This is a genomic window from Carboxydocella sporoproducens DSM 16521 (assembly GCF_900167165.1).
Lineage (GTDB): Bacteria > Bacillota.
Window position 1 is genome coordinate 57,503 of record NZ_FUXM01000002.1, and the last position, 57,671, is coordinate 115,173.

The window sequence follows — 57,671 nt, forward strand, 5'->3', positions numbered from 1 at the left end:
TTGTTTTTAATAAAAATTAGTTGAGGTGAATGGAATGCGCATCTTAATGCTGGGGGATATTACCTCCAGGCCTGGAAGAAGAGCGATCAGTGAAAGGTTACAGGATATAATAAAAACTAACGAGATAGATTTCGTTATTGCCAATGGAGAAAATGCAGCTGGTGGTAATGGTATAACCAGGGAAATAGCTGATGAACTATTCCTCGCTGGTATTGATGTATTAACAATGGGTAATCATGTCTGGGATAAAAAAGAAATTTATAATTTTATTGATAAAGAGGCCAGAATATTAAGACCTGCTAATTATCCCCCTGGTACTCCAGGTACAGGCTGGGGCATCTTTCGTTTAAAAAATAATCTCAAAATAGGGGTAGTTTCACTAGCAGGAAGAGTTTTCATGGGGGAGCAACTTGACTGTCCCTTCCGAACCCTTGAGAATGTTATATCAAGTTTAACAAAAGAGACCAAAATAATCATCATAGACTTTCATGCTGAAGCAACTTCGGAAAAACAGGCCCTGGCCTGGTATTTTGATGGGCGGGTCTCGGCAATATGCGGTACGCACACCCATGTACTTACCTGTGACGCCAGAATTTTCCCCAGAGGAACAGCCTACATTACTGATTTGGGAATGACCGGACCATACTATTCTGTCCTCGGAGTAAAACCCGAAATTGTTATCCGCAAATTTATTACCCAGCTGCCACAAAAATTTGAGGTCGCCAGTGGTCCCTGGCAAATTAATGGTGCAATCTTGGAGATAGATGAGGGGACTGGTAATGCTCTTGCAATAACTACTTTAAATGAAATAGAAAAAATGTTGTAAAAAATTTCTGAAATCTTCGAGCTACAAAAAGGAATTTTTTCATTGTTGGCGAATATTTATAATTGGGAACAAAAGAAAAAAATTACATCCCTATTTTGTAAGGAGGTTGTGTAAATGGAAGTCCTCAAGGTTTCAGCAAAGTCTAATCCAAATTCTGTAGCAGGTGCATTAGCGGGGGTCTTGCGTGAGAGGGGCGGTGCCGAAATTCAAGCCATAGGAGCTGGAGCGATCAACCAGGCTGTAAAAGCGGTTGCTATTGCCCGGGGTTTTGTTGCTCCAAGCGGTATGGATCTTATTTGCATTCCAGCTTTCACCGATATTATTATCGACGGTGAAGAAAGAACAGCCATAAAGTTAATAGTAGAGCCCAGATAAAATATTTTTTTCAAGATATTTGACCTGTTTGTCTCCACAAACAGGTTTTTCTATTTTATGGGAAGGAGGCGTGAAGCGTTGGACTATTCAAAGGTTTTACTGTTTGATGGCCATTGTGATGCCCCCTGGGCCGAATTTCAAGGGCAAAAACCAGCAATAGATTCTAGACCTGTGGAAGGCCGGTATATTCAGGTGTTAAATACTTTTTTCTCAGATTCAATGCTGGTAAAGGAATCAAAATGGTCAACCTTGTTCTCATTGTGGGATATCTCTAGAAGAATTGCCAGGAGGCTAAATCTACCAATTTTAACGGAACGGCCATTTTCTACCCAGTATGGAATAATTCTAGGGATTGAGGGGTTAGATCTGTTTTCCGGAAATATGGCTGAGTTGGAAGCTCTCTTTGTTTTAGGATATCGGCTAATTGGCTTAACCTGGAACAGATCTAACTTGGTTGCAGATGGGGTTGGTGCTGGCAGTTCAGCAAAGGGACTTACCCAAATAGGCAAACTTGTGGTAAAATGGTGTTTGGATAAAGGGGTTATTTTAGATTTAGCTCATCTTGCCGAAAAAGGTTTTTGGGATGTAATGGCAGTAGCTACAAAACCGATAGTAGTTAGCCACGCTAACTGTTATCAACTTTGCCCACATCAGCGTAATCTTACTGATTGTCAAATCAAGGCCCTCATTGCTAACCAAGGTCTAATTGGCATAACTTTCGTCCCAGAGTTTTTGAGCGGCAAGACACAGGCTACAATGGATGATATTATTCGACATCTCGACCATGTTCTAGCTTTAGGAGGAGAAAACAATGTCGGTTTCGGCAGTGATTTTGCCGGCACTGACAGCCTACCACTTGGAATTACTGGCCCTGAAAGCTGGATGAAAATAATTGAAAGCCTTTATCAAAGATATTCAGACGAATTAGTGCATAAAATCATCGGTCTTAATTGGTTACGCATTATTAATTCAAATTTGCCTGAAAGAAGGAATTGATATGCCCGCTGACCTCCATCTCCATTCAACGGCATCTGATGGCACCCTATCCCCGGAAGAAATTGTGGCTGAGGCAGCTGCCCTGGGGTTGACAACTATTGCTATAACTGACCATGATACTATGGATGGCATTAATTCGGCACTAATTGCAGGTAAAAAACATAATGTTAAAGTCATCCCGGGAATCGAGATAAACACTGAATGGAAGGGACTGGAGGTACACATTCTTGGTTATTATCCCGACATGTTTCATCCCCAATTTGCGGATATGTTGCTAACCTTGCAAGCAGCAAGAAGGGAAAGGGTAATTAAAACAATTGAAAAGTTGCAGCGTAACGGTATCGACATTGATATTTCTGATATACTGGCAGAAGCTGGAGGCCGCTGTTTAGGACGTCCTCATATAGCAAGAGCATTAATCAAGAAGGGTTATGCCAGCACCCAACGCGAAGCTTTTGAATTGTATATTGGGCCAGAAGCACCCGCCTACGTACCTCGTTTTAAACTTAGTCCAGAGCAAGCTATTTCAATCATTATTCAAGCTGGCGGGGTACCTGTTCTTGCTCATCCAGGGGTTCTTGCTAGAGACGATATTATTTATTATTTATTAAAACACGGGTTAATGGGAGTGGAAGTATTTCATCCCGACCATAACGCACGCCAGATTCAAATTTATTTAAAAATTGCCAGAAAGCTCGATTTATTAATTACTGGTGGTTCTGACTGTCATGGACCGCGGGGCAAAAAAAGAGGATTGATGGGGAAAGTACGCCTGTCTACGCGCTATGTGGAAGAACTCAATTCGGCAATTAAAAATAATCCCACAATAATGCTACCTGAATGTAAGCTATAAAAAAAAATTATCCACAACTGTGGATAATTCTGTTGATAAATTATCAGACAATTCACGACAATTTCCGTCAGCTTTCGGAATTGTTTCGGCTGTTTTTTCTTGTTATAATAGTTTTGTCATAATATTTTAAGAAAGGAGCCGTTCTTTTGCGTAAATTAGCTATTTATGTGCTATGTATTATTTTGTTCCATTCGATGTTCATACCAAGTGCCCTGGGGGCAACAAAATATTTGCAAAACGGTGATAAGGGTCCTTTGGTTAAAGAATTGCAAGTTTTGCTAAAACAGAAAAAAGTCTATAATGGGCCTATTAACGGCATTTTTGATAATCGTACCCATGCTGCAGTTGTTAAATGGCAAAAACGCATGGGTCTACCGGCGTATGGTAAAGTAGGCCCAGCTACATGGGCAACATTAAAAAAGCAGAACGAAAGTAGAACAAAAACTGTTAGCCGCAGTGGAGACCTCCGTAAACCAGGGTATGGACAGCTGATAGACTGGTCGCTAGTCAATCAGCTTTGGGAAGTAGGTACAATTGCCCAAATTATCGATCTGGAAACCGGGAAACAGTTTAATGTCAAGCGGATTTACGGGCATAACCATGCCGATGTTATTCCTTTAACAGCTGCTGATACTGAAGTCCTTAGATCTCTTTATGGAAGGTGGAGCTGGGACAGAAGAGCGGTTATTGTTTGTTATAACGGACAATACTGGGCGGCCTCAATCAATGGTATGCCCCATGGAGAAGGAGCTCCTGCAATTAACAACTTTCCCGGACATTTTTGCGTTCATTTTCTTAACAGCCGTACCCACGGTTCCAGTTATACTAAATCGGGTGTTTCTATAACTGATCCTGATCATCAAAGAATGGTGAGAAAGGCTGCTGGATTATGATTAAACGTTGGCTAGTCCGCATTTATGGTGTAGTACAGGGAGTAGGGTTCAGGCCGTTTATCTACAATCTTGCCAGCAAATATCAACTCAGCGGATTGGTTGGCAATGATACCCAAGGGGTTTTTTTAGAGATAGAAGGGTCAGAGGAAGTGTTAAACGCATTTGTTCAACAGATACCAATTGTAGCTCCTCCTATGGCTGTAATTGACAAGATTGAGATAATTAATACTGAGTTACCTATATCAATGCAATCAGGTTTTATCATTGTCAAAAGCCAGGGAGCAGGTGACAAACAAATATCTGTACCTGTAGATACAGCTTTATGTTCTGACTGTGAAAAAGAATTGTTAACTCCGGAAGATAGACGTTATTTATACCCTTTTATAAATTGTACAAATTGTGGCCCTCGTTATACAATTATCGAAGCTTTACCCTACGATCGTTTTAATACTACAATGAAAACTTTTCAAATGTGCCCGGAGTGTGCGGCGGAATATAACGACCCCACAAATCGGCGTTTTCATGCCCAGCCTAATGCATGCTGGCACTGTGGCCCACAGGTCAGTCTGCTCGATAGACAAAAAAACATTATCGCCAGAGGTATTGAAGCTATAAAACAAGCGGGAGAATTTTTATCTGCTGGCAAGATTATTGCTATCAAAGGCTTGGGGGGTTTTCATCTCGCCTGCGATGCCCGGAACTCTGACGTGGTAAAAACTTTACGACGGAGAAAAAACCGGGAAGAAAAAGCTCTTGCTGTTATGTGCAAAGACATCAATACACTAAAGGCGATAGTGCAAACTAGCATTTATAGTGAAAAAATCCTTCAAGGTCCTGAAAAACCAATTCTCCTGCTGCCCAAAAAGGATACTCAGCTTCTGGCTGATGAGATTGCCCCTGTAAATCCTAATTATGGGGTGATGTTACCATACACTCCTCTGCATCGGGTATTATTTGAGTTTTCACCACCGTATCTGGTTATGACTTCCGCCAACAAAACGGATGAACCTATAGAATACAAAAATGATGAGGCGGTATCAAATCTTAATCAGATTGCAGATTACTTTCTGTTACACGATCGAGAAATTAAACGCCGCTGTGATGATTCAGTTGCAACCGTTTTTAGGGACAAACTCTTTATGATAAGACGCTCTCGTGGTTTTGCTCCTCTAGCCATCAAACTGCCTGAGGAATTTAGCCATATTATTGCAACGGGAGCAGAACAAAAAAATGTTATCGCAATAGCTAAAGGTAAAGATATTATTCTCAGTCATCACCTGGGCGACCTGGAAAATGAGGAAGCCTATCGAGCCTTTGAAGAATGTATAAATGACCTGACAAGTTTTTTGGATTTAAAACCGCGCCTAATCGTACACGACTTACACCCTGAATATTTAGCCACTAAATGGGCTCTGGAACAACCGGTTGCTAAACTGGCTATACAGCACCATGAGGCACATATTGGAGCTTGCATGCTAGAGCATCAACTGGCAGAGCCCGTTATCGGTATTGCCTTTGATGGCACTGGTTATGGTTACGACGGAACTCTCTGGGGCAGTGAAGTTTTTATCGGTGATGGTAAAGATTTTCGGCGAGTAGCTCACTTACTTCCCATCCCGTTAATTGGTGGCGAAAAAGCTATTAGGGAAGTCTGGCGTTTAGGATATGTTTTACAGGAGCTAGCCGGCATAAAAGAAAAGAATGCCAACTTTAACAATAGGCCCGAAATTAGTATTTTCAAGAAAATGCTATCCAATCATCTTAACGTTTTTCTATCCACCGGCATGGGACGGCTATTTGATGGTGTAGCAGCAATACTAAATTTACGTGAAAAAATTACGTATGATGGACAGGCTGCCATTGAGCTGGAAAATATAGCTTATCATAGCACTAAATCAATTCCTTTAAAATTAGATATAATCCAGCAGGAGAAAAAATGGTTTTTTGACTGGCGACCGTTAATACAACAAATTTCCGCCTATCTCCGCAAAGGTGAGGCTATTTCAACCCTTGCTTTTGGCTTCCATTTAGCCATAGCAAATGCAATCAATGAAATCTGCCTCTTAATAAGAAACCAGTACGGAATAAATAAGGTCTGTCTGAGTGGTGGGGTGTTCATGAATCAAATTCTTTTAAGAGAAAGTGTTTCAAGGTTGGAACAGGACAATTTCGAAGTTTACTGGCATCAGACAATTCCCTGTAATGATGGTGGCATAGCTGCCGGTCAAATTTATCTAGCATATTTAAGGAGTGAAAAATAATGTGTTTAGCTGTACCTGGTAAATTGATTGAAAAGAAAGAAAACACTGGAGTTGTGGAACTGATGGGAGTTAAACGGGAAGTTAGTTTAATACTATGTCCGTCCGCTTCAGTTAATGATTATGTGCTTGTTCATGCTGGTTTTGTTATTGATGTTGTAGATGAGGAAGCTGCTTTAGCAACTATTAAGTTATTACAGGAGCTGGAGGAAAAAAATGCTGAACACCATTTCGCAAATTAAAAACCCGCAACTAGCAAAAAATCTAGTTCAGGAAATCACCAAGCTAGCCTTACAATTGCCCCAAGTAAAAATAATGGAAGTGTGTGGTACCCATACAGTTTCAATCTTTAAATCGGGCATTCGTTCTCTGTTGCCTGAAAATGTGAAATTGCTATCCGGGCCCGGTTGCCCGGTTTGTGTTACACCTAATAACTACATTGACCAGAGCATTTGGCTGGCCCTAGAAAAAGGTGTAATCTTAACCAGTTTCGGCGATATGTTAAAAGTTCCTGGTAGTAAGTATTCCCTGGCCCAGGCCAAATCATTGGGTGCTGATATTCGCATTGTATACAGTACGTTAGATGCACTGAAAATAGCACAGGAAAATCCTGAAAGAGAAGTTGTATTTCTGGGTATAGGTTTTGAGACAACAACTCCAACCGTAGCCAGTGCGGTTTTGCTGGCAGCAGAGCAGGGACTGAATAACTTTTCAATTATAGGAAGCCATAAAACGATCCCTGCCGCATTAAGGGCTTTAGCTGAAAACAAAGAAATAGGAATAGACGCATTTTTATTACCAGGACACGTTTCTGCTATTATCGGCCTTGAGCCTTATGTTTTCCTTGCTAACGAATATAACTTGCCTGGCGTAATAGCTGGTTTTGAAGGCGTGGATATTCTAATGGGAATTTATGAAATCCTGCAAATGCTTATAAACGGCCAGGCTCAAATATTAAATGCTTATCCTAGAATTGTTAAAACAGAAGGCAATCCAGTGGCCAGAGAAATAGTCAATCGAATTTTTCAACCTGCCGATGCCTACTGGCGTGGTATCGGTCTTATTCCCGAAACAGGCCTTGAATTAAAAGATCAATACAAAACTTTTGATGCAAAGGAAAAGTTTAACATTCCCGATTTTTCTGCTCATGAACCTAAGGGTTGTCGTTGTGGGGAAGTTTTAAGGGGCCTAGTTACACCACCTGAATGTCCATTGTTTAGTAGAAAATGTACTCCTGAAACACCAGTAGGTGCATGTATGGTTTCTATTGAAGGAACATGCGCAGCATATTACAGATATGGGGTGTGAACCATGGAATTTATTACACTCGGCCATGGCAGTGGTGGCAAATTATCTCATCGCCTAATTTCTGAACTGTTTTTGAAGTATTTTCAAAACGAAATTCTCATAAAACAGGATGATATGGCTATCGTACCAGGCAGCAGTATGAACTGGGCTATTTCGACTGATTCTTTCGTTATTAATCCGATCTTTTTCCCCGGTGGAAACATAGGGAAATTATCTGTCTGTGGAACTGTAAATGATGTCGCCATGTCCGGTGGAATACCATTATACTTGACAGCAGCTTTCATAATTGAGGAAGGGTTCCCCCTGGCAGAACTGGAAAGAATCGTCCAGAGTATGGCTGAGACGGCCGCATCGGCTGGTGTGAAAATAATAGCAGGCGATACCAAAATAGTTGGAAAGGGACAAGCCGATGGCATTTTCATTAACACAACAGGTTTTGGATTAATTCCAGAAGGCAGAAATATTAGCGGACGCAACGCTCAGCCAGGTGATGTAATAATCGTAAATGGAACTTTAGGAGACCATGGGGTAGCAGTAATGGCTGAACGACATGGACTGGAATTTTCCGTACCTATCTTCAGTGACTGTGCTCCTTTAAATGAAATAATTGCCCTGTTGCTGGAAAATGTACCCCGGGTAAATGTTTTGCGCGATCCCACACGTGGCGGTTTGGCAACTACCCTCAACGAAATAGCCTACCAGAGTAATGTAATGATAGAATTATGGGAGGAAAAGCTTCCAGTAAAGGATGAGGTTTTTAGTGCCTGTGAAATTCTTGGGCTAGATCCTTTATATATTGCTAATGAAGGTAAATTTATCGCCATTTTACCGGAAGAATTTGCTGATATAGCATTAGCTACAATCAAGAACCATCCTCTTGGCCGTGACGCGGCGATTATCGGTAAAGTAGTAGACAAACCTAAAGAAAACTCAAATAATAAAGTTTACCTTAAAACAGCCTTGGGCGGAAAAAGGATTCTCGACATGCTGGCCGGCGATCAGTTGCCCAGGATTTGTTAGGGAGAGGTTTTATGCGTATTGCTGTGATTGATGGTCAAGGCGGAGGTATTGGAAAACATATTACTGAAAAACTGCGTAAAGTTTTTGGGGAAAAAATCGAGATAATAGCCCTGGCTACCAATGCCTGGGCGGCCGCTAATATGTTGAAAGCAGGAGCCAATGAGGCTGCCTCAGGAGAAAATGCTATTTGTTACAGCATTAAAAACGTAGACATAATTGTGGGACCGCTAGGTATAGTTATTCCGAATTCAATGTTAGGGGAAATAACTCCTGCTATAGCTACGGCTATAGCTAGTATAGATAAAGAAAAATATCTTTTACCTATTTGTCGTGATCAAATCAAGCTAATAAGCAATAGCAATGAGCCATTACCTCATTTAATCAATGAACTGGTGGATGTGATAAGAAACAAACTGGCCGATGATCTCAATTGAGATTATCGGCCAATCTTAAAATCTCGATCTCTGCGGGAATTTTGTGTTCCTGAGAATGGTGATGCCTAATTAGTTGTAAGGTAATAGAATCAATGGTATTAATGGTCCTGGCTACATTCCAGCCAATTTCCCCGTGATAAAGATAGGAATGACACATGCGATGCCACCAGGATAACGGACTGCGATAATCAAGATATGCATATTTTTTAACTAATCCTGGGAAAAGGGCATTTACCATTACCATGATAACTCTTTCCAGCAAGGATATTTGGAAACTTACCTTACCGATATCATGTAATAGAGCTCCTTTAATCAATGCTTCTCGATTAAGACGGCTTTGTTGCTCAGAATCTAGTCGATCAAATAATTTTTCGCAGGTTCTGGCAACCCGGACACAATGCTTTTGGGTTATGGGATCCAAATGATAAAAAAGGGTTTGTTCCATCAAGTTTAAATATGAGTTAACATATTCTCGATCTTTATCAGTCATCTTCGAAAATATAGCCCAAAAAAACTGCTTGAACCGTCTTAACATATATTGCCTCCAATCCAAGAAATCTATGACATAGTATAGCAAAAAATATTCAGGGGAGAAAGGGGTAACAAACTTGCCGGGGGAAAAAATTTTGGTAGTTGGTGGCATCCGCAGTGGGAAAAGTAAGTGGGCAGAAAAATTAGCTTCATCGGATAGGCAAGTAGTGTATATTGCTACTGCACAGGTCTGGGATGAAGAAATGGCCAGAAGAGTAAATGAACATAAAATACGCCGCCCGTCACACTGGCAAACAGTTGAGGAACCACAGAAAATAGCTTGTATTCTAAATGAACTAAATCAGTGGGATGTCCAACCAACGGTGTTAATTGATTGTCTAACATTGTGGGTAACTAATTTATTGCTGAGTGAAATGAATTTGGAAAAAGAGTTTGCTGATTTGGTGCAAACAATAAAAACATATCAAGGAAAAGTTATTTTGGTTAGTAATGAAGTTGGGTTAGGAGGAATAGCCAGCAACCAGTTAACCCGGACCTTTGGTGATGCACTGGGAACTTTACACCAGCTATTAGGTGAAATTTGCAATAAAGTTTATTTTGTCTGGTGTGGTATAGCAATAGATATAAAAAAGCACGGGGAGAGGATATAATGGCGGCAAAGACTATTATGGTCCAGGGAACTGGCTCTAATGTCGGTAAATCATTAATTGTTGCTGGCTTGTGCCGGATTTTGAAAGAACAGGGGCTAAAAGTAGCTCCCTTCAAAGCGCAAAATATGGCCCTGAATAGCTACATTACATATGAGGGTGGGGAAATAGGCAGGGCCCAGGCATTACAGGCAGAAGCTGCTGGTATATTACCCAGTGTTGATATGAATCCCATCTTATTAAAACCTGCCGGTAATATGCAAAGCCAGGTTGTAGTATTGGGGAAGCCTCTCGGTAACATGTCTGCTCGAGAGTATCATAACACTTGGTCGCTGCAGGCATGGAAAATTGTAACTGATGCTTTTCACAGATTAGCAAATCAATACGATGTTATTGTTATCGAAGGTGCCGGCAGTCCAGCGGAAATAAACCTAAAAGATACTGAAATTGTAAATATGCGAGTTGCTAAATATGCCAGGTCGCCCGTCTTACTTGTTGGAGATATCGACCGCGGGGGCGTTTTGGCATCACTAGTTGGAACTATGGAATTATTAGAACCAGAAGAACGGCAACTGATTAAAGGGTTTATTATCAATAAATTTAGAGGCGATGTCAATCTGTTTTTACCAGCGATTGAGATATTGGAAAGAAAAACGCTGGTTCCTGTTTTAGGAGTTCTGCCCTATCAAAAGCTGGCACTGGAAGAAGAGGACTCTATGTCTATTCAATCTAAGCCTCTGCCACCAAACGGATTGGATATTGTAGTGATACGCTTGCCTCAGATATCTAATTTCACAGATTTTGATGCATTAAAATTTGAGCCAGATGTAGGTGTGCGTTTTGAATCTGACCCTTCTGCTGCAGGCAACCCTGATGCTATCATTATTCCTGGCAGTAAAAATACCATCAGCGATTTGAACTTTTTACGAACTTCCGGTTGGGAAAGTTATTTAAAAAGCGCTCAAACCCAAGGGATTCCAATAGTGGGAATATGCGGTGGCTATCAAATGCTAGGGGAAAAAATCTACGATCCCCATGGTGTGGAAGGTACAAAAAGGTTCGAAACTGGCTTAGGCTTTATCAAAATGAAAACAGAGTTTTGGCCTGAAAAAACAACTACAATTAGTAATGGTATTTTAACTAATAAATTTTTTAATTTGGAAGAGTCAGGACTTGATGTAAAAGGGTATGAAATTCACATGGGTCAAACCATTCTTGATCCTTCCGAAACCCCGTTTATTAAGCTGGATGACAATCGAACTGATGGAGCAATTACTGCACATGGACAAATTTGGGGGACGTATTTTCATGGCATTTTTGATAATGACCAATTCCGTCGAAACTGGTTAAATTATTTGCGTCAACGAAAAAAACTTTTACCTATTACTACTTTGCGTAACTATAAAGAATGGAGAGAGTACAATTTAACCCAGCTAGGCAATTTAATTAAAGAAAATTTAAATATGGAGTATTTAATGAAATTGATAGAAAATGGTATTGAGGGATAAAAATGGAGCATTGGATTATTAATAATATTATAATGATTTTTATTGCATTTTTTTTAGATTTGCTTCTAGCTGACCCTAGATGGTTACCCCATCCCGTAGTAGGAATGGGAAAACTGGCTGCTTACATTGATGCAAGACTGAACCATAATCATAACGATTTTAAAAAAGCATTAGTATCGGGCATAATTGCGCTAATTGTTTATTTACTGGCAGTTTCTCTAATTTGCTTAATAATTTTGAGCGTAACTTATGCCTATAATGAAATTTTATATGTCTTCACTGGCTCAATTCTCATCTATTTTTCCTTAGCTCTAAAAAGTTTATTAAAGGCAGCAACAAAAATATTAAAACCTTTATCTAGAGGGAATATAGCTTTAGCCCAGAAAAAAGTAGCTGAAATTGTCGGCAGAGACACTGAACATATGAATGAAGAAGAAATAATTAGAGCAACTGTTGAATCTGTAGCGGAAAATTTCATCGATGGTTTTTTTGCGCCCATTTTTTGGGCTCTTCTTGGAGGCCCTGGCGCAGCGATAATTTATCGTGCCATAAATACTTTAGATTCTATGTGGGGATATAAAAATTCTCGTTATCTTTATTTTGGGAGGTGGGCAGCCCGCCTTGACGATGTGGTTAACTGGCTACCCGCTAGATTAGGAGGATTGGGCTTATTAATCACAGGTGGAATATTAGGATTCAATCTAAAACAAAGTTTCATTATATGGTTGCGGGACGCCCATAAACATCCCAGCCCAAATTCAGGTCATCCAGAAGCAGTAATAGCTGGTTTATTAGGAGTTCAGCTGGGAGGATTAAACTATTACCATGGTCAGCCACAGTGGCGGGCTACCTTAGGAGATAAAAAAAAGAAGTTTGAGTTGCGAGATATAATTAATACCCAAAAAATTGTTTTCACTGCAGGCTTATTAACTATAACCTTCATTGGATTTTTAGGTATAGCTCTAGTACTAAAGTTAGGGGTAAATTAAAATGAAGTCAGCTATCTTTGCCTTACATGCTTTAACAAGAATTTCGCTGTTTGAAGTTAAATGGGATGAAAAAGCATTCGGTAAAGCAACCGCATATTTTCCAGTAATCGGATTGTTACTGGGGGGAATTTATCTACTAATTGCCGTTTTTCTGGCACCATTTGCAAGTAGTGTTATTTTAGCTGCATTACTAATTTGGGCTCACACTATTTTAACAGGTGCCATGCATATTGATGGCTTGCTAGATACAATTGATGCAGTTTTCAGTAACAGATCTCCTGAACGGATGTTAGAAATTATGAAGGATAGCCATGTTGGCAGCAATGCAGTAATCGGTGCTTTTTGTCTGTATTTGTTAAAATACAGCTTTTTAATTGAAATTATTAAAAATAAGCAACTGGTATTGATCGTACTAGCGCCTGTTCTGGCGAGATTCAATCAAGTCGTAGTAATTTATTTTTTTCCTTATATTAGACCACAAGGGTTGGGAAGTTTGTTTAAAAACTATACTGGAAAAAAGGAATTCATGTTAGCCTCATTTTTTACAATATTGAGCCTTATCATTATGTCTTATTGGTTAGAGTTTGCTGATATTTTTCTTTTTTTAATTTCAATAATTACTGCTCTTTTATGGGGAAAGAAGTTTACAAAACTTTTTGGTGGGTTAACAGGTGATCTCTATGGAGCACTTAATGAAATCACAGAAATATTGATACTAGTAGCTGGCTATTTTCTTTTAAAATAATATTGGGTGGGGGTAGTAGGTTGAAAGAAAAATTTATACGTCACCATGGCGGTAACATTTGGCGATTCAGAAAAGTTATCGATTTTTCTGCCAATATAAACCCCGAAGGGTTATCTCCAAACGTAGTAGCAGCAATTAAAGACAATCTTAATTTATTAGTTCATTACCCTGATCCTGAATGCACAGAATTAACTCAAATTTTTTGTAAAAAAAACAACCTGGATCCGGGTTACTGTTTGTGGGGAAATGGCGCCGCTGAACTTTTTTATTTATTGTTCAAATATCTAAAACCAGGCACCATTCATCTTCCTATTCCTTCTTTTTGTGAGTATGAAGGTGCTGCTTTAGCAGCTGATGCGGAAATACGGTTCTGGTCATTTGCAAAAGAAAATAACTGGGATATAGACTGGCTTGAGATAATAGCTGAAGCAAACCCTGGAGACCTGTTAGTAATTACCAATCCTAACAACCCTACAGGATTTCTCTGGGAGAAGCAGAGACTTTTACCAGTGATTGATCGTGCTTATTCTAAAAATGTAAATGTCTTGATTGATGAGGCCTTTATTGACTTTGTCGATGAACCTGAAAAATCATCTTTTATACAAGATTTCTATCAATGGCCTAATCTATTTATAAGCTATTCACTTACAAAATTTTATGCCATACCAGGTCTAAGACTGGGAATTTTACTGGCTAATAAAGAGATGATATCCTCTTTGAAATTTCATAAGGACCCCTGGAATGTTAACTTATTGGCCCAGGTAGCAGGAGCAGCAGCTTTACAGGATTCTGCTTACGAGGCTATTAGTAGAAAACTAGCCAAAAAAAGGCGTGAAGCAATGATTGAATTAATAGAGGACTATCTGGTACCAGCGGGTGTAAATTTTTGGTTACCACAGGCCAACTATGTTCTCCTGGAGTTGCCAGTACCTGTCTCAGATGTAGAACAAAAAATTAGAGATGCCGGTTTTCTAATTCGCAACTGCCAGAACTTTCGTGGACTAAATGAATATTATTGTCGTGTTGCTATAAGAACAGAAGCGGAAAATCGGGCATTAATTTTAACTATGCAAGAAATAATTACTGAGGTGAAAAAAAGTGCCGAAAGTCTTACTGGTAAGACATGGTGAAACAATCTGGAACAATCAATTACGCTACCAGGGACATACTGACATCCCGTTGAGTGAAATTGGACGCCAGCAAGCAGAAAGATTAGCATTACGACTAAAAAACTGGCCGATAACTGCCTTTTATGCCAGTGATTTGTCCCGAGCGCAAGAAACAGCCCAGATTATTGCCAGGTATCATCAAAAACCTGTAGTGTTATGTAATGGATTTAGAGAAACGAAGTTTGGCGCTTGGGAAGGATTAACCTATAAGGAGATAGCAGCACAATTTCCTGACGTTTGGAATGCATGGCAACGGGACCCTGTTAATGTCGTTATACCGCAAGGTGAAAGTGTTTCACAAGTAGCAGACAGGGCATGGAAGGCTTTACAACAAATCCTGTGTCAGCACAGGGACGATGATATGATTCTAATTGCCTCCCATGGTGGTACCATTCGTTTAATCTTAGCCCGTGCTTTACAAATGAATCTTAATCTGTTCTGGAATATCCGACAGGACAACACCGCTCTTAATATTATCGATGCATATAATGACCGTTATATAATTAGCCTGGTAAATGACACCAGTCACCTGGAACAAATTTAATGCCCGAATTGGGCATTTTTTTCTTGGCGTACTATTATGATTGTGCTATAATAATGGGAAATATTTAGGTCGAATCGAATTATAAACTAAAGAAAGGAGAATTAGATATGGAAGACAAATTCCTTAAGGAAGGACTTACCTTTGATGATGTATTATTAATACCAGCTAAGTCCGAAGTATTACCCAGGGATGTAGATACCTCTACATACCTGACAAAAAATATCAAACTAAATATTCCTCTGATGAGTGCTGGCATGGACACAGTTACTGAAGCCCGCCTGGCCATCGCCATTGCCCGTGAAGGAGGCATTGGTGTAATTCATAAAAACATGTCAATTGAGCGTCAGGCCCTGGAGGTAGATCGGGTTAAACGTTCGGAACACGGAGTAATTACTGATCCAATCTATTTGTCACCTCAACATCCCATCAGAGATGCCCTGGAATTGATGGAGAGATATAGAATTTCAGGAGTTCCTATTACTGTGCAGGGCAAACTTGTCGGTATTTTGACTAACCGAGATTTACGGTTTGTAAAAGATTATAGTTTACCTATTGAGGACGTTATGACAAAAGAAAATCTTGTTACCGCTCCGATAGGTACAACCTTAGAAGAAGCGAAAGAAATATTACAAAAACACAAGGTAGAAAAACTCCCTATTGTTGATGAAAACTTTATGTTAAAGGGTTTAATAACTATAAAGGATATTGAAAAAGCCAGACAGTATCCCAATGCTGCAAAGGATCAAAGGGGACGGCTCTTAGTTGCAGCTGCGGTAGGTGTAGCCAAGGATACTGATGAGCGGGTAGAAGCTTTAGTAGCTGCAAAGGTAGATGCCATTGTAGTTGATACTGCTCATGGTCATTCTCGAGGTGTTATAGAAACAGTAAAACGGATAAGACAAAAATACCCCGAACTAAATATTATCGCAGGTAATGTGGCAACTGCCGAGGCTACAAGAGACCTAATTGAAGCTGGTGCTGATGCCATTAAGGTGGGTATTGGTCCCGGTTCCATTTGTACTACCAGGGTTGTAGCAGGCATTGGCGTTCCGCAAATTACCGCCATTTATGATTGTGCTAGAGAGGCAGCTAAATATAATATTCCCATTATCGCAGATGGTGGGATAAAGTACTCTGGAGATATCACAAAAGCCATTGCTGCTGGTGCTGATGTAGTCATGATAGGCAGTCTGTTTGCTGGTACGGAAGAAAGTCCTGGGGAAATGGAAATTTATCAGGGACGCAGTTTTAAGGTTTATCGTGGCATGGGCTCAATCGGAGCTATGAAAGATGGCTCCAAAGATAGATATTTTCAAGAGAATGAGCAAAAACTGGTTCCAGAAGGAATTGAAGGCCGTGTACCCTATAAAGGTCCCCTTGCTGAAACCGTTTATCAATTAATAGGCGGTTTGCGAGCTGGTATGGGCTACTGTGGAGTACGTAATATACAAGAACTGAAGACTAAAACAAAATTTATACGAATTACTAGTGCTGGTTTGAGAGAAAGTCATCCCCATGATGTGATTATTACAAAAGAGGCACCTAATTATAGTTTGTAAACAATAGAGGTCTGGAGTTTGTTCCAGACCTCTTAACATTACCAGCAGGATTTTGCTGGTTTTATCGAGAATTATATTATGTTGAGATTATAATTGTGGAGGCGAATGTTCTTGCAAGAATTGCTATTTTATTCCCAGTTAGCTGTAACAGCTCTGGCCATTATGTGGTATATATTTGCAGCCTTTCAGGGATTTAAGTTTTTAACTGGTCAAATGACTACTACAGAAATGGTACCTTCTCTTAAAAACCTTACCATGTTAGGACTTCTATTTTCAATTTTAAGCATATTATTTACTGGTTTCTATAACCTGACTACTGAAAAAGTTTTTTGGGAAAATATTATGCTGGTCTCGATTGTGGATATTTTATTTAATGCTGCAGTATTGCATATGCTTTACTGGAAATGGCGCCCTTACTGGCCTGCTGCCACAACCATCTTAACTATTTTTATTGATGCTTTTTTAAGAGTAATGTTTACCAAATTTTATTTATAGAGATAAAGGGAAGAGGGGAGAAAATGGTAAACAGTTTAGACCAACTCAAACAGTTATTTATTGAAAATAACTACTGTCCTGATGACCGTACAGTAATGGCAGTTTTTCTGGCTTTAAAGTTAAAAAAACCATTATTGGTTGAGGGCCCTGCAGGGGTAGGCAAAACTGAATTGGCCAAAGTTATCTCTAAAAGTTTAAACAGGCCTCTCATTCGCCTCCAGTGCTATGAAGGGCTAGATGAAAGCAAAGCATTATTTGAATGGAATTATCAAAAACAACTTTTATACATTCAGACATTGGTGAATCAGGGTTCTAACTGGCAGGATATTAAGAAGAATATTTTTAGTGAAGAATTTTATCTAGCCCGCCCAATTTTGCAGGCATTAACTGCTGAAAAGCCAGTAGTTCTGTTAATTGATGAGATTGATAAAAGCGACCAGGAATTCGAAAGTTTCCTGCTAGAAGCACTGGCTGAATATCAAGTTACCATTCCCGAAATCGGTACTATCAAAGCCAAACATATTCCTTTTGTTTTGTTAACCAGCAATAACACAAGAGCATTCAGTGAAGCATTAAAACGACGTTGCCTCCATCTTTATATTGATTATCCTGACAAGGAAAGAGAGTTAGAAATAATTCTGAAAAAATTGCCTGATCTGGATAAAATATTGGCTGAAAAAATTATCACTTTTACCAGTAATATCAGAAAACAAAAGATCAAGAAATCACCTAGTATAGCTGAAGTAATAGAGTGGGCCCAATCTGCCCTTGTAAGCGGCCAAAAAGACCTTAACATAGACTGGGTTCAGCAATCATTATGCGTATTACTAAAATATGAAGAAGATATCAAGACAATCATGCCAAAGGTGGCCTCACTCCTATGATAGTGAGGAAAATACTCCAAATAATTAATGAGTTGCGCGAATACGGTTATCCAGTTTGTACTGATGAAGTTTGTGATTTCTTACAGGCACTAACAATTATCCCATCTACAGAATGGAATTTGAAAGATTTACTTTACATTACGCTGGTTAAAGATGATATACAGGCCAAGATACTTGAAACTATACTATTTTATAAATCTTCAGAACTTCCAGTTGGAAATATTGTCGGTGATAGAGAATTTACAAGTAGTGAATATGGTCAACCCGAAGCTTTTAAAGAAAAGCTATTTCAGTATATTGTTCTCGGAGATATGAATAGTTTAAAGCGGATTATAAGTAAGTCATTGGACTATATTTCAGAAAAAAATCTTAATCTTAGCTACGAAGAATTTAATAAAAAGATAAAAGTTTTTTTGGAATGGAAAATTACTGAGAACAAGCTCTTAAAAACTGAAGATCCCCAATTAATAATTAATTTAGAAAGTGCACGAGAGATTTTTGAGAACGAGGTAAAAAAATTTTGGTATAACAAACTAAGTATAGAAAATAAAAAAGATTTTATAAAAGAAAACATGTTAGTGAACAAGGACCTGGGATCACTTGATACAAAAGAACAAATGGTAATTGAGCAACACATTCAAAAACTTACAAGATACCTGGCAATGAAAAAAAGCAGGCGCTGGATACGTGCCAAGTCAGGACTTTTTGACTTTAAAAAAACTTTTTCGACTTCAATAAGACACAATTTTCTCCCCTATCATTTATATTATAAAAAGCCCAAAATTACTAAGACAAATCTATACGTTCTTTGCGATATTTCTGGCTCAGTTAGTCCATACGCCTTGTTTTTACTACAGCTTGTTCAAGGGATTTATAATGTTTTTAAAAATGTTAAAGCCTTTGTGTTTGTGGATCAGGTAGCAGAAATTTCCCATTTGCTTGCACAGGAAAGAATGTCTAAAGAATTAATTACCGAACTTTTCAATAGTCAGGCGTCTATTAGCGGGTTTAGTAATTACGCTTTAGTCGGACAGCAAATTTGTAATCTTCTATCTGATCACCATTATTTCCATAGTATATTAATAGTAATTGGTGATTGTCGCACCAATTACCAGCCTGCTGGTATCCAATACTGGCGAGGTCTATGCAGTAAATTTAATAAAACAATATTTTTAAATCCTGAACCCATTGAGCGCTGGAATCAAGATGACTCACAGGTAAAAGATTTTATGCCATTATTTCATTATTTTTTCGAGTGTCGAAATATCAATCAGCTGGAAAAAATCATAAGTTTTTTGCTATAATATAAGTAACTAAACAACAAGGTGGGATTATTGTGAATCTAAAAGTATGTCTTAATGTAGATAGCTTAAAAAAAGATGAAGTTAGAAAACTAATAAAGGATGTAGAGATTTTTTGCACTTGCGGTTTGCGTTTGCATGCCCTGGACTTTGAACATTCTGAAGTTTGCCCTGAATGTGGCCGCGAGTATCATTTACAGGATGGGATTGGACATTTTCATATTATTATAAATAAACCAACAGAAGAAAAAGGATATTATTAAATATTTTTGTTCATGAAAGCAGGAAAACCTGAAAAGGTGTAGAATAAATGTAATTAATATAGCTGAATATTATGACAACAGGTGCCTCTTTTGAGAGGAGAATAGGGAATCAGGTGCAAATCCTGAGCGGTCCCGCCACTGTAATCGGGGAGCAACTACCAATATGCCACTGGCTACTATTGCTGGGAAGGCGGTAGCATTGTTATGATCCGAGAGCCAGGAGACCTGCCTGTTGTTATAGCAGATAACTGTGGATGATGGTAAAGTCCGCGGCATGTTTCATGCTGCGGATTTTTAATTTTATCTTATAAAATTTGAGGGAGGTAGTTAAAATGGATTTGTTAAAGCGCACCATCAGTTCAATAGTCCCCCTTAATACTGAAGCGATGCAGCAAGCCCAGGTAAGACTGGATATTCTGACCAAGCCACTGGGGAGTTTAGGAAGATTAGAAAGTATAGCTAAACAGCTAGCTGGCATTACAGGAAATCCGCGTCCCCAAATATCTAAAAAATGTGTGGTTGTTATGGCGGGTGACCATGGTGTAGCTAGCGAGGGAGTAAGTGCTTTCCCTTCTGAAGTTACATACCAGATGGTAGCCAATTTTATCCGGGGTGGAGCAGGAATCAATGTTTTAGCGCGCCATTCTAATGCAGATGTGTTTGTAGTGGATATGGGAGTGGCAGTAGATATAGACCTGCCAGGTGTAATAAACAGAAAAATAGATTACGGTACCCGTAATATGGTCATCGAACCGGCGATGACTTATGAACAAGCAGTAAAGGCGTTAGAAGCCGGGGTTGAAATAGCAAAAGATCTAATAAAAAATCAGGGTTATACTCTGCTGGCAACTGGAGAAATGGGCATTGCTAATACTACTCCAAGTTCAGCGCTGTTAGCTGTATTTGGGGGTCTAAAGGTTGAAGATGTTTGTGGCCGTGGTACAGGAATCGATGAGGCCGGCCTAAAAAATAAACAAAATGCTATAAGGAAAGCAATCGAAGTAAACCAGCCCAATGTAAATGATCCTATTGATGTTTTAGCTAAAGTAGGTGGTTACGAAATTGCTGGATTGGCCGGTTTGATCCTGGGTGCTGCTGCCAATAAAACACCCATTATTATAGATGGGTTTATCTCCTCCGCAGCAGCACTAATAGCACAACGGATTGCTCCGCTGAGTGTTGAATATATGATTCCTTCCCATGCCTCAGAGGAACCTGGTCATAAAATGATCCTTGAATTATTGGGATTGAAACCCATGCTCTTGCTAAATATGCGCCTGGGTGAAGGTACAGGTGCTGCTTTAGCAATGCATATTGTTGAAGGCGCTTGTAAAATCATTAATGAAATGGCTACCTTCGCAGATGCTGGAGTGACTGGCCCATGACGTCCGTTCTGGAAAATGCTTCACAGGGCCAAATCACGTCAACCATGGAGTTTGTTGCCAGCCAAGAAAACATTACAAAAGAAGAACTAGCCCGGGGAATAGCCCGGGGAGAAATTGTTATCCTGAATAATCGTAATCATAAAAATATCAAACCAGTTGGTGTAGGCTATCCTTTATCAGCCAAAGTAAACGCTAGTATAGGCACCTTAAAACATTTTATCAATCATACAGAAGAAATTGAGAAACTTAAAAGCGCAGAAGCAGCTGGTGCCGATACCATTATGGATTTGTCCAGTGGAGGAACCTCTCAGCAAAGCGATGAGTTTCGCCGAAATCTAATCCGGGAAACATCTTTACCTGTCGGAACTCTCCCTCTTTACCAGGCATTAATCGAAGCGAGAGAAAAATATGGATCCTGTCTGAAAATGTCGGCGAGTCAGTTATTTGAAACTATAGAAAAGCAGGCTGAAGACGGTATCTCTTTCATGGGTTTTCATTGTTCTTTAAATCAATTCACCCTGGATCTTTACTTGAAACAAAACCGTCAAGAGCCGATTGTAAGTTATGGCGGTACTTTTCTAACTGCCTGGATGTTAGAGCATAAAAAGGAAAATCCATTATACGAACACTATGATAAGCTATTGAAGATCCTGAAAAAACACGACATAGTTTTAAGCCTGGCTGATGCTTTTCGTCCCGGCAGTGTCCATGATTCGTTAGATACAGTTCAAACAGCAGAACTAGCTGTAATAGGTTATCTAGTAAAAAGAGCAAGAGATTTTGGAGTGCAAGTCCAGGTTAAAGGCCCTGGTCACACTCCTATTCAGGATATCCATCCTACAATTAACTTAATGAAGAAATTGACCTCCAATAGTCCATACTTCGTTTTTGGCCCCATTGTAACTGATATTGCACCTGGTTATGATCATCTAACCAGTGCCATTGGGGGAGCATTGGCTGTCGCTGCCGGTGCCGACTTTATCTGTTATGTTACACCAGCAGAACATGTTGCTTTTCCCACTGTAGAACACGTTTACGCAGGGGTGGAAGCGGCAAAAAAAGCAGCTAGATTTGGCGATCATTATAGACTTCAGAAAGGGAGGAAGGGGAAGTGACTCAACTGGAAATGGCCCGTCAGGGGATCATTAGCAAAGAAATGGAGTATGTTGCGGCAAAGGAAAAAGTATCACCTGAATTTATTCGCCAGGGAGTAGCAGAAGGGACGATTGTTATATTGAAAAACAAAAACCGCAAAGATAGTAATCCGGTTGCCATCGGCAAAGGGTTAAGAACAAAGGTGAATGCCAGTGTCGGAACCAGCCCTGATAGCACCAGTCTGGAACTGGAACTGGAAAAACTTCAGGTTGCAGAAAAGGCCGGTGCAGACACGATTATGGATTTGAGCACTGGCGGGGATATCAATGGAATTCGGAAAGAAATCCTGGCTAAAACCAAATTACCTGTTGGCTCTGTGCCCATTTATCAAACAGCAATAGAAGCAATCGCCAAATACGGTAGTATTGTCGAAATGAAAGCTGAAGATATCTTTGCTACTATTGAGGCTCATGCTGCTGATGGGATAGATTTTATGGCTATCCATTGTGCCCTGAATTTTGATGTGGTCAACCGGCTGAAAAAACAGGGAAGGACAATGGATATAGTTAGTCGCGGTGGTGCCTTTTTAACTGGTTGGATGCTGCACAACCAGGCGGAAAATCCTCTCTATACCCAGTTTGATCGGCTTTTAGAAATAGCTAAAAAATACGATGTTGTCCTCAGTATTGGTGACGCCATTAGGCCTGGATGTATAGATGATTCTTTGGATCGTGCCCAGGTTCAGGGCCTAATCATTGCTGGAGAACTGGTTGACCGGGCCCGGGAGTATGGGGTTCAAGTTATGATTGAAGGACCCGGGCATGTGCCAGTACATCATATCCACTCTACGATTCAGTTACAGAAAGAATTGAGCAATCAGGCCCCATACTTTGTCCTGGGAACCCTGGTTACAGATATTGCGCCTGGTTATGATCATATTACTTCAGCTATAGGAGGCGCACTGGCTTCGGCGGCAGGAGCTGACTTTATATGCTATGTTACACCTGCTGAACATTTGCGCTTGCCCACTGCCGCTGATGTCCGGGAAGGAGTAATCGCTGCCAGAATTGCCGCCCATGCAGGGGATCTGGCTAAAGGCGTCAAAGGGGCGGCTGAATGGGATTTAGCCATGGCCAGGGCTCGTAAATCATTAAACTGGGAAGAACAGATGGTTGTAGCAATCGACCGGGAGAGAGCGGAAAAAATACGTTCGGAACGAGCACCTTTAAATTCAAGCGATGATGTTTGTACTATGTGCGGAGATTATTGTGCCATGAAAGTGGTAAGCCAATATCTTGGCGTTCCGGCCGGAGAGTGTTAATTTTTCAGAAAATTATTGTTGCCTTATAGACAATTGAAAAGGACTAATGTTATAATAAAGCCAACAAAAAAGTGTAGCAAGTTTAGGGAAGTCAGTGAAAATCTGACGCGGTCCCGCCACTGTGAAAGGGAGTCTGGTACAAATTAGCCACTGGCAATTACCGGGAAGGCGTACCAGATGATGATCTTGAGCCAGGAGACCTGCTTGCTACTTGCCTTCACCTACGGAGGATAGGGAAAGGCAGGTTGTTGGTAAGAAGGCTAACCCTGCCTATAGCGGGCAGGGTTTTTGTTTTTATCTTTCATAAACGGAGCCGTGAGAGATATGATCGTAATCTTTGCCGGGCCCAAAGCAGGGGAAAAACTTATTCGTCCACTTAAGGAACACGGTTACTGCCTTTGTACAATAACGGCTACTGACCTGGGAGTAAAACAGGCATTAGCTAATGGAAGCGATTATGCTTTTACTGCAATGGAAATGTTTGAGCATTTACCCTGGTTAAAGACAAACTATCAAATTAAGTTAGTTATCGATCACTCCGGACCTATGCTCTCTCAATCACCTTTTTTTCTGCTGGAATGGTTTCAGCGAAATGGTTATGAGATCATTAAATATCGTGATGCTCTGCCATTGTTGCCAGATAATAAACTGCTTCATCGAGTTAATTCCTGGGAACAACTGGCGGCAAGCTTGAATAATTTTGGTCGTAACATCTTTTTGACAACCGGTAGCAATAACCTGGAATTTTTATTAAAACACCCATCGCTAAAAGAAAAACAATTTATTGTTCGCGTAATCCCCGACAGTAAAGTGGTTGACAAGTGCCTCAAAAACGGTATTAGTCCCAAAAACCTGATCGCCATGATGGGACCTTTTTCTGCCAAACTTAACAAGGCTTTATTTCAAGCCTATAAAGCCGATGTAATTGTCGCTAAGGAAAATAATGCTGAGATAAAGAATAAGGCCAAAGCTGCTTTTGAGTTAGGCTTACCATTAATAGTTTTATCTAAGCAAGAGGAAAACGCTTTTAATAAAATAGATGATGTAATTGCTTATCTAAATAATAAGGGGATTTAGGGACTATGAAGAAAAATATGTCCTTTTTTTCGGGGAAAAAAGGCTATACTACCGGTAGTTGCGCAACGGCAGCTGCAGTATCTGCCTTGCTGGCACTAGCGGGTAAACATCCCCAGCAAATAAAAATAATTCTACCAGACCAAAAGACGATTGACATTCCTGTTGCCAGCTGTGGTATTGGCACTGACTTTGGCTGGGCTGAAGTAATTAAGGATGCAGGTGATGACCCTGATGTTACCCATGGTCATATAATTGGTGCTTGTGTACGATTGATTGAGTCGGGTCATATTGTTATCAAAGGTGGTAAAGGGGTTGGCGTCGTAACAAAACCGGGATTGAAAGTTGCCGTAGGGGAGCCAGCCATAAACCCTGTACCAAAACAAATGATCCTGGATAATATTAAAAAGACCCTGGTCTCCCTTGGCATTAAGCAGGGGGTAGAAATCACTATTTATGTACCGGAAGGGGAAAAACTGGCAGAGAAAACATTGAATTCTAAACTGGGGATTATTGGTGGAATTAGCATACTGGGAACAACCGGGATTGTTGAGCCCATGTCTGAAGAGCGATTTAAGCTATCCTTGTTGCCTCAGCTGGAAATTGCCCGGGCAGCTGGGTACAAAGAAATAATCCTGACGCCGGGCAGAGCAGGCCAAAAGGCCGCTGAGAAATTTTTAGCTTTTCCTGAGGATGCCATAATATTGAGCAGTAACTTTATTGGTTTTATGCTGGAACATGCCATTGGAATGGGTTTTAAAAAAGTTATTATTTTTGGTAGCCTGGGTAAATTGGTTAAGTTAGCAGGAGGAATTTTTTACACTCATTCAAAAATTGCTGATGCAAGACAAGAGATTTTGGCCTGTCACACTGCCCTTCTGGGGTTTTCGTCTGAATTAGTTAGAAAAGTCTTTCTTGCTAATACCACTGAAGAAATAATAGATCTGCTTAAAACCCATAACGGGGAAAAGGTCTTATGGCAGATAGCAGCAGAAGCTAAAAAAAGAGCTGAAGATTATATTTTTAATGAGGCCCAGGTAGAAGTTATTATTACAAATATGGCTGGCATACCTGTAGCCTGGAGTTCACAAGCCGGTTTACTATTGGGGGAAGCAACATGACAAAGCAAAAATCATCAATAAAGTTAGTGGGCTTGGGCCCTGGTAATCCCGCTTTTATTTTCCCAGCATATAAAGACTTAATTAAAACTGCCGACATCATTCTGGGAGGAAAGCGCCAGCTGGATTTGATATTGCCTTTCCTCGAGAAAAAAACAGATTTATGGTTAATTGACAGGAATTTTAGAGAGGTATTGAACAAATTAAAAAATCTGCAACACCAAAACATCGTTATTGTTGCTTCCGGCGACCCTGGTTTTTTTGGTATTCTTAACACGATTAAAAAGTATTGTTCAGAATTTGAGCTTGAAGTTTACCCCAATATCAGTAGTGCCCAATGGGCCCTGGCTAAATTAGGCTGGAGCTGGGAAGAAGTAAAGTGGTTTAGTATTCATGGACGGGAATTGCACACTGCTATGCAATCCTTACCCTCATCAGGTAAAATTGGGATTTTAACAGACCCACGCATTAAACCTCAGCAACTGGCAACCGAGCTTAAATTCCGCGGCTGGTCAGAAGCTGATTTTATCCTGGCTCGTAACTTGACTTTGCCAGATGAAGAGCTGGTTATTTTTCATCTGGAAGAATTGGCTAATCTGGATGATTTTAAGAATGATATCTTGTTAGCATACCTTCCACAAAAGAATTCAAAATTTTGGCCATACCAGTCTCCAGGTATTCCTGAACATCTTTTTATTACTGGTAAACCACCAATTACCAAAGCCGAAACCAGGGCGCTCATAATATCCAAGTCCTACCTGGAACCCGGTTTAACAATTTGGGAAATTGGCACAGGAACAGGCAGTATTACCATCGAAGCAGCTCTATTCTCTCCAGGTAGTCAAGTATATACCGCAGATCCCCGCCCGGAGAGTGAACAGCTGCTAAAAGCCAATCAACAGCGCTTTAATTGTAATAATATTCATTTTTATCAAGGGTTTGCGCCAGAGATATGCCATTCCTGGCCATCTCCTCATCGGGTTATTATAGGTGGACACGGTGGCAAGCTGGACAAAATCCTGGAGTATGTTCATGAGAGACTACTGCCTGCAGGTAGGCTGGTTATCTCCGCTACTCAGTTAAAAACTGCAGCAACGGCCTGGGATTTTTTCCATGGTAATCAATATCAGGAAATTGAGGCGATTCAACTACAGGTGAATAGAATGCGTTCCGGACCTGGCTGCTCCCAGTTATGGGATGTTCAAAATCCATGCTTTATCATATCAGGCAGAAAAAAATCGGAGAGTGATTGAAATGACTCCAGTTTTATATGGAATAGGTGTTGGCCCTGGTGACCCGGAATTGATAACCGTTAAGGCAATGAATACTCTTAAAAAAGTCAAAGTGATTTTTGCTCCCAAAGCTACTGAGGAATATAAGAGTGTCGCCCGCGAAATAATTACTCCTTACCTGACAAAAGAACATAATGTAATTGAACTTACTATGCCAATGTTAAATCAACAGGATGTTTTAATTAAATCCTGGCAAGAAAATGCCCGGATGATAGCTAGTTATCTACAACAAGGAGAGGACGTAGCGTTTATTACCCTGGGTGACGTTAATTTATACAGTACGTTTTACTATTTATACTATGAATTAAAAACTTTAATTCCTCATTTAAAAGTAGAGATAATACCAGGGATAACATCCTTTGCTGCTGCTGCCTCACGCACTCAGTGGTGCCTGGCGGATAAAAACCATCCACTTATAATCATACCCATGAATAAAGAAATAGACTTAACAGAAATGCTGGTGAATCAATCCCGGGCTGTATTAATGAAGGTAGGAAAATATTTGCCCAGGATAAAACAGGCATTAAAAGCAACAGGGCCATGGCAGGGTTGGATAATCAGTTATTGTGGACAGGCAAATGAAAAAATTCATCCCCTTTCGGAACTGGAGGAAATTTCGGCATTACCATACATGACTGTTATATTACTGGCAAAGGAGTAATCTTATGAAAGTATATATCGTAGGAGCCGGACCCGGTGCGGTTGATTTGATTACAATCCGAGGACTGGAATTATTGAAAAGGGCAGATGTAGTGATTTACGCCGGTTCTCTGGTGAACCCGGAACTGTTAAATTATTGCAAAGAAAATGTAAAAATCTACGATAGTGCCGGTATGACATTAGAAGAAATTAACAAAGTTGTGTTCCAATCAGCTTCTGCAGGTCAGCTGGTAGTCCGCTTGCATACCGGAGACCCCTCGATGTATGGAGCTATTCAGGAACAGATTAAAGCCTGGGAAGAAAAAGGTTTAGAAGTTGAAATCGTACCAGGAGTTAGCTCTGTATTTGCAGCCGCTGCTGCTTTAAAAGAGGAATTTACTAAACCCGGTGTTACCCAGACTTTGATTTTAACCAGGGTAGGGGGTAAAACACCCGTACCGGAAAAGGAACGCCTGGCAAACCTTGCCAGTCATGGTGCCAGTCTCGCTATCTTTTTAAGTGTTCATCTCATCGACCAAATCGTAACAGAACTTTTAGAGGCTAATCTACCCCCTGATACTCCGGTTGCAGTCGTACAACGCGTAACCTGGCCCGATGAAAAAATTGTCAAAGGCAATTTATCTAATATTGCAGCTTTAGTAAAAGAAGCAAAAATCACCAAAACAGCTTTAGTCCTTGTAGGAAAATTCCTTAATGCTGAGTTTGATCGTTCTTTGCTTTATCACCCCAATTTCTCCCACGCATTCAGAGAGGGATCTTGACAATGAAAAAAATTTCTTTTTGGGCTCTGACTAAAGGTGGACAGGAGACAGCTTCTTTACTGGCCCAACTTTGGCAAAAAGCTTATCCGCAGACTGATGTTGCTACTTTTTTTCCAGAAGTAATGCAGCCATCATTAAAAGAAAAAATCAAACTGGAATTTGATAGATGGGATGCCCATGTTTTTATTATGGCATCTGGTATTGTCGTACGCTGTATAGCACCCTGTTTAAAGTCTAAACTGCATGACCCGGCAGTTATTGTTGGGGATGAAAAAGGACAATATCTAGTTAGTTTACTGAGTGGCCACTGGGGTAATGCTAATTGGCTTACCAAAGAATTGGCTCGTTTAAGTAATGCTACACCGGTTATAACTACCTCAACTGATGTTCAAGGCATCACATCAATTGAAGATTTAATCAAGCTCCTTAAAGCGAACCCTGAAAGTTTAAAACCGGCTAAGAAATTAAATTCAACGCTTGCCAACTCTGGAACTTTAAAAGTTTTCTGGGATAATAAAAGTTTACTAACTACACCACTACCTCTTCCAGAACGATATGAGTATACTGACAATCTTATAAATGCAGATCTAATCTTTTCCAATTCCCAGCTAACTGAAATTGATCCAGACAAACAATTGTTATTGCGTATACCCTATTTTGCATTAGGTATAGGTTGTCGTAAAAATATTTCTTTTCATCAACTCTGGCGCAATTTGCAAAGTTTTCTTTCCTCCGGCAATATTGCCATTTCTGCAATTAAAGCTCTCTGTTCAATTACGTTAAAAAAGAATGAACCAGCTATTTGGGAACTGAGTCAAAAATTAAATTTACCCCTTTATTTTTTTGAGGCTGAGGAACTGAAAACTTATGAGTCAGAACAAAATTTTTCTGCCTTTGTCAAAAAAACAACAGGAGTTGGTTGTATATGCGAACCGGCAGCAATGAAGGCATGTCAAAAGCCGAAACTAATAATTCCCAAAACCAGTTATCCCCAAACAACCTTTGCTCTGGCAGCGGACATATCTATATTATCGGAATTGGACCAGGTAATAAGGAACAAATGACCTTTTCTGCCTGGGAAGCGATAAAAAAGGCTAACTACATTGTCGGATATAAAACATATATTAATTTAATTAAAGATATGCTTACAGACCAGCAAAAAGTGGTTTCTACCGGTATGAGAGGTGAAGTAGAACGCTGCCAGACAGCGATTCGGCTGGCGCGGGCTGGTGAAATAGTGGCAGTTATTTCCAGTGGAGATGCCGGAGTTTATGGTATGGCAGGTTTAATTTATCAGCTTTTATTTCAGGACAATATATCTTTGCAAGTTACAGTAATACCAGGTATTACAGCTTCCATAGCTGCTGCTTCCCTTCTGGGTGCTCCATTAATGCATGATCACTGCAGTATAAGTTTAAGTGACCTTTTAACACCCTGGGAAGTTATAACTAAACGAATTGAGGCTGCTGCTCAGGCTGATTTTGTTATCGCCTTCTATAACCCCAGGAGTAGAGAGAGAACAGAACACATTGAAAAAGCCAGAGAAATTCTTTTAAAATACCGCCCCCCAAGCACTCCCGTAGGAATTGTTAAAAATGCTTTCCGTACTGATCAACACATTACTGTTTCTAATTTAGAAGAATTTACAAATTGTGAAATTGATATGTTGTCCGTTGTAATAGTGGGAAATAGCCAAAGTTTTATAAAAGATGGCAAAATCATCACCCCACGGGGGTATGACCTGTGATTTTAATTTTAGGTGGAACTACTGAGGCTAAAGAAGCCGCCGTTTGGCTAAAAAAAAATACGGTACCTTTTGTTGTTACTACTACTACCGAGCTAGGAAGAAAACAATTGCTTTCTGAAGGTATTGAAAATATTCTCGTAACTAAATTAAATGAAATAACCTTTACGGAGCTAATTCACAAACTTAAAGTCAACATGATCCTGGATGCAACCCACCCCTTTGCAGAACAAATCCATCAATTGGCAATAGACATCGCAAGAAAAATGAACCTTCCTTACTTGCGTTACCAGCGCCAAGATGTGGAGCTGAACAACAATAATCCATATATTATTGTTTGCCATAACTGGGAAGAAGCCATCAAACAAGCCAGTAAATTTAATTGCATTCTCCTGACTATCGGTGTCAAGAGACTGAATGAGTGGGTCAATCATCCCTTATTACAAACGAAGAAACTTTACGCCAGGGTACTCCCTGTACCTGAATCGATAAGTACAGCTCTGGATGCAGGTTTTTCTCCGCAAAATCTCTTCGCTATGTATGGCCCTGTCCCGGCAGCAATAGATTTGAGTATAATCAGGAGCTATAAAATTGATGTAATGGTAACTAAGGAAAGTGGTTATAATGGCGGTTTGCAAAATAAAATTCAGGCTGTGACAGAAGCTGGCATTCACCTTATCCTTATAAAAAAGCCACAACTTAATTTAACTATAATAACTGATTTAAATGAACTAAAAAGTGTAATTGAGAAAGGAGATATTAACCCATGCAAGGAGTAATAGTTTTAGGACATGGCAGTAGAGCAGTGGCTAATGATGCCAACATGCTTTTGTACGACGTAGTTGATTTATTTAAGAAGATTTCCGGTAAAGAATTGGTAGTCCCGGCCTGGATGAATCGTGAATCTGGCTTAACAGGTCTGCAGCAGGCCATTGACCACCTGGTAGAAAAAGGTGTAACTTCTATCGTCATTGCCCCCTGGTTTTTAACTAACGGTCTGCATATTAAAGAAGATATTCCCGAAGAAATTAAACATGCTCAAAGCAGATATCCCTTTCTAACCATAAAATTGGCTAAACCATTAGGGTTAGATCGGCGTTTAGTGGAAGTACTGGCAGAAAGGATTGCTGAAGCAGAATGAATAATAACTTTTTTTTACAACAACCGGAATTAATTGAGCAAAAAAGCATGGAAATCATTGAGAATAGTGTTGATTTATCCAATTTTAATGAGCAGGAAAAAGTAATAGCCCGACGCTTAATCCATGCAACCGGTGACCTCGGTATTGCCTCTGAAATTGTTATCCATCCGCAAGCCATAACTACAGCAAAAGCTTGCTTTGCCAGAAAAACACGGATTATTACTGATGTAGCTATGGTAAAATCAGGCATTAGCCCTGCAAAATTGTCTCGCTATGATATTGAAGTAAAAACATTAATTCATGATAACAACGTGCATCAGTTGGCCAGAGAAAAAAGGATCACTCGGGCCATGGCAGCAATTGAACTTACCAAAACAGAGTGGGCAGGAGAAATTGTGGCTATTGGCAATGCGCCCACTGCTCTTTTCCATTTGCTGGATTTAATAGCTAAAGGAGCTCCGGCCCCTGCCTTAATCATTGGAATTCCCGTTGGTTTTGTCGGTGCTGCTGAATCGAAAGAAGCATTGATTGCTCAGGGGCAAGTTCCCTTTATAACTGTTCGAGGGACTAAAGGTGGCAGTCCCATGGCTGCCGCAGCAATAAATGCTTTATTAACCCTGTAAAGGTGGTAGATATAATGGTTAGGGCATTGATGATCGGAGCACCATATAGTGGAAGTGGAAAAACTACTTTGGTTGCCGGTCTCCTTCATGCCCTTGTACAACAGGGGTATCAGGTACAATCTTTTAAAGTTGGCCCAGACTATATTGATCCCAGTTACCATTCTTTAATAACTGGCCGACCCTGTCGTAACCTTGATTTGTTTTTAATGAACGAAGAAGCGGTTAAGGCTTCTTTTTTTCATAATTCCCGTGGTGCAGATTTTAGTATAATTGAAGGTGTGATGGGGCTTTTTGACGGCATGAGCTACAGCGATTTTGGTTCAACAGCTCATATTGCCAGAATATTATCCATTCCGGTCCTGCTCGTTTGGCCATGTCGAGGATTGGCCCATACAATTATCCCACTGTTAAAAGGTCTTAGCAGCTACGATCCTGAATTAAATATTGCAGGAATAATATTAAACCAGGTAAATTCGGAACAGCATTTTCAACAAATGAAAGAGTTAATTGAAGCTGAAACCAGGATTAAAGTTATCGGAAGTATCGGGAAAAAAAAGGAATTCCAGCTAAATGAACGCCATTTAGGTTTGGTTCCTGCTGTAGAAAATCAGGATTATCTTGCAAGGACCGCAAAGGTAGGAGAATATTTGCGAAAACATCTGGATTGGGAAACTCTTTTTAGTGTTTTTGGGAAATGTAATGAAGAAGTGCTCAAATTTCCCGAGGCCGGTATCGATTTTTCCGATTTAATCATTGCGTATGCTTTCGATGAAGCTTTTAATTTTTATTATCAGGATGCCCTGGATTTGTTGACCAAATGGGGAGTAAAGCTGGTAAAAACCAGCCCGTTACATGATGAACATTTACCAGAAAATATTGATGGTTTAATTATCGGAGGAGGATTTCCAGAACTCTTTATCGAATTATTAAAAGAAAATAGGAATTATATTGCATCTTTAATCGCTCATCATCAGGCTGGAATGCCTATTTACGCTGAGTGCGGCGGTTATATGTACCTGGCCATGGTGAATATTATTCCTGCTAGTGTTGTAATGCAAGAGAGACTAGTAGCTTTGGGATATTATCAGGGTATAACCCTTAATGATAGTATTATTGGTCCAGTTAATACATTAGTCAAGGGACATCAATTCCATTATTCTGAACTAATTCCCTTGGATAAACAATATCCCTGGGCAGCCTCCCTCCATAAACCCAATCGGCATTCCACTGCAGTCCTGGATGGCTATGCTCAAAACAATATTTTTGCTTCTTATCTACATATTCACTGGGGTGGCCAGCCTGATATTGCCTATAACTTTTTATCCAGCTGTTTAAATTGGCAGAGGAGAAGGGTAAAGTGAAAACAAAACCCAGAATAATTATTTTTACTGGAACAGGCAAAGGGAAAACAACTGGTGCATTAGGCTATGTCCTGCCATATGTTAATCAAAAGACAATAAAAATTGTTCAATTTTTAAAAGGCAGCAATTATGCTGCTGAGCAAAATTTAGGAAGCAAACTGGATAATTTGTATTTTTATTCTTTTGGATATGGCTGTTCACAAAGCAACTTAATACGTAGCGGAGAAGGTCACTGTAAAAGCTGCGGAAAGTGTTTCAGAATTAATCGACAAGAACCTGGGTTTGTTTATAAGGCTTGGAGTTTCACAAAAAAAATAGCTAATGATAACAAAACGGATATTCTAATACTAGACGAATTTGCATATGTATTGAAATATAATTTTTTAGATACAACCAGTTTTTTAACTGAGATTTCAACTTGGCCAGCTCATTTAATTATTATTTTGACTGGACGGGTATTCCCGCAAGAAATACTGGATGTTTCTGTTGAGGTATACGAGTTAATCGAAATAAAACATCCTTTTCGACAGGGGATACCCTCCCGTCGCGGTATTGAGTATTAGTGGAGGTGAGTGTTGATGCAAATTCGCTTAGGAAAAATTAATCCTGAGAAAGGCTTTTTCTATTACTACCTGCCTAATTGGACTCTCTCAATGTGGAAATTATTTTACAATATTGATTTTACCCTGCAGGAGATAAGGCTCAAAATTTCAACTGCAACAGACAACTTACTCCTGGAAAAAAGTTTACATAATCCAACCGGCCTCTTTTTTTTTAATTATAAAAACTCCGAGGAACTGAAGATTGAGTATTATTATAACAATAAAAGGTTGTTATCGATAAGCTCAAAAATTGATAGTAAATTAACAGATGATAAAATTTATTTTTCGAGTGGAGGCTGGATAAGTAGAATGGTAGGTGATGGAAATTGAAGAAAGCTTTTTTTGTTTTACATGGTCATTTACCCTGGGTTTTACATTTTCACAATAAAAATTATGAAAAAACCTGGGTTTTTGAAATTACTGCGGAATGCCATTTGCGGTTAATTGAAATTTTACAATGGGTAAATAGGGGAAAAGTTTCCTACTCCGTAAGTCCACCTTTGTTATCCATGTGGCTAAGTGATTATTTTAAAAACGAATTTAACGATTATTTACTAAAGCAAATTTACATAGCTGAACAAGAATACAAGAGAAATAAAGGTACTGATTATGATAATGTTAGTGCGTTTTATCTGGAGTTCTGGCAAAACAGATATAATTTCTGGCAAAAAATTGACAGGGATATTGTTCAAGCTCTCCTGTATCTGAAACACAATGGTAGAATTGAACTCCTAACCTCTGCAGCCTCTCATCCCATCCTGCCTTTACTACCATCAAACCAGTGGATTAATCTTCAAATAAAAGCAGCAAAAGAATTATTTTCTCGGGTGTTTAGTTTTGACCCAAAGTCCTTCTGGTTACCAGAATGTGCAGTAAGCGAAGAATTATTGCCAATTTTGGAAGATAACGGGATTGAGAACATTTTTATTTCTGAACATGCTGCTAATAATCCTGCAAGTTCAATTTTCCGTAAAGGTAAAGTCAATATTTTTCTACGAGACATGGCTACGGCAGAACGGGTTTGGAGCAGAGAATGTGGATACCCCGGTCACCCTTTTTATAGGGAGTATTATCGGGACATAGGCTGGGATATGCCATTAGAACAAATTCGCGAATATCTAAGACCATGGGAATTCCACCGATTTACTGGTTTTAAGTATTTTAGTATCACAGATAAAAACAACCCAAGGAAAGAGATTTATAAATACGATAGAGCTTTGGCTATTACAAATCAACAAGCTTTAGAGTTTATAAACTTTCTAAACCAATATCCCAAAGATAATATTGTTTGTGTTTATGACGCCGAACTCTTTGGCCATTGGTGGTTTGAAGGCCCTGAATGGTTAGCTAAGATTCTATCCCTTTCAGAATCTATCGATTTTACAGCCCCGGAAGCATATCATAGTAATTTTGTTGAAAAAATTGAAGTCACAGATAAAGTCTGTTCCTGTTCCTGGGGTGAAAAAGGGTATTTTGATGTTTGGGTAAATGAAAAAAATGAGTGGATGTATCAAGATTTGATTAGTATCAGCCATATAGTAGAAAGACAAATAGACTATCTTTCCTCAGATGAGAAAGAACTTTTACTTAGACTTATATTGTTATTACAGGCAAGTGATTGGCCTTTCATGGTTTACTATAATTCCGCCAAAGATTATGCCCATTACCGTTACAATACCTACAAAAATGACATTCATTCATTACTTGAAAATAAATCTTTAACTACCGATCAAAAAGAAATCTTATCGTTTTTGCCTGGTATTAGCTTGATAAATCTTTGGCAAGGTTCTAAATTTGTAATTTCCCGTCCCACAGTATTATTATTGGCCTGGGAGTTTCCTCCTATGACTGTCGGCGGACTTGCTACTCATGTCTTTTATTTATCAAAATATTTACAGGATTTTTTGGATGTGCACGTCATCACTCGCGGAAGCAAAAATACAATAGAAAAAAATGGCAATGTCATCATTCATCGTATTGCCTTACCTTCATATGAGGGCCAGGATTTTATCAACTGGATTTTATTGCTAAACCTTGAATTCACTAAATATATTATAAACAATTTTTTATTCAATACTAGTCAGGTTATAATACACGCTCATGACTGGCTTGTAGGCTTAACTGGAATTACCCTCCAGGAAAGACAAGTAGGTCGTTTGATTGCTACTATTCATGCTACCGAACATGGCAGGCAGGGAGGTATTTATAATGAGGTTCAGGCATTAATTCATCATCAGGAAGCCTCTCTGGTAAAAAATGCTTCCGAGGTTATTGCCTGCAGTAATTACATGAAACAGGAAATTACTACCCTGTTTGGAAACGAGGCGAAAATTAATGTCATTCCAAATGGTATTGAAGTTATGACCGTAGGTTTGAATAGAGAGCAAAGGTCAGTGCCGAAAAAATTCATCCTTTTCTTCGGTCGCTTGGTCCCGGAAAAAGGAGTTCAAACCTTAATAGATGCTTTTGCACAAATTCAAGCTGAATATCCTGACTATTATCTTTTGATCGGAGGTAAAGGCTATTATGAGGAAACTCTAAAAAGTAAAGCCGGCAATTCAAAGGCCAGTGGAAAAATCATTTTCCTTGGGTTTTTAGATAATCAGACCCGTGACTTTCTATTAGACAGAGCAGATATAGTTTGTTTTCCCAGTCTCTATGAGCCTTTCGGAATAGTGGCTTTAGAAGCCATGGCTAGCGGCAAGCCAGTGATAGCAGGAAAAACAGGAGGTCTTAGCGAAATAATAGATCATGGAGTTAATGGCTTATTGTTTGTTCCAGGTAATGTTGAAGATTTAATAGCCCAGCTACGAACTTTTTTAAACAACCCTGACTTTGCCGCTCGATGTGGGGAGAATGCCAAATCTAATGTTCTTCAGAATTATAGCTGGAAAAATATTGCCTGGAAAACCTATGAAATCTATAAAAAACATTTGAGAGAGGAGAATTTTAATGAAAAAAATACTAATCCCTATTGATGGTTCAGAACATGCTCAGAAAGCCGCACTATGGGTAAAGAATTTTTTTAAGGATTTCAAAAATGTATCAGTTACTTTTTTACACGTTTCAGATTTACCCAAAGAATTAATGCCTCATAGTTATATGATGGAATCAATTATAGAACCCACTTTAATTGAAGAGATTATCAATGAAAAAAAGGAGCAAGCTTTTAAGAGTGTTGCCGGTGTTTTTGAAGATACAGAAATAAAGACAGAATATGTAAACAAGGTAGGCAATCCCGCTGAAGTTATTGCCCAGGTAGCAGCTACAGAAAATTTTGACCTGGTTGTAATTGGAAGCAGAGGTTTGGGAGAAATAAAGGGAATACTTCTGGGAAGTGTTTCAGACCGCGTAGCTCATATCTGTAAACGTCCAGTCCTAATCGTTAAGTAGGAGGAGCCTGAAATGAGCTATGCAAATATAGACCAAACTTTTACTCTTGCTTTTGAAAATTTAAAAGCTGCATTTCATAACGCAAAAAAACTCGAGACAAGACTATGGGACAAAAATATTACAGTTGACCTTGCTAATGGAAACTTTCAGCCTGAAATAGATACTGTAAGCAAAATCCTTGTCTGCCATTATCTTGGCAGTAAAAGTAGCATGCCCTGGGATGGGCAATGGTTAAGTTTCAAGGAATTGCCTGATGGTGAAATATATAATATACCCTTTCAAAAACGCACTATCTTTCCTTTACTGAAGCTAATAAATGATGAACCATCCAAATTAATTAAACTTAAAGAAAAGCTAAACGGCGAAGAAGGTACCTTTGGGGATATATCAATTATTTTAAACCCTTTCCCTGAGCTATATTTAGCATATATATACTGGCAGGGAGACGAAGAGTTCCCTGCCAATGCCAATATCCTTTTTTCCAGCAATTTTCCGTACTATCTTCCCACCGAAGATTGTGTCGTTCTGGCTAGCTCAGCAATCTGGCAGCTTAAAAGTATTTAAACCCCGGAATCATCTTTCTGGGAACGCTCCTTATTGTTGTTATCTTCATATTTAATAATCCCAAGCTTTTGTAAGATATAGGCAATTTTTAAGGCAATCCTAAGTAAGACGATGGTGATAAAAATTAAATAATATTGTCCAAGTCCAGCAGCTATTCCTAGACCTGCTGCAGCCCAAATATTTGTAGCTGTAGTTAATCCCCTGATTTCACCAAAACCCTGTTTCCATATTACCCCAGCACCTAAAAAGCCAATACCGGATACAATTTGTGCTGCTAAGCGCAGTGGGTCTGTGTTGCGACCTTGAAACTCTTCAGCCAATCCATATGCAGAAATAATAGTCAACATGGCTGAGCTAATACAAACCAGGGCATGAGTCCTGATGCCAGCCGGCTTCCCGGCTTTGGTTCGTTCATAACCAAGGATTGCTCCAGCAATCAAAGCTACTACCATTCTTAATGTAATATCAAAATATCCTAAACTCACTCTATAACCTCCTCTCTCGTTGACATTACTTTTTTAACATGCTACTATTTTGATATATTTGGGTAGGGGAGGGATAAATGGTGCTGGTGATACCGCAAAAATATAGTTTTAGCAATTTTCGACTGGAATCAGGGGCAAATTTGCCATTAGTTGATATAGTATATGAAACATATGGAACACTGTCAAGGGCCAAGGATAATGTTGTCATTGTTTGCCATGCCCTGACCGGCAGTGCCCATGCAGCCGGTTATCACTCTCCTCAGGAAAAAATGCCTGGTTGGTGGGATCCGCTAATTGGCCCTGGCAAAGTACTGGATACGAATCGCTTTTTTATAATCTGTTTGAATATCTTAGGTAGCTGTTATGGTAGTACCGGGCCCGCATCACCACATCCTGATGATGGAACACCCTATGCAATGCGGTTCCCCGTAATTACCATACGAGATATGGTCAGAGCCCATTTTCAAGTTATTAAACATCTGGGAATTGAGAAAATCAGACTGGTAATCGGCGGCTCTCTTGGCGGAATGCAAGCTTTAGAATGGGCCTTGCTCTACCCGGATATGGTAGAAAACCTGATTTGTATAGCAGCACCTGCCCGTCTTTATCCACAGGCAATTGCTTTTAATGAGGTAGGCAGACAAGCAATAATGTCAGATCCAGAGTGGAGACAGGGCAATTATTATCCCGGCAAAGGACCTGTTAATGGTCTGGCGATTGCCAGGATGCTTGGAACCATTACTTATAGAAGTGATTTATCTATGAATCTGCGTTTTGGCCGCAAATCAGCTCCATTACCACCCAATGGCTATTACAGTTTTGACCAGAAATTTGAAGTGGAGACCTATTTACATTATCACGGCCAGGCGTTGGTACAGCGTTTTGATGCTAATTCCTATCTTTATCTGACCAAAGCAATGGATTACCATGATATCTCCTTTAACCGAGGCAAATATGAAGAAATATTTGCCGACATTAAGGCTAAAACTCTTGTGATTGGAATCGATACAGACATTTTATTTCCCACTTATCAACAACAAGAGATAGTAAAAAACATGGTCAAATATTACAGGCCGGCATACTATCGCGAAATAACCAGTCCGCATGGTCATGATGCTTTTTTAATTGAATACAAGCAGTTAGGGAAAATTATAAATGAATTTATTGCTGAGGTGGCTCCATGAATATTGGCATTGATATTGATGGTGTCCTCGCAGATTCTGTTACCCAGTGGTTAAATGTCATGAACAAATATTTTGGCCAAAACAAAAAGTATGAAGAACTATATACATACAGATTTGAAAAAGTATATAATGTAACCTGGGAAGAAATGGATCGCTTTTTTCGCACTAATCAGGAAATCCTTCTGTCAAATCTGTCTCCTATACCCAACTCTGTGTCAGCTGTTAAAAAGCTCAAAATCTGGGGACACAAAATTTATTTAGTTACAGCCCGTCCCAGGCAATACCAGCATTTAACCACAAAATGGTTGAAAGAACACCAGGTAGAATACGATCAGTTAATCATGACAGATTTTCAGTGTAAGGCTGATTATTGTCAGGAGTTGCAATTAAAAGTATTCATCGATGACTCATTGGATAATGCCATGGCCATAGCCTCTAGAGGTATTAAAGTCTTTTTGTATAATGCCCCTTATAATCAAGGCCATTTTCCGGACAACCTGCAAATTCTAAGGAAAAATTCCTGGTCTGAGATTCTGACCGAAGTAAAAAAAATGCGGTGAGTTTTTACCGCATTTTTTTATTTTAGGGGTTGCAATTTTACTCGCAATATGTTGTAATATATTCATTGTAAAGAAGGGAGTGAACAACATGGCTTTGACTCAACATCGTACACCCATTTTTACAGCAGTTCAACAATATGTCAACGAAGGCACCATCCCATTTCATGTACCTGGTCATAAACAGGGTAGAGGTCTAAAAGAGTTTACCGAATATGTTGGTCCTAATGTAATGAAAATTGATTTAACGTGCTTTGAAGGCACTGATAATATATGCAATCCTCTTGATACTATTAAAGAAGCTGAAACCCTGGCGGCAGAAGCTTATGGTGCTGATTATGCCCACTTTCTTGTAAATGGCACTACCTCTGGCATCCAAGCCATGATAATGACCGTCTGCCAGCCTGGAGATAAAATTATTTTACCAAGAAATGCTCATAAATCAGCAATTGGAGGTTTAATCCTTTCCGGGGCCCAACCAATTTATGTTCAACCGGAAATCAGCAAGGAACATGGGATTGCCCTGGGTGTGACCCCGGAAAAAATCCGTGAAGCTTTGGCCCTTCATCCCGACGCAAAAGCTGTTTTTCTGGTAAACCCCACTTACTATGGTTTTACCTCTAATCTGGCCGAAATTATAGAAATTGCTCATAGTTATGATATTCCTGTTCTAGTAGATGAAGCTCATGGAGCTCATCTTCCTTTCCATCCCGAGTTGCCTCCTTCTGCCATGTCATTGGGAGCAGATATGAGTGCAGCCTCAACCCATAAAATGGCGGGTAGCTTAACCCAAAGCTCATTGTTGCTAGTACGAGAAGGGTTGATCGACAATAAACGCGTTAAAGCAGTTTTAAACTTGACTCAGACGACCAGCCCCAGCTATATTCTCCTGGCATCAATTGATGTGGCCAGAAAACAAATGGCTTTATATGGCAAACAGTTGTTGGACAAAACCCTTTTGCTGGCAAACCACTTGCGAACTGAGCTGTCCAAACTACCCGGCCTAACATTGATCGGGGAAGAAATGCTGGGCAATCCAGGTTGTTATGGCTGGGACCCTACTAAAGTCGCTGTCAATGTCCGGGCCCTTGGACTCTCAGGGTTTGAAGTAGAACATATTTTGCGCCATAAATATCGGATTCAAGTAGAACTGGCCGATTTGTACAATGTACTCTTCTTGGTCTCAGTTGGCGATACTGATGAAACCATTAATATGTTAATTGAAGCAATGACAGATCTGGTTAAGAGTAGACCAGTTCAAAAAGTAACCAAGTTTGGTTTAAATTTGCCGAAAACACCAGAATTTGTTGTCTCCCCTCAGACTGCTTTCCATAGCCCGACTTACCATGTAGAGCTGGATGAGGCAGAAGGCGAGATAGCGGCCGAAATGATCATGGCTTACCCGCCGGGTATCCCCATTATTTGCCCGGGGGAGAGAATTACTAGAGAAATAATTGAATACGTACGGCTGCTTAAAAATGAACATTGTAGTTTGCAAGGCACAGAAGACCAGTATATCAATAAAATAAAGATACTGGCTAATCGAGAACAATTTGAGCAACTGGAAACCGCAAATTCAGCAGGTTAAAAATTCAAGGCTGTCTCAGAAGAGACAGCCTAATTAATTTTATGCCGCATTTTTATTTTCAGATCTTTGCGAACCCCAGCAGGAATAAACCTGGCTTCCCTGGGCCGAGGAATCCCTGTGCGCTTGTACAACTCTGTAGAAAATTCTTCCCTGCCAAAATCAATTTTGTTTCTGAATTTATTTTTTTTATTCGGCATACTACAGCACCCCTTTCAGCATTATTTTCTGCGGGCGCTGTAGTCTTTATACTTTTCAATTAAAATGGTATTATTGTATATATATGCGATTTCAGGGATTAATGTTTCATTACCAGTCTGGCCAGGTAAATCCTGTTCAGGGTTGCGACTGAAAACTGAACCGATTCTAATTTGCTGAGGTCGAAAGGAATAGGCCATGATCGTGGCATTGGCATTACCGGTTGCACCAGCATGGACAATTCCTTTGATTGTACCAAAAACACATATATTGCCGGCAGAAACTAATTCAGCATTAGGATTTACATCCCCGATCAAAACGATGTCTCCGTTGCTTTCAACACGACATCCAGAGCGCAAAGTACCTTTAATGTATTCAACACCAGTTTCATTCTTTATATCAGTTGCTTGTGCAGCTAAAGTCCTTTGGGAGAAATTATGCCAGATAACCTGCGATTCGGATTGCGGAATCAAGCCATGATTAAGACAAATTTTTTCAATATCTTCTTTAATTCCATCATCAATCACACTACCAGATCTAGTCGCTACAGCAAAAGTAGCTCCTTTAAAAAATCCCCGAGCTTGTTGCATTTTTCGTTCGATATCTTTCAGTAATATTTTTTTATCCAGGTTTTCATCTATTAATATTACAAGACCATTTTTGGTTCCCTTGATACTGACACCTTCATACATTTTGGTTTAACCTCCTTCCTACAACAATTGACTATTCGAGCAAAATAGCCATTTTCCTGCTCAGTGTCGAAAAAATAAAGTTATTGCAGAGGAGGCACCTAAAATGAAGCAATTAATTGGCACCAGTCCGGCGATTAAAGAAATAAATCACCTAATTACTCAGATTGCGACAAAAGGTTCCACTGTTTTAATCAGAGGAGAGTCAGGTACAGGAAAGGAACTGGTAGCTAATTTGATCCATCATTTTAGTTACCGTCGCTTTAATTCTTTAGTTAAGATTAACTGTGCAGCTATACCTGAACATTTGTTGGAAGCCGAGTTATTTGGATATAGTGAAGGTGCTTTCACCGGGGCCAAAAAAGGAGGAGCTGTTGGCAAATTCGCCCAAGCCCATAAAGGTACAATCTTTCTAGATGAGATTGGTGATTTGAGTTTTTCGACTCAGGCTAAATTATTGCGGGTAATTCAGGAAAAAGAGATCATTCCCATCGGGAGCGAGAGCAGCATTAAGCTTGATGTAAGAATAATAGCAGCAACTAACGCCAATTTAGAAATAATGGTCAAGGAAGGTAAATTTCGTGATGATCTCTTTTATCGCCTGAATGTCGTAAGTATTTATATTCCTCCATTACGGGAGCGAAAAGAGGATATTCTACCACTTACAACTAGTTTCATTACTGAGTTTAATGAAAAATTTAACGTATCCATAAATGGAATCGATAACAAGGTAAAACACATTTTTTTGAACTACGATTGGCCAGGTAATATCAGGGAGCTAAAGAATACACTGGAATATGCTTATAATATAGTAGATGGTAATATTATAAAAACTAAACATTTGCCCAAGTATATTTTAGCTAACACGAATACTGCCATTACCTCAAATAATTATTTCAGCCAAATTGGTCAACGATCGTTGACAGAAATCGTGGATGATTTTGAAAAGGAATTAATCCAACAAGCATTGATTAAATGTACAGGGAACAAAGCTAAAGCCGCTGAACTACTAGGTTTAAGCCGGCCTGGTCTTTATAAAAAGTTACAAAAACATGGCTTAATCTAAAGCGTTATTCAACTGTATAGAACTATTGACGCAAGGCATATCCCAATTCTAATAAGGGATATGCCTTTTTATATTGTCAGCTAATGTCACCATTGTTTACATCTTCGCCATATTATAAAAATCCAGTTTAAACTCAAACTGTTACCATTCATCTTCAAATAATGCATTTCGGGACAAAATTTTGACATTTCACTCTTTTTAGACTTTTGTGGCATGTCTTTTGCTTAATAATCAGGTGTAATAAACCAAGAGGGAGGTATTACCATTGAAAATCGTTGTATTGATGAAACAGACTTTTGACACAGAAACAAGAATCTCTCTAGATGCAAATGGTAAAATCGATAGTACTGGCGTCAATTATGTTGTTAACCCATACTGTGAGTTTGCTGTTGAGGAAGCACTAAGAATTAAAGAGCGTTTGGGTGAAGGAGAGGTAATTATCTTATCCGCTGGTCCTGATCGAGTCGAAAGTGCAATCAGACAATGCCTGGCAATGGGAGCTGACCGGGGTGTGCTGATTAATGATCCCGCCCTGGAAAATGGAGATGAGTATACTTACGCTCTTGCTTTAGCAAAGGCATTACAAACCATGGAGTATGATCTAGTACTGGCCGGATTTCAGGCTGTAGATGATGGTTCCGCTCAAGTTGGACCAAGAGTTGCACAGCTTTTAGATATACCGCAGGTTACTATTGTTACCAAGATAGAAATAGAAGATAAAAAAGCCGTAGTAACCAGAGAAATCGATGACGGTGTTGAAATCATCGAAGTACCTTTGCCAGCCCTCTTTACCGCGCAACAAGGCCTGGCTGAACCAAGGTATCCTTCCATGAAGGGAATTATGCAAGCCAAGAAAAAGCCTTTGCAGGTATTGACTTTGCAAGATATCGGCGTATCCCCTGACGAAGTGGGCGCCAGTGGCGCCAGAGTAAAAGTTGAAGAATTTTCTTTGCCAGCTCCACGGCAAGCCGGAAAAATTATTGGTGGCGATCCCAGGGAAGCTGCAGTAGAACTCGTTAAATTATTAAGAACTGAAGCAAAAGTGATATAACGGGGAGGGTAAGGTAATGGCAGGAGTACTGATTTTTGCCGACCAAAAAGAAGGTAAATTTAGAAAAGTAATTTTTGAAATGCTGGGTGAAGGCCGTAAACTGGCTGACCACCTAGGTGAAGAATTACAGGCTGTTTTAATGGGGCAAAACGTTGAAGAATACGCTACCGTTTTAGGGGAAGCAGGAGCAGATAAAGTTTTTGTGATTGATGACCCTCTCTTAGCCAACTATACCACCGACGGATTTGCAAACGCCCTGGTTAAACTGATTTCAACAGAAAATCCATCTATAGTTCTGTTCCCTAATAATGCTGTTGGTAAGGATTTGGCTCCAGCGGTGGCTCAAAAATTAAATGCCGGTCAAGCTTCCGATGTAATTGCTATCGAATATGATAATGGATTACGCTTTAAGCGGCCTATTTATGCAGGCAAGGCTTTTGCCCATGTTAGTTTTACATCTAATAGAACCATGATTGTTACCATTCGGCCCAAAGCTTTTGAAGCTGCTACACCTCAGCCCGGCAAACAGCCAGCAATTGTGCGTTATGCCAGTGAGCTAGATGCCAGCAGTTTAAGGCAAATAGTTAAAGATGTAGTCAGAAAAGCATCAGGACGCGTCGAGCTCACCGAAGCAGATATTGTGGTGTCTGGTGGACGTGGTATGAAATCAGCAGAAAATTTCAAGATTCTGGAGGAACTGGCTGATGTGCTCGGTGCTGCTGTTGGTGCTTCCCGCGCTGCAGTTGATGAAGGTTGGCGCGAGCCCCAGTATCAGGTAGGGCAAACAGGTAAGGTAGTATCACCTACCCTCTATATAGCCTGCGGTATTTCCGGTGCAATTCAGCATCTGGCCGGGATGAGCAGTTCCAAATATATTGTAGCCATTAATAAAGATCCTGAAGCAGAGATTTTTAAAGTTGCCGACTATGGTATTGTAGCCGATCTTTTCGAAGTTGTGCCAGTATTAACCGAAGAATTCAAAAAAGCTCTGGCAGAATAAAAAAGAGAAAGAAGGCCAGCCGAAAGATAGGGGGTATATTTTCTGGAAAGGAGGGCGTTCTACGTGGTTCCAAGCAGACAACTTGGCATGTATCATGAACAATATATCGTTATGTGGTCCCTCTTGGTATTAACATTAATTGTCTTTGCTAAAGGAATTTACGAAAGATACAAAGTTTGGCAGGTTGGGCAGCCTGAAAAGAGATGGCAAAGTGAGCATGCCAGCTGGAAACGTTTTTTATCCAATAGTTTTGGTCACTTGCGCCTATTAAGGGATAAATATCCTGGTATAATGCACTGGCTGATTTTCTGGGGATTTGTGGTTTTTGCGATCGGTACCTTATCTGTCATGTTAGAAGAAGATTTTAAAATTCCGATTTATCGTGGCTCGTATTATCTTGTCTTATCCTTCTTACTGGATATCTTTGGTGCCGGTGCCATCGTTGGCTTGCTCATGGCTTTATGGAGAAGGTATGTAATTAGACCTCCAAGGTTGGACTCAAACCCAGATGATGGTGTTACCTTACTGTTAATACTTGGTATTATTGTCACCGGTTTTATATTAGAAGGACTTCGTATCAGTTTCACTAAAGATCCCTGGGCTGGATGGACGCCAGTTGGATTCATGCTTGCAAAGTCTTTTTCTCAAATGGCTGAAACAGCCCAGAGAAATTTGCATCAAGTAATCTGGTGGATACATTTGTTACTAACCTTTGGTTTTATCGCCTATATTCCGCACTCCAAGTTGTTTCATATCATTACTGGCTCACTTAATCAGTATCTGGCTAAAGATAAAGCAGCACAGGCCCTTGTACCATTGAACCTGGAAGATGAAAATATTGAACAATTTGGCATTGCCGAAATCCAGCAGTTTACCTGGAAACAGTTAATGGACGGAGATGCCTGTATTCGCTGTGGCCGCTGTCAGGATAACTGTCCTGCCCATTTAACCCAAAAACCCCTTTCTCCGAAGAAATTCACTCAGGACCTAAAAAATCACCTCTATGAGAGGGTAGAAAAATTCAGACAAACCAATGAAGAGATTGGTGGACTGGCACTGGTCCCTGAGGTTATCGAAGAAGATGTAGTTTGGTCTTGCACCACTTGCCGTTCCTGTGAAGAACAGTGTCCTGTTTTTGTTGAGCATGTACCCAAAATCGTTGACTTGCGCCGAAATTTGGTAATGATGGAGAGCAATTTCCCTTCAGAAGCCCAGCTGGCCTTTAGGGGCATGGAAAATAATGGCAATCCCTGGAACATCGGCTGGAAATCCCGGGCTGATTGGGCTCAGGAATTAAGTGTTCCTCTTCTGGTTGAAGATAGTGAGGTGGAATATCTATACTGGCCAGGTTGTAGTGGTGCTTTTGATAACCGAAATAAAAAGGTTGCCATAGCAGTAGTTAAATTATTGCAAAAGGCTGGCGTATCTTTTGGTATTTTAGGGACCGAAGAAAAATGTTGCGGTGATTCAGCCCGACGTCTTGGCAATGAGTATCTCTTTCAAAACCTGGCTCAAGAAAATATTGAGACTATGAATGGTTATGGAGTAAGGAAAATCATAACTTCTTGTCCCCACTGTTATAACACGATTAAAAATGAATACCCCCATTTTGGCGGAAATTATCAAGTTTACCACCATTCAGAATTTTTGGCTCAATTGCTCAAAGAAGGAAGACTCAAACCTCAGAAAAAATTGGATTTACAATGTACCTACCATGACTCCTGCTATCTTGGGCGTTACAACGATATCTATACAGAGCCTAGAGCTATCCTTGATACTATCACCGGTCTAGCCGTATTGGAAATGGAACGTAACAGGGAAAAGGGCTTTTGTTGCGGTGCCGGCGGCGGCAGGATGTGGCTTGAAGAACATATTGGTAAAAGAATTAACTTGGAAAGAACAGAACAGGCTTTAACGACTGGAGCCAATACCATTGTAACCGCTTGTCCCTTCTGTTTAACAATGTTAGAAGATGGTACCAAAATGAAAAATGTAAATGAAACCATCAAGACAAAAGATTTAGCTGAGTTATTATGGGAAAGTTTAAATTAAATACATTGGGGGGTAGGGAAATGAAAGAAGTAGCCATTGTAAGCGCTGTACGTACTCCGATTGGCACTTTTGGAGGCAGTTTAGCCGGCATTCCGGCCGTACAGCTAGGAGCAACTGTAATAGCTGAAGCCATTAGAAGAATTAATCTCGAGTTTTCACAAGTAGATGAAGTTATTATGGGTAATGTTCTGCAAGCTGGCCTGGGTCAAAATCCTGCGCGCCAGGCAACGATTTCGGCTGGCTTACCGCTGGAAACTCCGGCAATTACCATCAACAAGGTCTGTGGCTCAGGTTTAAAAGCCGTTGCCTTAGCTGCCCAAAGCATTATGACAGGAGATAACGAAATCGTAATCGCTGGCGGCATGGAGAATATGAGCAGCGCTCCATATCTTTTGCCTAATATTAGAAATGGTGTGCGAATGGGGAACAGCCAGGTAGTAGATAGCATGATCAAAGATGGCTTGTGGTGTGCATTTACCGATGTCCATATGGGCATTACAGCCGAAAATATTGCGGCAAAGTATGGAATCACCAGAGAAGAACAGGACAACTTTGCTTTGCAAAGCCAGCAGAAAGCTGCTGCTGCCATTCAAGCCGGCAAATTCCAGGCTGAAATTGTTCCCGTTAACATCCCACAAAAAAAGGGCGAACCGATTATTTTCAGTCAAGATGAACACCCTCGTCCCAATACCACTCCGGAAGCTCTGGCTAACTTAAAACCAGCTTTCAAGAAAGATGGTACTGTGACTGCTGGTAATGCTTCTGGAATAAATGATGGAGCAGCAGCATTCGTTTTAATGTCAGCGGAAAAAGCGCAGGCATTAGGTTTCAAACCACTAGCAATGATTCGTTCCTATGCATCAGCTGGTGTAGATCCTGCTATTATGGGAATTGGTCCGGTTCCTGCCACACTTAAAGCCTTAAAGAAAGCAGGTCTAAGCATTCAGGATATTGGGCTCGCTGAAGCCAATGAAGCTTTTGCCGCTCAGGCTTTAGCAGTAATGAAGGAATTGGAATTGGATCCCAATCTTACCAATGTAAACGGGGGAGCTATTGCTTTAGGTCATCCTATAGGGGCGTCGGGGGCTAGAATACTGGTTACATTAGTATACGAATTACTGCGTCGCAATACAAAATATGGTTTAGCTACACTGTGTATTGGCGGTGGTCAAGGTATTGCCATGATTATTGAGAAGGTTTAAGCTGTAAGGAGGCGGTAAGATGGCAGCATATAAAAGCTTATCCCAGCTTACCTGGAGCATTCTGTCATCCCGCAAAACCAAATCCAATTATATACCACCATCCAGTACAAACATCGAGGAACTAACCGACGGTCAGAGAGAATCGGCCAAAAAAGCAATAGAGTGGCTAATTTCGAAAGCCCCCCATACAGTTACAGAAATAGCTGAACATTTTGAAATGTCGACTGTTTTAGTTGCTGTCCTTGTTAGTGAGCTGATAAAAGCTGGAAGAATCCGGGTGCAAGCAGCTAATCCTGAATTGTTGGAGCTTAATGAAAACAACTAGGAGGTGAGTGAATTGGCAGAAACAGTAATAGTTAGTGCAGCCCGAACCCCTTTTGGTAAGCTTGGTGGCGGGCTTGCCCCCCTGTCTGCTACAGACTTGGGTGGAATTGCCATTGCTGAGGCAGTAAAACGGGCTGGTATCCCAGCCGATCATATTGATAATGTAATCATGGGCATGGTTTTACAGGGGGGAGCTGGTCAAATCCCCAGTAGACAGGCAACGAACAAAGCTGGATTACCCTGGGAAACCCCATCAGAAACTATCAATAAAGTCTGTGCCAGTGGTTTAAGGGCTGTTACTATGGCAGATCAACAAATTCGCAGCGGTGACGCCAGCATTATCGTTGCTGGTGGCATGGAAAGTATGTCCAATGCCCCCTATTTCCTTAAAAAAGCCCGCTGGGGTTATCGCATGGGTCATGATGAATTAATAGATCTAATGGTACATGATGGTTTATGGTGTGCTTTCCATAACCGGCATATGGCAGTACACGGAAGTGTTGTAGCTGCAGAATATGGTATCAGCCGGGCTGAACAGGATGAATGGGCGCTTCGAAGTCATAATCTGGCAATTAAAGCTATTGATTCCGGGATAATGGCACAAGAGATTATTCCCGTTACTATTCCGCAAAAAAAAGGTGATCCCAAAGTAATAATTACAGATGAAGGGCCAAGGCGAGATACCTCTCTTGAACAACTGGCAAAATTACCGCCCGTTTTTGACAAAAACGGTACTGTTACAGCCGGCAATGCTCCAGGTGTTAATGATGGTGCTGGAGCTATGGTGTTGATGAGTTCCGACAAAGCCAAAGAACTGGGTGTTCAACCTCTGGCTAAAATAATCGGGCACGCTTTTGTTGCTCTAGAAGCCCAGTACATTGCTACTGCCCCGGGACACGCTGTTAATAAATTACTGCAAAAAAATAATCTTAAAATATCTGATATAAACCTATTGGAAATCAATGAAGCATTTGCGGCAGTTCCCTTGGTTAGCCAGAAAATTGCAAACTGGAATCCTGAATTAGTTAATGTAAACGGAGGAGCAGTAGCCTTAGGTCATCCCATAGGCGCCTCCGGAGCAAGGATAATTATGACTCTAATTTATGAACTGAGACGGCGTGGTGGCGGCTACGGTATTGCCGCTATCTGTTCCGGTGCTGCTCAAGGTGATGCTGTTTTAATAAAAGTAGATTAATTAATTGATTGGGGGTAGAGGGACATGGAGATTAAAAAGGTAATGGTTGTTGGAGCCGGACAGATGGGCAGCGGAATAGCTCAGGTAGCTGCTCAGGCAGGCTACCAGGTAATTTTGAATGATATTAAACCGGAATTTGTTGAAAGAGGCCTTTCTGTAATTACAAAAAACTTAGCCAGAAATGTGGAAAAAGGTAAAATTACTGAAGATGAGAAAAATGAAATCCTTGGTAGACTAACCAGATCCATTTCCTTAGAAGACGCTCATGACGTAGATATTGTGATTGAAGCTGCAGTAGAAAAAATGGAAATTAAAGCTGATATTTTCCGTAAACTGGACGAAATTACACCAGCCCATGCTATTTTGGCAACCAACACCTCTTCATTACCAATTACTGAAATCGCTGCCTGCACAAGACGACCGGAGAAGGTTATAGGCATGCACTTTATGAATCCAGTTCCTGTAATGAAGCTGGTGGAAATCATTAAAGGTTTGGCGACCGACCAGGAAGTCTATAAAATTGTGGAAAACATGAGTATTAAAATGGGAAAAGTTCCTGTGGAAGTTAATGATTCACCGGGTTTTGTTTCTAACCGGGTCTTGTTGCCAATGATCAATGAAGCAATTTACTGTGTGTACGAAGGAGTAGCTACTCCGGAAGCTGTCGACCAGGTGATGAAACTTGGTATGAATCATCCCATGGGACCCCTGGCTCTGGCAGATTTAATCGGTTTAGATACCTGCTTATCCATTATGGAAGTTCTTTATGAAGGCTTTAAAGATTCCAAATATCGCCCCTGTCCCTTGCTGCGGAAAATGGTTAAAGCCGGTTGGCTGGGCCGTAAAACAGGCAAAGGTTTCTATGATTATTCCAACTAATGTAGTAGGGGTGGTAAAAGATGCAATTCAATAATTTACTGGTTCAAAAAGAAAATAATCTGGCTATTCTAACCATTAACCGCCCTGCTGCTTTAAATGCCCTTAATGCGGACACCCTCCATGAGCTGGGGCAAGCAATTCAAATGTTAACTGAAGACCAGGAAGTTAAAGTCATTATCTTGACCGGGGCAGGAGAGAAGGCTTTTGTAGCAGGCGCTGATATTGCTTTTATGCAGCAACTGGACCCCATTGCGGCAAGGCAGTTTGCCTTAACCGGCCAAATGGTATTTAATCAGATTGAATCCTGTCCTAAACCTGTGATTGCTGCTATTAATGGTTACGCCTTAGGAGGCGGCTGTGAGCTGGCAATGGCCTGTGATATCAGAATAGCCAGTGAAAAAGCCAAATTTGGCCAACCGGAAGTCAATCTGGGAGTCATTCCTGGTTTTGCTGGCACCCAGCGTTTGGCTCGGTTGGTTGGTAAAGGTAAAGCTAAAGAACTGATCTTTACAGGGGATATGATCGATGCCCAGGAGGCTTATCAGATTGGCTTAATTAATCAAATCGTCCCTCATGATCAGCTAATGGACCAAACAAAAAAAATGGGACTAAAAATTGCTAGCAAAGCTCTAGTAGCGGTTCAACTGGCAAAAAGGGCTATCAATGAAGGTTTGGAAATGCCTTTAGAACAGGCAAACTATCATGAAGCTAATTACTTTGGCTTGTGCTTTGCAACAAATGATCAAAAAGAAGGGATGGCCGCCTTTTTGGCAAAAAGACCACCACAGTTTCAAGGCAAATAAATCACGTGGGGAGTAGGGGATTCATATGAATTTTGATCTCACGGAAGAACAACTATTGCTAAAAAGAATGGTCAGAGAATTCGCTGAAAACGAACTCGCACCCAAAGCCGCATACTGGGATGAAACCGGAACCTTCCCCCGGGAAAATCTCAAAAAAATGGCTGAACTTGATTTAATGGGCATGCCTTTTCCCGAAACGGTAGGCGGAGCGGGAATGTCCGTACTGGATTATGTCCTAGTATTAGAAGAAATCGCTAGAGTTTGCCCAACAACAGCAGTAATACTAGCCGTTCACACTTCAGTAGGGACTATGCCGATTTACCTTTTCGGTAATCAACAGCAGAAGGAAAAATATTTAACAAAACTTTGCCGTGGCGAATACCTGGGAGCTTTTGCCCTCACCGAACCAACTGCCGGCTCTGATGCCACCAAAATCAAATGTTCTGCTGAAGACAAAGGGGATCACTACCTTGTAAATGGTACCAAGATTTTCATTACTAATGCCGGTGAAGCCGATGTTTACTGCACTTTTGTTGTTACAGACAAAACCAAGAGCCATCATGGTATTAGTTGTTTACTTATAGAAAAAAATACTCCTGGTTTTAAAGTAGGAAAGATCGAAAAGAAAATGGGTCTTAATGGTTCCAAAACCGGTGAGTTGATATTTGAAAATGCTATAGTTCCAAAAGAAAATTTACTGGGCCAAGAAGGTGAAGGGTTCAAGATCGCCATGTCCCTTTTAGATGGTGGCAGAATTGGGATCGGAGCCCAGGGAATAGGGATTGCCCAGGGAGCATATGATTATGCTTTAGCTTACACAAAAGAACGCAAACAATTTGGCCAACCCATCAGTAATTTTCAAGCTATTCAATTTAAGCTGGCTGATATGGCAACCAGAATTGATGCTGCCCGACTTCTAGTTTATCAGGCTGCCTATTTGCGGGATCAAAAACTGCCTCATAGCAAACAGGCCAGTATGGCCAAAATGTATGGAACCGATACTGCAATGTGGGTAGCAACAGAAGCAGTACAAATTCTTGGTGGCTACGGGTATATCAGGGAATACCCGGTAGAGCGGTATTTCCGTGATGCCAAAATTACGCAAATCTATGAGGGTACAAACCAGATCCAGCGTCTGGTAATTGCGAAAAATATATTAAAGTAACAAGGGGGTAGAGGATTTTGATTTTCAAGCTCACAGAAGAACAGGAAATGTTACGCAATATGGTCCGGGATTTTGCAGAAAAGGAATGTGGACCTACTGCAGCCGAAAGGGATGAAAAAGAAACTTTTGATCGGTCTATTTTTGATAAAATGGCCGAACTGGGACTTACCGGGATTGTGTTCCCCGAAGAATATGGTGGTGCTGGTGCTGATTATATAAGTTATGCTATCGCCGTCGAGGAACTTTCCCGGGTAGACGCTTCAGTTGGTGTCACTCTGTCCGCCCATACTTCCTTAGGCTCCAACCCCATTTACAAATTTGGGACTGAAGAACAGAAACAAAAATACCTGGTACCCTTAGCCGAGGGCAAGAAAATGGGCGCTTTTGGTTTAACTGAACCCTTCGCTGGTTCTGATGCTGGAGGTACCAGAACTACCGCCGTACTTGATGGTGATGAATGGGTTCTGAATGGTACGAAAATCTTTATTACCAATGGCGGAGAAGCTGAAATATATGTTGTCTTTGCCATGACCGATAAAGAAGCTAAACCCAAACACAAAGGCATAAGTGCTTTTATCGTGGAAAAAGGCACACCTGGTTTCACTTTCGGTAAAAAAGAACACAAACTGGGTATTCGTTCATCACCGACCATGGAGCTGGTTTTTGACAACTGTCGTATCCCAAAAGAAAATCTTCTGGGACAACTGGGTGAAGGGTTTAAAATAGCCATGGTAACCCTGGATTATGGAAGAATTGGTATTGCTGCTCAGGCTTTAGGCATTGCCCAGGGTGCATATGAAGCAGCCTTAAATTATGCTAAAGAAAGAAAACAATTCGGTCAGCCTATTGCCAATTTCCAGGCGATTCAATTTATGCTAGCAGATATGGCTACTGAAATTGAGGCTGCCAGATTATTAGTTTACCGTGCTGCATATCTGGCCAGTCAGGGGGTAAGAATCAGCAAAGAGGCTGCCATGGCCAAAATGTATGCCTCAGATGTAGCAATGAAAGTAACAACCAATGCTGTACAAATCTTTGGCGGTTATGGCTATACCCGTGAATTCCCGGTAGAACGCATGATGCGGGATGCTAAAATAACCCAGATCTATGAAGGTACAAATGAAATTCAACGGGTAGTTATTAGTGCTAATATTTTAAAGGAATAGGGTTGGAGGTTTGCCTTCAACCCCTTTTCCCATTGAAAGGAGATTGTACCCTTGTGTGCAATCAGCGCGGAATAATCTGGACCATTACCGGAGACGGCAAAGGCAAAACTACAGCTGCTTTCGGTCAGGCTCTCAGAGCACTAGGGCATAACCAAGCGGTTGCAATTATTCAATTTCTTAAGGGTAGTAATATCTATGGTGAATACAGGTTTCTTCAGCAATTAGCAAATAAGCAGCTACTGATAAAACAGGTTGGTTTGCCGACCTTTGTGCGCAAAAACATTGCTGACCAGATCGATCAAGATTTGGTACTCCGGGGTTGGTTCCTGGCCCGGTCTCTGATTGAAACATCCTATAATCTGGTCATTCTCGATGAGATTAATGTCGCCCTTGATTATGGTCTTTTAGCGATAGAAGACGTTATAAAAACCTTAACTACTAGACCTGCCACCGTTAGCATTATTCTTACGGGTAGAAATGCACCCCAGGAAATTCTGGCAATTAGTGATACAGTGAGTATTATAACCAATGGAAAACACCACTATGAACAGGGGCTTATGGCCCAGGCGGGAATTGAATTCTAGCCCAGTTAGGCGGTGAAAAAATGCATTCGTTAGTTGAAGGGTTGTTGCAGGGTAATAAACGCAGTGCGGCAAAATTGATCACTATCATTGAAAACCAAGAGCCGCAAAAAGAAGAAATGTTAGCCCAAATCTTTCCTCATACCGGTAATGCTTTTATTATTGGCATTACTGGCTCACCTGGAGCAGGCAAAAGCTCTCTGGTAGACTCCTTGATTCGAACTATCCGCTCCGAAAATAAAACCGTAGGTATTATCGCTGTGGACCCATCCAGTCCCTTTACAGGTGGAGCTCTGTTAGGAGACCGCATACGCATGCAAGAGCACGCTTTAGATCCAGGAGTTTTTATCCGCAGCATGGGCACCCGCGGCAGTTTAGGAGGTTTAGCCCATACTACCAGAGATGCTCTGCGAGTTTTGGATGCTATGGGGATCGATGTTATCTTAATAGAAACTGTGGGAGTAGGCCAATCAGAACTGGATATTATGAACGTGGCTGACACCACCGTCGTAGTCCTCACCCCTGGAGCAGGGGATCACATCCAGACAATAAAAGCCGGAATCATGGAAATTGCCGATGTTTTCGCCGTTAACAAGGGAGACTTACCCGGAGCAGATAAAGTCGTGACTGAAGTAGAAGCAATGCTGGATTTAGGCTGTCATACTAGCTGGCGCCCTCCAGTCATCAAAACTTCAAACTTAAAACAGCAAGGAATAAACGAACTTTGGGAAGCTATCAATAAACATAAACAGTTCTTAATAGCTAATGGGTTATGGGAAGAAAACAGAAAAAAAAGGTTTGAACAAGAGGTATTAGAGATTGTGGAACTGGAACTGCGGAAAACAATTCACAAAAAAGTGGTAGATACCCCATTAATGCATGAAATTTTACAACAAGTACTTGAAAGAAAACTTGCTCCTTACAATGCAGCGATCAGTATTATTCGTCAAGGGTTAAATTTGAAAATATAAAGGTTAGAAGGGAGTTGGCCTTGCATGAATAAAGAAAATTTTAATAAGTGGCAAGAAAAATTTACTAACGCTGCAAAACGAGATTCTTCTTTTACTACTGTATCAGGTCTGCCTATCAATCCTCTTTATACCCCAGCCGATGTAGCTAATTTTGATTATGAAAAAGATTTGGGTTACCCTGGTGAATTTCCTTATACTCGTGGTGTACAAACCACCATGTATTTGGGTAGATTATGGACTATGCGCCAGTTTGCCGGTTTTGCGACAGCAAAAGAATCCAATCAGCGCTATAAATTTCTTCTTTCTCAAGGCCAAACTGGCTTAAGTGTGGCATTTGACATGCCCACCATAATGGGATATGATTCCGACCATCCCAGAGCCTATGGAGAAGTTGGCCGGGTTGGGGTAGCCATTGATTCTCTCCAGGATATGGAGATCTTATTTGATGGAATTCCTTTAGATAAAGTAAGCACTTCAATGACTATTAATGCTCCAGCTTCTGTAATCTGGTCAATGTATATAGCAACTGCCGAGAAACAGGGAGTACCATCCCATAAACTAACCGGTACCATCCAAAATGATATCTTAAAAGAATATATAGCTCAGAAATCCTGGATCTTCCCCCCGGAACCTTCTATGCGCCTGATTACCGATATCTTTAAGTTTGCTAAAGATCATGTGCCAAAATGGAATACTATTAGTATTAGTGGTTACCACATTCGTGAAGCTGGTTCTACTGCCGTTCAAGAATTAGCATTCACCCTGGCTGACGGTTTTGCCTATGTAGAAGCTGGCATCGCAGCTGGCTTAGATGTTGATGACTTTGCTCCTCGTCTCAGTTTCTTCTTCAATGCCCATCTCGACTTTTTCGAAGAAATTGCCAAGTATCGTGCTGCCCGTAGAATCTGGGCCCGGAGAATGAAAGAAAAATATAAAGCCAAAGATCCCCGTTCCTGGTTACTTCGCTTCCATACCCAAACTGCAGGCTGCTCACTGACAGCCCAACAACCGGAGAACAACATTATTCGTACCGCTTATGAAGCACTAGCCGCCGTTCTGGGGGGAACGCAATCCCTGCATACTAACTCTATGGATGAAGTTCTGGCATTGCCTACGGAAAAAGCTGTAACCATAGCCTTACGCACTCAGCAAATAATCGCCCATGAAATTGGGGTAACTAACACCATTGACCCGCTGGCAGGTTCATACTTTGTTGAAGCCTTAACCAATAAAATGGAAGAAGAGGCTGAAAAATATTTTGCCAAGATTGAGGAACTGGGTGGGGTGTTAAAGGCCATTGAAAAAGGTTTCTTCCAGAAGGAAATTGCTGATGCTGCTTATGAATATCAAAAAGCTATTGATAGCAAACGGCGAATTGTGGTTGGAGTCAATCAGTATGTCGATGAAAATGAAAAACTGGATATTGAAATCCTCAAGATTGACCCCCGAATCGAACAGGAACAAGTTGCTCGCCTGCAAAAACTAAGAGAAGAGCGGGATAATCTGCGGGTTCAAGAGTGTTTGGCTGAGCTGAGAAAGGCGGCCAATACTTCCGATAACCTCATCCCATATATTCTCAACTGTGTCAGATGCTATAGTACTTTAGGGGAAATTATCCAGGTAATGCGCGACGAATTTGGCGAATACAAAGAACAACCTTTATTTTAATCACTGGGGGAGGATAGTCATGGAACAGAAGAAAAAAATTAGAGTTTTAGTAGCCAAACCTGGCCTGGATGGACATGATCGGGGAGCAAAAGTGATTGCCCGGGCCTTGCGTGATGCCGGTATGGAAGTCATCTATACCGGCCTTCATCAGACTCCG

The 57,671-nt window shown here is 40.5% G+C and carries 62 protein-coding genes and 2 riboswitches (2 of these 64 running past the window's edge); of the genes, 59 read left to right on the forward strand and 3 right to left on the reverse strand.

Features of this window, described 5'->3' with window-relative positions; translation table 11 throughout:
• The 11 genes from B5D20_RS01200 to B5D20_RS01250 all read left to right on the forward strand — a co-directional run.
• A protein-coding gene (locus B5D20_RS01200) for a hypothetical protein (protein WP_143311769.1) crosses the window boundary here: on the forward strand, positions 1-20 show its final stretch. The gene continues 496 nt to the left of window position 1, outside the view; 20 of the gene's 516 nt are visible here — the last part of the coding sequence; its start codon lies off the left edge, out of view; the stop codon is at positions 18-20.
• 14 nt (positions 21-34) lie between these two features.
• Positions 35-826, forward strand: coding sequence for a TIGR00282 family metallophosphoesterase (locus B5D20_RS01205; protein ID WP_078664401.1), 792 nt, complete (start codon positions 35-37; stop codon positions 824-826).
• A gap of 114 nt (positions 827-940) precedes the next feature.
• Complete coding sequence (locus B5D20_RS01210) at positions 941-1,201, forward strand: stage V sporulation protein S (protein WP_078664402.1); 261 nt, start codon at positions 941-943, stop codon at positions 1,199-1,201.
• A 78-nt stretch (positions 1,202-1,279) separates the two neighbouring features.
• Entirely contained in the window at positions 1,280-2,197 is a 918-nt protein-coding gene (locus B5D20_RS01215; protein WP_159071869.1) for a dipeptidase, read from the forward strand.
• Position 2,198: 1 nt separating this feature from the next.
• Complete coding sequence (locus B5D20_RS01220; RefSeq protein ID WP_078664404.1) at positions 2,199-3,050, forward strand: PHP domain-containing protein; 852 nt, start codon at positions 2,199-2,201, stop codon at positions 3,048-3,050.
• A 146-nt stretch (positions 3,051-3,196) separates the two neighbouring features.
• Positions 3,197-3,943: a peptidoglycan-binding domain-containing protein gene (locus B5D20_RS01225; protein WP_078664405.1), complete on the forward strand. Its 747-nt coding sequence runs from the start codon at positions 3,197-3,199 to the stop codon at positions 3,941-3,943.
• The gene (gene hypF / locus B5D20_RS01230) at positions 3,940-6,204 is read left to right on the forward strand and encodes a carbamoyltransferase HypF (RefSeq protein ID WP_078664406.1); all 2,265 of its coding nucleotides are present in this window, start codon (positions 3,940-3,942) and stop codon (positions 6,202-6,204) included. Before B5D20_RS01225 ends, hypF begins: the two co-directional genes overlap by 4 nt.
• Positions 6,204-6,443 (forward strand): HypC/HybG/HupF family hydrogenase formation chaperone, encoded by a 240-nt coding sequence (locus tag B5D20_RS01235; RefSeq protein WP_078664407.1) that lies wholly within the window; start codon positions 6,204-6,206, stop codon positions 6,441-6,443. Before hypF ends, B5D20_RS01235 begins: the two co-directional genes overlap by 1 nt.
• Positions 6,418-7,509, forward strand: a complete 1,092-nt coding sequence (gene hypD, locus B5D20_RS01240; RefSeq protein ID WP_078664408.1) for a hydrogenase formation protein HypD — start codon at positions 6,418-6,420, stop codon at positions 7,507-7,509. The genes B5D20_RS01235 and hypD overlap by 26 nt, the downstream gene beginning before the upstream one ends.
• Before the next feature lie 3 nt (positions 7,510-7,512).
• Positions 7,513-8,529 carry a hydrogenase expression/formation protein HypE gene (gene hypE, locus B5D20_RS01245; protein ID WP_078664409.1) on the forward strand — a complete coding sequence of 339 codons (1,017 nt, stop codon included), beginning with the start codon at positions 7,513-7,515 and terminating at the stop codon, positions 8,527-8,529.
• A gap of 11 nt (positions 8,530-8,540) precedes the next feature.
• Positions 8,541-8,963, forward strand: a complete 423-nt coding sequence (locus B5D20_RS01250; protein WP_078664410.1) for a DUF3842 family protein — start codon at positions 8,541-8,543, stop codon at positions 8,961-8,963.
• On the opposite strand, the gene B5D20_RS01255 is transcribed toward B5D20_RS01250, so the two are convergent.
• Positions 8,956-9,453 carry an HD domain-containing protein gene (locus tag B5D20_RS01255; protein WP_159444457.1) on the reverse strand — a complete coding sequence of 166 codons (498 nt, stop codon included), beginning with the start codon at positions 9,451-9,453 and terminating at the stop codon, positions 8,956-8,958. The genes B5D20_RS01250 and B5D20_RS01255 overlap by 8 nt on opposite strands.
• Positions 9,454-9,589: 136 nt before the next feature.
• On the opposite strand from B5D20_RS01255, the gene cobU reads away from it, so the two are divergent.
• From cobU to B5D20_RS01405, 30 genes are all read left to right on the forward strand, one after another.
• The gene (gene cobU, locus B5D20_RS01260; RefSeq protein ID WP_159444458.1) at positions 9,590-10,105 is read left to right on the forward strand and encodes a bifunctional adenosylcobinamide kinase/adenosylcobinamide-phosphate guanylyltransferase; all 516 of its coding nucleotides are present in this window, start codon (positions 9,590-9,592) and stop codon (positions 10,103-10,105) included.
• Entirely contained in the window at positions 10,105-11,610 is a 1,506-nt protein-coding gene (locus B5D20_RS01265; RefSeq protein ID WP_078664413.1) for a cobyric acid synthase, read from the forward strand. Before cobU ends, B5D20_RS01265 begins: the two co-directional genes overlap by 1 nt.
• A 2-nt stretch (positions 11,611-11,612) precedes the next feature.
• On the forward strand, positions 11,613-12,599 hold the full coding sequence (cbiB, locus tag B5D20_RS01270) for an adenosylcobinamide-phosphate synthase CbiB (protein WP_078664414.1): 987 nt from the start codon (positions 11,613-11,615) through the stop codon (positions 12,597-12,599).
• A 1-nt stretch (position 12,600) separates the two neighbouring features.
• Positions 12,601-13,344: an adenosylcobinamide-GDP ribazoletransferase gene (gene cobS, locus B5D20_RS01275; protein ID WP_078664415.1), complete on the forward strand. Its 744-nt coding sequence runs from the start codon at positions 12,601-12,603 to the stop codon at positions 13,342-13,344.
• 20 nt (positions 13,345-13,364) lie between these two features.
• A complete protein-coding gene (locus B5D20_RS01280; RefSeq protein ID WP_159071871.1) occupies positions 13,365-14,474 on the forward strand; it encodes a pyridoxal phosphate-dependent aminotransferase in 1,110 nt (369 codons plus the stop codon).
• Positions 14,443-15,057, forward strand: coding sequence for an alpha-ribazole phosphatase (gene cobC, locus B5D20_RS01285; RefSeq protein WP_078664417.1), 615 nt, complete (start codon positions 14,443-14,445; stop codon positions 15,055-15,057). The genes B5D20_RS01280 and cobC overlap by 32 nt, the downstream gene beginning before the upstream one ends.
• Positions 15,058-15,164: 107 nt before the next feature.
• Positions 15,165-16,616, forward strand: coding sequence for an IMP dehydrogenase (gene guaB, locus B5D20_RS01290; RefSeq protein WP_078664418.1), 1,452 nt, complete (start codon positions 15,165-15,167; stop codon positions 16,614-16,616).
• Positions 16,617-16,727: 111 nt separating this feature from the next.
• Complete coding sequence (locus tag B5D20_RS01295) at positions 16,728-17,111, forward strand: hypothetical protein (RefSeq protein ID WP_078664419.1); 384 nt, start codon at positions 16,728-16,730, stop codon at positions 17,109-17,111.
• A 23-nt stretch (positions 17,112-17,134) separates the two neighbouring features.
• Positions 17,135-17,995 (forward strand): AAA family ATPase, encoded by an 861-nt coding sequence (locus B5D20_RS01300; RefSeq protein ID WP_078664420.1) that lies wholly within the window; start codon positions 17,135-17,137, stop codon positions 17,993-17,995.
• Positions 17,992-19,299, forward strand: coding sequence for a VWA domain-containing protein (locus tag B5D20_RS01305; protein WP_078664421.1), 1,308 nt, complete (start codon positions 17,992-17,994; stop codon positions 19,297-19,299). The genes B5D20_RS01300 and B5D20_RS01305 overlap by 4 nt, the downstream gene beginning before the upstream one ends.
• A gap of 32 nt (positions 19,300-19,331) precedes the next feature.
• Positions 19,332-19,559 carry a hypothetical protein gene (locus B5D20_RS01310; protein ID WP_078664422.1) on the forward strand — a complete coding sequence of 76 codons (228 nt, stop codon included), beginning with the start codon at positions 19,332-19,334 and terminating at the stop codon, positions 19,557-19,559.
• Positions 19,560-19,621: 62 nt separating this feature from the next.
• Positions 19,622-19,806, forward strand: a riboswitch (cobalamin riboswitch).
• Positions 19,807-19,891: 85 nt separating this feature from the next.
• A complete protein-coding gene (gene cobT, locus B5D20_RS01315; RefSeq protein WP_078664423.1) occupies positions 19,892-20,944 on the forward strand; it encodes a nicotinate-nucleotide--dimethylbenzimidazole phosphoribosyltransferase in 1,053 nt (350 codons plus the stop codon).
• Positions 20,941-22,059 carry a phosphomethylpyrimidine synthase ThiC gene (gene thiC, locus B5D20_RS01320; RefSeq protein WP_078664424.1) on the forward strand — a complete coding sequence of 373 codons (1,119 nt, stop codon included), beginning with the start codon at positions 20,941-20,943 and terminating at the stop codon, positions 22,057-22,059. Before cobT ends, thiC begins: the two co-directional genes overlap by 4 nt.
• A complete protein-coding gene (gene bzaB, locus B5D20_RS01325; protein WP_078664425.1) occupies positions 22,056-23,360 on the forward strand; it encodes a B12 lower ligand biosynthesis ThiC-like protein BzaB in 1,305 nt (434 codons plus the stop codon). Before thiC ends, bzaB begins: the two co-directional genes overlap by 4 nt.
• Before the next feature lie 61 nt (positions 23,361-23,421).
• Positions 23,422-23,582, forward strand: a riboswitch (cobalamin riboswitch).
• Positions 23,583-23,684: 102 nt separating this feature from the next.
• A complete protein-coding gene (locus B5D20_RS01330) occupies positions 23,685-24,437 on the forward strand; it encodes a precorrin-6A/cobalt-precorrin-6A reductase (protein ID WP_078664426.1) in 753 nt (250 codons plus the stop codon).
• A gap of 5 nt (positions 24,438-24,442) precedes the next feature.
• On the forward strand, positions 24,443-25,555 hold the full coding sequence (cbiD, locus tag B5D20_RS01335; RefSeq protein ID WP_078664427.1) for a cobalt-precorrin-5B (C(1))-methyltransferase CbiD: 1,113 nt from the start codon (positions 24,443-24,445) through the stop codon (positions 25,553-25,555).
• Positions 25,552-26,805, forward strand: a complete 1,254-nt coding sequence (gene cbiE, locus B5D20_RS01340; protein ID WP_078664428.1) for a precorrin-6y C5,15-methyltransferase (decarboxylating) subunit CbiE — start codon at positions 25,552-25,554, stop codon at positions 26,803-26,805. The genes cbiD and cbiE overlap by 4 nt, the downstream gene beginning before the upstream one ends.
• Before the next feature lies 1 nt (position 26,806).
• A complete protein-coding gene (gene cobI, locus B5D20_RS01345; RefSeq protein WP_159071872.1) occupies positions 26,807-27,505 on the forward strand; it encodes a precorrin-2 C(20)-methyltransferase in 699 nt (232 codons plus the stop codon).
• Between the two features lie 4 nt (positions 27,506-27,509).
• Positions 27,510-28,265 carry a precorrin-4 C(11)-methyltransferase gene (gene cobM, locus B5D20_RS01350; protein WP_078664430.1) on the forward strand — a complete coding sequence of 252 codons (756 nt, stop codon included), beginning with the start codon at positions 27,510-27,512 and terminating at the stop codon, positions 28,263-28,265.
• Between the two features lie 2 nt (positions 28,266-28,267).
• The gene (locus B5D20_RS01355) at positions 28,268-29,329 is read left to right on the forward strand and encodes a cobalt-precorrin 5A hydrolase (RefSeq protein ID WP_078664431.1); all 1,062 of its coding nucleotides are present in this window, start codon (positions 28,268-28,270) and stop codon (positions 29,327-29,329) included.
• Complete coding sequence (gene cobJ / locus B5D20_RS01360; protein WP_242952029.1) at positions 29,326-30,012, forward strand: precorrin-3B C(17)-methyltransferase; 687 nt, start codon at positions 29,326-29,328, stop codon at positions 30,010-30,012. Before B5D20_RS01355 ends, cobJ begins: the two co-directional genes overlap by 4 nt.
• Complete coding sequence (gene cobK / locus B5D20_RS01365; RefSeq protein ID WP_078664433.1) at positions 30,009-30,788, forward strand: precorrin-6A reductase; 780 nt, start codon at positions 30,009-30,011, stop codon at positions 30,786-30,788. The genes cobJ and cobK overlap by 4 nt, the downstream gene beginning before the upstream one ends.
• Entirely contained in the window at positions 30,776-31,150 is a 375-nt protein-coding gene (locus B5D20_RS01370; protein ID WP_078664434.1) for a sirohydrochlorin chelatase, read from the forward strand. Before cobK ends, B5D20_RS01370 begins: the two co-directional genes overlap by 13 nt.
• Positions 31,147-31,773 (forward strand): precorrin-8X methylmutase, encoded by a 627-nt coding sequence (locus tag B5D20_RS01375; RefSeq protein ID WP_078664435.1) that lies wholly within the window; start codon positions 31,147-31,149, stop codon positions 31,771-31,773. Before B5D20_RS01370 ends, B5D20_RS01375 begins: the two co-directional genes overlap by 4 nt.
• 14 nt (positions 31,774-31,787) lie before the next feature.
• The gene (locus tag B5D20_RS01380) at positions 31,788-33,134 is read left to right on the forward strand and encodes a cobyrinic acid a,c-diamide synthase CobB (RefSeq protein ID WP_078664436.1); all 1,347 of its coding nucleotides are present in this window, start codon (positions 31,788-31,790) and stop codon (positions 33,132-33,134) included.
• Positions 33,131-33,697 carry a cob(I)yrinic acid a,c-diamide adenosyltransferase gene (locus tag B5D20_RS01385; RefSeq protein ID WP_159071873.1) on the forward strand — a complete coding sequence of 189 codons (567 nt, stop codon included), beginning with the start codon at positions 33,131-33,133 and terminating at the stop codon, positions 33,695-33,697. The genes B5D20_RS01380 and B5D20_RS01385 overlap by 4 nt, the downstream gene beginning before the upstream one ends.
• 15 nt (positions 33,698-33,712) lie before the next feature.
• Positions 33,713-34,066 (forward strand): hypothetical protein, encoded by a 354-nt coding sequence (locus tag B5D20_RS01390; protein WP_078664438.1) that lies wholly within the window; start codon positions 33,713-33,715, stop codon positions 34,064-34,066.
• The gene (locus B5D20_RS01395) at positions 34,063-36,714 is read left to right on the forward strand and encodes a 1,4-alpha-glucan branching protein domain-containing protein (RefSeq protein ID WP_078664439.1); all 2,652 of its coding nucleotides are present in this window, start codon (positions 34,063-34,065) and stop codon (positions 36,712-36,714) included. Before B5D20_RS01390 ends, B5D20_RS01395 begins: the two co-directional genes overlap by 4 nt.
• Positions 36,689-37,129: a universal stress protein gene (locus B5D20_RS01400; RefSeq protein WP_078664440.1), complete on the forward strand. Its 441-nt coding sequence runs from the start codon at positions 36,689-36,691 to the stop codon at positions 37,127-37,129. Before B5D20_RS01395 ends, B5D20_RS01400 begins: the two co-directional genes overlap by 26 nt.
• A gap of 12 nt (positions 37,130-37,141) precedes the next feature.
• Positions 37,142-37,693 carry a DUF3786 domain-containing protein gene (locus B5D20_RS01405; protein ID WP_078664441.1) on the forward strand — a complete coding sequence of 184 codons (552 nt, stop codon included), beginning with the start codon at positions 37,142-37,144 and terminating at the stop codon, positions 37,691-37,693.
• Here B5D20_RS01405 and B5D20_RS01410 read toward each other — a convergent pair.
• A complete protein-coding gene (locus B5D20_RS01410; protein WP_200803451.1) occupies positions 37,690-38,178 on the reverse strand; it encodes an MgtC/SapB family protein in 489 nt (162 codons plus the stop codon). The genes B5D20_RS01405 and B5D20_RS01410 overlap by 4 nt on opposite strands.
• 77 nt (positions 38,179-38,255) lie before the next feature.
• On the opposite strand from B5D20_RS01410, the gene metX reads away from it, so the two are divergent.
• From metX to B5D20_RS01425, 3 genes are all read left to right on the forward strand, one after another.
• A complete protein-coding gene (gene metX / locus B5D20_RS01415; RefSeq protein ID WP_078664442.1) occupies positions 38,256-39,362 on the forward strand; it encodes a homoserine O-acetyltransferase MetX in 1,107 nt (368 codons plus the stop codon).
• The gene (locus B5D20_RS01420) at positions 39,359-39,922 is read left to right on the forward strand and encodes a 5' nucleotidase, NT5C type (RefSeq protein ID WP_078664443.1); all 564 of its coding nucleotides are present in this window, start codon (positions 39,359-39,361) and stop codon (positions 39,920-39,922) included. Before metX ends, B5D20_RS01420 begins: the two co-directional genes overlap by 4 nt.
• Positions 39,923-40,010: 88 nt before the next feature.
• The gene (locus tag B5D20_RS01425) at positions 40,011-41,507 is read left to right on the forward strand and encodes an aminotransferase class I/II-fold pyridoxal phosphate-dependent enzyme (RefSeq protein WP_078664444.1); all 1,497 of its coding nucleotides are present in this window, start codon (positions 40,011-40,013) and stop codon (positions 41,505-41,507) included.
• Positions 41,508-41,725: 218 nt separating this feature from the next.
• Here B5D20_RS01425 and minC read toward each other — a convergent pair whose 3' ends face one another.
• On the reverse strand, positions 41,726-42,394 hold the full coding sequence (gene minC, locus B5D20_RS01430; RefSeq protein ID WP_078664445.1) for a septum site-determining protein MinC: 669 nt from the start codon (positions 42,392-42,394) through the stop codon (positions 41,726-41,728).
• A gap of 103 nt (positions 42,395-42,497) precedes the next feature.
• Between minC and B5D20_RS01435 the strand changes: the two genes are divergently transcribed.
• From B5D20_RS01435 to icmB, 15 genes are all read left to right on the forward strand, one after another.
• Positions 42,498-43,457 (forward strand): sigma-54 interaction domain-containing protein, encoded by a 960-nt coding sequence (locus tag B5D20_RS01435; RefSeq protein ID WP_078664446.1) that lies wholly within the window; start codon positions 42,498-42,500, stop codon positions 43,455-43,457.
• A gap of 265 nt (positions 43,458-43,722) precedes the next feature.
• Positions 43,723-44,508 (forward strand): electron transfer flavoprotein subunit beta/FixA family protein, encoded by a 786-nt coding sequence (locus B5D20_RS01440; protein ID WP_078664447.1) that lies wholly within the window; start codon positions 43,723-43,725, stop codon positions 44,506-44,508.
• A 16-nt stretch (positions 44,509-44,524) separates the two neighbouring features.
• Positions 44,525-45,508 carry an electron transfer flavoprotein subunit alpha/FixB family protein gene (locus tag B5D20_RS01445; RefSeq protein WP_078664448.1) on the forward strand — a complete coding sequence of 328 codons (984 nt, stop codon included), beginning with the start codon at positions 44,525-44,527 and terminating at the stop codon, positions 45,506-45,508.
• An 87-nt stretch (positions 45,509-45,595) separates the two neighbouring features.
• Positions 45,596-47,560, forward strand: a complete 1,965-nt coding sequence (locus B5D20_RS01450; RefSeq protein WP_078664449.1) for a heterodisulfide reductase-related iron-sulfur binding cluster — start codon at positions 45,596-45,598, stop codon at positions 47,558-47,560.
• 20 nt (positions 47,561-47,580) lie between these two features.
• Complete coding sequence (locus tag B5D20_RS01455; protein ID WP_078664450.1) at positions 47,581-48,762, forward strand: acetyl-CoA C-acetyltransferase; 1,182 nt, start codon at positions 47,581-47,583, stop codon at positions 48,760-48,762.
• 19 nt (positions 48,763-48,781) lie between these two features.
• Positions 48,782-49,087: a helix-turn-helix domain-containing protein gene (locus B5D20_RS01460; protein WP_078664451.1), complete on the forward strand. Its 306-nt coding sequence runs from the start codon at positions 48,782-48,784 to the stop codon at positions 49,085-49,087.
• 12 nt (positions 49,088-49,099) lie between these two features.
• On the forward strand, positions 49,100-50,281 hold the full coding sequence (locus B5D20_RS01465) for an acetyl-CoA C-acetyltransferase (protein ID WP_078664452.1): 1,182 nt from the start codon (positions 49,100-49,102) through the stop codon (positions 50,279-50,281).
• Positions 50,282-50,305: 24 nt separating this feature from the next.
• Entirely contained in the window at positions 50,306-51,160 is an 855-nt protein-coding gene (locus B5D20_RS01470) for a 3-hydroxybutyryl-CoA dehydrogenase (RefSeq protein ID WP_078664453.1), read from the forward strand.
• Between the two features lie 20 nt (positions 51,161-51,180).
• On the forward strand, positions 51,181-51,963 hold the full coding sequence (locus B5D20_RS01475; RefSeq protein WP_078664454.1) for a short-chain-enoyl-CoA hydratase: 783 nt from the start codon (positions 51,181-51,183) through the stop codon (positions 51,961-51,963).
• A 25-nt stretch (positions 51,964-51,988) separates the two neighbouring features.
• The gene (locus B5D20_RS01480; RefSeq protein ID WP_078664455.1) at positions 51,989-53,128 is read left to right on the forward strand and encodes an acyl-CoA dehydrogenase; all 1,140 of its coding nucleotides are present in this window, start codon (positions 51,989-51,991) and stop codon (positions 53,126-53,128) included.
• A gap of 17 nt (positions 53,129-53,145) precedes the next feature.
• The gene (locus tag B5D20_RS01485) at positions 53,146-54,294 is read left to right on the forward strand and encodes an acyl-CoA dehydrogenase (RefSeq protein ID WP_078664456.1); all 1,149 of its coding nucleotides are present in this window, start codon (positions 53,146-53,148) and stop codon (positions 54,292-54,294) included.
• 53 nt (positions 54,295-54,347) lie between these two features.
• Positions 54,348-54,878 carry a cob(I)yrinic acid a,c-diamide adenosyltransferase gene (locus tag B5D20_RS01490; RefSeq protein WP_159071874.1) on the forward strand — a complete coding sequence of 177 codons (531 nt, stop codon included), beginning with the start codon at positions 54,348-54,350 and terminating at the stop codon, positions 54,876-54,878.
• A gap of 20 nt (positions 54,879-54,898) precedes the next feature.
• Complete coding sequence (meaB, locus tag B5D20_RS01495; protein ID WP_078664458.1) at positions 54,899-55,846, forward strand: methylmalonyl Co-A mutase-associated GTPase MeaB; 948 nt, start codon at positions 54,899-54,901, stop codon at positions 55,844-55,846.
• Between the two features lie 24 nt (positions 55,847-55,870).
• The gene (locus tag B5D20_RS01500; RefSeq protein WP_078664459.1) at positions 55,871-57,514 is read left to right on the forward strand and encodes an acyl-CoA mutase large subunit family protein; all 1,644 of its coding nucleotides are present in this window, start codon (positions 55,871-55,873) and stop codon (positions 57,512-57,514) included.
• A gap of 19 nt (positions 57,515-57,533) precedes the next feature.
• A protein-coding gene (icmB, locus tag B5D20_RS01505; RefSeq protein ID WP_078664460.1) for a coenzyme B12-dependent isobutyryl CoA mutase small subunit crosses the window boundary here: on the forward strand, positions 57,534-57,671 show its 5' end (the start). Its footprint extends 267 nt past the window's final position; only the first 138 of its 405 coding nucleotides appear in the window; the start codon lies at positions 57,534-57,536; its stop codon lies beyond the right edge, outside the window.

Bases quoted from the DNA above. Each gene is read 5' to 3' on its own strand.
- B5D20_RS01205 (WP_078664401.1), top strand. From the start codon at position 35: ATGCGCATCTTAATGCTGGGGGATATTACCTCCAGGCCTGGAAGAAGA.
- B5D20_RS01300 (WP_078664420.1), top strand. From the start codon at position 17,135: ATGGTAAACAGTTTAGACCAACTCAAACAGTTATTTATTGAAAATAAC.
- minC (WP_078664445.1), bottom strand. From the start codon at position 42,394: ATGTATGAAGGTGTCAGTATCAAGGGAACCAAAAATGGTCTTGTAATA.
- cbiE (WP_078664428.1), top strand. From the start codon at position 25,552: ATGACAAAGCAAAAATCATCAATAAAGTTAGTGGGCTTGGGCCCTGGT.
- B5D20_RS01435 (WP_078664446.1), top strand. From the start codon at position 42,498: ATGAAGCAATTAATTGGCACCAGTCCGGCGATTAAAGAAATAAATCAC.
- thiC (WP_078664424.1), top strand. From the start codon at position 20,941: ATGACGTCCGTTCTGGAAAATGCTTCACAGGGCCAAATCACGTCAACC.
- cobS (WP_078664415.1), top strand. From the start codon at position 12,601: ATGAAGTCAGCTATCTTTGCCTTACATGCTTTAACAAGAATTTCGCTG.
- B5D20_RS01210 (WP_078664402.1), top strand. From the start codon at position 941: ATGGAAGTCCTCAAGGTTTCAGCAAAGTCTAATCCAAATTCTGTAGCA.
- B5D20_RS01375 (WP_078664435.1), top strand. From the start codon at position 31,147: ATGAATAATAACTTTTTTTTACAACAACCGGAATTAATTGAGCAAAAA.
- B5D20_RS01450 (WP_078664449.1), top strand. From the start codon at position 45,596: ATGTATCATGAACAATATATCGTTATGTGGTCCCTCTTGGTATTAACA.
- cbiD (WP_078664427.1), top strand. From the start codon at position 24,443: ATGAAGAAAAATATGTCCTTTTTTTCGGGGAAAAAAGGCTATACTACC.
- B5D20_RS01400 (WP_078664440.1), top strand. From the start codon at position 36,689: ATGAAAAAAATACTAATCCCTATTGATGGTTCAGAACATGCTCAGAAA.
- B5D20_RS01380 (WP_078664436.1), top strand. From the start codon at position 31,788: ATGGTTAGGGCATTGATGATCGGAGCACCATATAGTGGAAGTGGAAAA.
- B5D20_RS01220 (WP_078664404.1), top strand. From the start codon at position 2,199: ATGCCCGCTGACCTCCATCTCCATTCAACGGCATCTGATGGCACCCTA.
- B5D20_RS01480 (WP_078664455.1), top strand. From the start codon at position 51,989: ATGAATTTTGATCTCACGGAAGAACAACTATTGCTAAAAAGAATGGTC.
- cbiB (WP_078664414.1), top strand. From the start codon at position 11,613: ATGGAGCATTGGATTATTAATAATATTATAATGATTTTTATTGCATTT.
- cobM (WP_078664430.1), top strand. From the start codon at position 27,510: ATGAAAGTATATATCGTAGGAGCCGGACCCGGTGCGGTTGATTTGATT.
- cobI (WP_159071872.1), top strand. From the start codon at position 26,807: ATGACTCCAGTTTTATATGGAATAGGTGTTGGCCCTGGTGACCCGGAA.
- B5D20_RS01475 (WP_078664454.1), top strand. From the start codon at position 51,181: ATGCAATTCAATAATTTACTGGTTCAAAAAGAAAATAATCTGGCTATT.
- B5D20_RS01455 (WP_078664450.1), top strand. From the start codon at position 47,581: ATGAAAGAAGTAGCCATTGTAAGCGCTGTACGTACTCCGATTGGCACT.
- B5D20_RS01470 (WP_078664453.1), top strand. From the start codon at position 50,306: ATGGAGATTAAAAAGGTAATGGTTGTTGGAGCCGGACAGATGGGCAGC.
- metX (WP_078664442.1), top strand. From the start codon at position 38,256: ATGGTGCTGGTGATACCGCAAAAATATAGTTTTAGCAATTTTCGACTG.
- B5D20_RS01265 (WP_078664413.1), top strand. From the start codon at position 10,105: ATGGCGGCAAAGACTATTATGGTCCAGGGAACTGGCTCTAATGTCGGT.
- B5D20_RS01250 (WP_078664410.1), top strand. From the start codon at position 8,541: ATGCGTATTGCTGTGATTGATGGTCAAGGCGGAGGTATTGGAAAACAT.
- B5D20_RS01420 (WP_078664443.1), top strand. From the start codon at position 39,359: ATGAATATTGGCATTGATATTGATGGTGTCCTCGCAGATTCTGTTACC.
- B5D20_RS01460 (WP_078664451.1), top strand. From the start codon at position 48,782: ATGGCAGCATATAAAAGCTTATCCCAGCTTACCTGGAGCATTCTGTCA.
- meaB (WP_078664458.1), top strand. From the start codon at position 54,899: ATGCATTCGTTAGTTGAAGGGTTGTTGCAGGGTAATAAACGCAGTGCG.
- B5D20_RS01405 (WP_078664441.1), top strand. From the start codon at position 37,142: ATGAGCTATGCAAATATAGACCAAACTTTTACTCTTGCTTTTGAAAAT.
- B5D20_RS01445 (WP_078664448.1), top strand. From the start codon at position 44,525: ATGGCAGGAGTACTGATTTTTGCCGACCAAAAAGAAGGTAAATTTAGA.
- hypF (WP_078664406.1), top strand. From the start codon at position 3,940: ATGATTAAACGTTGGCTAGTCCGCATTTATGGTGTAGTACAGGGAGTA.
- B5D20_RS01330 (WP_078664426.1), top strand. From the start codon at position 23,685: ATGATCGTAATCTTTGCCGGGCCCAAAGCAGGGGAAAAACTTATTCGT.
- hypE (WP_078664409.1), top strand. From the start codon at position 7,513: ATGGAATTTATTACACTCGGCCATGGCAGTGGTGGCAAATTATCTCAT.
- cobJ (WP_242952029.1), top strand. From the start codon at position 29,326: ATGACCTTTTCTGCCTGGGAAGCGATAAAAAAGGCTAACTACATTGTC.
- B5D20_RS01370 (WP_078664434.1), top strand. From the start codon at position 30,776: ATGCAAGGAGTAATAGTTTTAGGACATGGCAGTAGAGCAGTGGCTAAT.
- B5D20_RS01425 (WP_078664444.1), top strand. From the start codon at position 40,011: ATGGCTTTGACTCAACATCGTACACCCATTTTTACAGCAGTTCAACAA.
- B5D20_RS01255 (WP_159444457.1), bottom strand. From the start codon at position 9,453: ATGACTGATAAAGATCGAGAATATGTTAACTCATATTTAAACTTGATG.
- guaB (WP_078664418.1), top strand. From the start codon at position 15,165: ATGGAAGACAAATTCCTTAAGGAAGGACTTACCTTTGATGATGTATTA.
- B5D20_RS01390 (WP_078664438.1), top strand. From the start codon at position 33,713: ATGCAAATTCGCTTAGGAAAAATTAATCCTGAGAAAGGCTTTTTCTAT.
- B5D20_RS01500 (WP_078664459.1), top strand. From the start codon at position 55,871: ATGAATAAAGAAAATTTTAATAAGTGGCAAGAAAAATTTACTAACGCT.
- cobT (WP_078664423.1), top strand. From the start codon at position 19,892: ATGGATTTGTTAAAGCGCACCATCAGTTCAATAGTCCCCCTTAATACT.
- B5D20_RS01235 (WP_078664407.1), top strand. From the start codon at position 6,204: ATGTGTTTAGCTGTACCTGGTAAATTGATTGAAAAGAAAGAAAACACT.
- B5D20_RS01355 (WP_078664431.1), top strand. From the start codon at position 28,268: ATGAAAAAAATTTCTTTTTGGGCTCTGACTAAAGGTGGACAGGAGACA.
- hypD (WP_078664408.1), top strand. From the start codon at position 6,418: ATGCTGAACACCATTTCGCAAATTAAAAACCCGCAACTAGCAAAAAAT.
- B5D20_RS01305 (WP_078664421.1), top strand. From the start codon at position 17,992: ATGATAGTGAGGAAAATACTCCAAATAATTAATGAGTTGCGCGAATAC.